The 57,671-nt window shown below is 49.9% G+C and carries 47 protein-coding genes, 1 other RNA gene, 1 pseudogene and 1 other annotated feature (1 of these 50 cut by a window edge); of the genes and pseudogenes, 41 read left to right on the top strand and 8 right to left on the bottom strand.

Going from position 1 to position 57,671, the window contains the following annotated elements:
- The 4 genes from HMPREF1548_RS11975 to thrC form a co-directional block, all read left to right on the top strand.
- Positions 1 to 403, top strand: the final stretch of a protein-coding gene (locus HMPREF1548_RS11975; protein WP_021636396.1) for a sensor histidine kinase. Its footprint begins 908 nt before the window's first position; the window shows 403 of its 1,311 coding nt (coding positions 909-1,311); the start codon falls outside the window, past its left edge; it ends in the stop codon at positions 401 to 403.
- Between the two features lie 13 nt (positions 404 to 416).
- Positions 417 to 557: a hypothetical protein gene (locus tag HMPREF1548_RS29465; protein ID WP_021636395.1), complete on the top strand. Its 141-nt coding sequence runs from the start codon at positions 417 to 419 to the stop codon at positions 555 to 557.
- A gap of 86 nt (positions 558 to 643) precedes the next feature.
- The gene (lanM, locus tag HMPREF1548_RS11970; protein WP_021636394.1) at positions 644 to 3,526 is read left to right on the top strand and encodes a type 2 lanthipeptide synthetase LanM; all 2,883 of its coding nucleotides are present in this window, start codon (positions 644 to 646) and stop codon (positions 3,524 to 3,526) included.
- 211 nt (positions 3,527 to 3,737) lie between these two features.
- On the top strand, positions 3,738 to 5,231 hold the full coding sequence (gene thrC / locus HMPREF1548_RS11965; RefSeq protein ID WP_021636392.1) for a threonine synthase: 1,494 nt from the start codon (positions 3,738 to 3,740) through the stop codon (positions 5,229 to 5,231).
- Positions 5,232 to 5,305: 74 nt separating this feature from the next.
- Here thrC and HMPREF1548_RS11960 read toward each other — a convergent pair whose 3' ends face one another.
- Positions 5,306 to 6,676, bottom strand: a complete 1,371-nt coding sequence (locus tag HMPREF1548_RS11960) for a citrate/2-methylcitrate synthase (RefSeq protein WP_021636391.1) — start codon at positions 6,674 to 6,676, stop codon at positions 5,306 to 5,308.
- A 352-nt stretch (positions 6,677 to 7,028) separates the two neighbouring features.
- Here HMPREF1548_RS11960 and deoC point away from each other — a divergent pair, with 352 nt between their 5' ends.
- The 25 genes from deoC (at position 7,029) to HMPREF1548_RS11830 (ending at position 37,126) form a co-directional block, all read left to right on the top strand.
- Entirely contained in the window at positions 7,029 to 7,691 is a 663-nt protein-coding gene (deoC, locus tag HMPREF1548_RS11955) for a deoxyribose-phosphate aldolase (protein WP_021636388.1), read from the top strand.
- 75 nt (positions 7,692 to 7,766) lie between these two features.
- Entirely contained in the window at positions 7,767 to 9,563 is a 1,797-nt protein-coding gene (locus HMPREF1548_RS11950) for an aminopeptidase P family protein (protein WP_021636387.1), read from the top strand.
- Between the two features lie 288 nt (positions 9,564 to 9,851).
- A complete protein-coding gene (locus HMPREF1548_RS11945) occupies positions 9,852 to 11,549 on the top strand; it encodes a phosphoenolpyruvate carboxykinase (ATP) (protein WP_021636385.1) in 1,698 nt (565 codons plus the stop codon).
- Between the two features lie 128 nt (positions 11,550 to 11,677).
- Positions 11,678 to 11,862: non-coding RNA, 6S RNA (gene ssrS / locus HMPREF1548_RS28930), on the top strand.
- Between the two features lie 78 nt (positions 11,863 to 11,940).
- Complete coding sequence (locus HMPREF1548_RS11940; protein WP_035321906.1) at positions 11,941 to 14,610, top strand: SpoIID/LytB domain-containing protein; 2,670 nt, start codon at positions 11,941 to 11,943, stop codon at positions 14,608 to 14,610.
- Positions 14,611 to 14,920: 310 nt separating this feature from the next.
- Positions 14,921 to 15,760, top strand: coding sequence for a YihY/virulence factor BrkB family protein (locus HMPREF1548_RS11935; RefSeq protein ID WP_021636382.1), 840 nt, complete (start codon positions 14,921 to 14,923; stop codon positions 15,758 to 15,760).
- Between the two features lie 272 nt (positions 15,761 to 16,032).
- Positions 16,033 to 16,315, top strand: a binding site (T-box leader).
- Positions 16,316 to 16,541: 226 nt separating this feature from the next.
- Complete coding sequence (gene tyrS, locus HMPREF1548_RS11930; protein WP_021636377.1) at positions 16,542 to 17,765, top strand: tyrosine--tRNA ligase; 1,224 nt, start codon at positions 16,542 to 16,544, stop codon at positions 17,763 to 17,765.
- A 102-nt stretch (positions 17,766 to 17,867) separates the two neighbouring features.
- Positions 17,868 to 19,349 (top strand): stage IV sporulation protein A, encoded by a 1,482-nt coding sequence (spoIVA, locus tag HMPREF1548_RS11925; protein WP_021636375.1) that lies wholly within the window; start codon positions 17,868 to 17,870, stop codon positions 19,347 to 19,349.
- Between the two features lie 155 nt (positions 19,350 to 19,504).
- Positions 19,505 to 20,341 carry a purine-nucleoside phosphorylase gene (locus HMPREF1548_RS11920; RefSeq protein ID WP_025491054.1) on the top strand — a complete coding sequence of 279 codons (837 nt, stop codon included), beginning with the start codon at positions 19,505 to 19,507 and terminating at the stop codon, positions 20,339 to 20,341.
- Between the two features lie 24 nt (positions 20,342 to 20,365).
- A complete protein-coding gene (locus HMPREF1548_RS11915) occupies positions 20,366 to 20,791 on the top strand; it encodes a cytidine deaminase (protein ID WP_102288381.1) in 426 nt (141 codons plus the stop codon).
- Between the two features lie 94 nt (positions 20,792 to 20,885).
- Positions 20,886 to 22,190, top strand: coding sequence for an amidohydrolase family protein (locus HMPREF1548_RS11910; protein ID WP_021636372.1), 1,305 nt, complete (start codon positions 20,886 to 20,888; stop codon positions 22,188 to 22,190).
- A 255-nt stretch (positions 22,191 to 22,445) separates the two neighbouring features.
- Positions 22,446 to 23,816: an NCS2 family permease gene (locus HMPREF1548_RS11905; protein ID WP_021636370.1), complete on the top strand. Its 1,371-nt coding sequence runs from the start codon at positions 22,446 to 22,448 to the stop codon at positions 23,814 to 23,816.
- Positions 23,817 to 24,281: 465 nt separating this feature from the next.
- The gene (locus tag HMPREF1548_RS11895; protein ID WP_025491058.1) at positions 24,282 to 24,785 is read left to right on the top strand and encodes a GreA/GreB family elongation factor; all 504 of its coding nucleotides are present in this window, start codon (positions 24,282 to 24,284) and stop codon (positions 24,783 to 24,785) included.
- 70 nt (positions 24,786 to 24,855) lie between these two features.
- Positions 24,856 to 25,584, top strand: a complete 729-nt coding sequence (locus tag HMPREF1548_RS11890; protein WP_035321922.1) for an MBL fold metallo-hydrolase — start codon at positions 24,856 to 24,858, stop codon at positions 25,582 to 25,584.
- Positions 25,585 to 25,605: 21 nt separating this feature from the next.
- Complete coding sequence (locus HMPREF1548_RS11885; protein ID WP_021636365.1) at positions 25,606 to 27,294, top strand: MutS-related protein; 1,689 nt, start codon at positions 25,606 to 25,608, stop codon at positions 27,292 to 27,294.
- 66 nt (positions 27,295 to 27,360) lie between these two features.
- A complete protein-coding gene (rnhA, locus tag HMPREF1548_RS11880) occupies positions 27,361 to 27,831 on the top strand; it encodes a ribonuclease HI (RefSeq protein WP_035321921.1) in 471 nt (156 codons plus the stop codon).
- A 132-nt stretch (positions 27,832 to 27,963) separates the two neighbouring features.
- The gene (locus tag HMPREF1548_RS11875) at positions 27,964 to 28,314 is read left to right on the top strand and encodes a hypothetical protein (RefSeq protein ID WP_021636363.1); all 351 of its coding nucleotides are present in this window, start codon (positions 27,964 to 27,966) and stop codon (positions 28,312 to 28,314) included.
- 79 nt (positions 28,315 to 28,393) lie between these two features.
- Positions 28,394 to 28,582, top strand: a complete 189-nt coding sequence (locus tag HMPREF1548_RS11870; protein ID WP_025491061.1) for a hypothetical protein — start codon at positions 28,394 to 28,396, stop codon at positions 28,580 to 28,582.
- Between the two features lie 83 nt (positions 28,583 to 28,665).
- Positions 28,666 to 29,676 carry a helix-turn-helix transcriptional regulator gene (locus HMPREF1548_RS11865; RefSeq protein WP_021636361.1) on the top strand — a complete coding sequence of 337 codons (1,011 nt, stop codon included), beginning with the start codon at positions 28,666 to 28,668 and terminating at the stop codon, positions 29,674 to 29,676.
- Positions 29,677 to 29,702: 26 nt separating this feature from the next.
- Complete coding sequence (locus tag HMPREF1548_RS11860; RefSeq protein WP_021636360.1) at positions 29,703 to 30,872, top strand: pyridoxal phosphate-dependent aminotransferase; 1,170 nt, start codon at positions 29,703 to 29,705, stop codon at positions 30,870 to 30,872.
- Positions 30,873 to 31,301: 429 nt separating this feature from the next.
- Complete coding sequence (gene nrdD, locus HMPREF1548_RS11850; protein ID WP_083492970.1) at positions 31,302 to 33,470, top strand: anaerobic ribonucleoside-triphosphate reductase; 2,169 nt, start codon at positions 31,302 to 31,304, stop codon at positions 33,468 to 33,470.
- A gap of 1 nt (position 33,471) precedes the next feature.
- Positions 33,472 to 34,026 (top strand): anaerobic ribonucleoside-triphosphate reductase activating protein, encoded by a 555-nt coding sequence (gene nrdG / locus HMPREF1548_RS11845; protein ID WP_021636356.1) that lies wholly within the window; start codon positions 33,472 to 33,474, stop codon positions 34,024 to 34,026.
- A complete protein-coding gene (locus HMPREF1548_RS11840; RefSeq protein WP_021636355.1) occupies positions 34,014 to 34,532 on the top strand; it encodes a dCTP deaminase/dUTPase family protein in 519 nt (172 codons plus the stop codon). Before nrdG ends, HMPREF1548_RS11840 begins: the two co-directional genes overlap by 13 nt.
- A gap of 56 nt (positions 34,533 to 34,588) precedes the next feature.
- Positions 34,589 to 36,028, top strand: coding sequence for a spore germination protein (locus tag HMPREF1548_RS11835; RefSeq protein WP_021636354.1), 1,440 nt, complete (start codon positions 34,589 to 34,591; stop codon positions 36,026 to 36,028).
- Between the two features lie 228 nt (positions 36,029 to 36,256).
- Positions 36,257 to 37,126 carry a DegV family protein gene (locus tag HMPREF1548_RS11830; RefSeq protein WP_035321905.1) on the top strand — a complete coding sequence of 290 codons (870 nt, stop codon included), beginning with the start codon at positions 36,257 to 36,259 and terminating at the stop codon, positions 37,124 to 37,126.
- A 219-nt stretch (positions 37,127 to 37,345) separates the two neighbouring features.
- On the opposite strand, the gene HMPREF1548_RS11825 is transcribed toward HMPREF1548_RS11830, so the two are convergent.
- From HMPREF1548_RS11825 to HMPREF1548_RS11815, 4 genes are all read right to left on the bottom strand, one after another.
- Positions 37,346 to 37,951 (bottom strand): manganese catalase family protein, encoded by a 606-nt coding sequence (locus HMPREF1548_RS11825; RefSeq protein WP_021636352.1) that lies wholly within the window; start codon positions 37,949 to 37,951, stop codon positions 37,346 to 37,348.
- A gap of 7 nt (positions 37,952 to 37,958) precedes the next feature.
- Complete coding sequence (locus tag HMPREF1548_RS11820) at positions 37,959 to 38,240, bottom strand: spore coat protein CotJB (RefSeq protein WP_021636351.1); 282 nt, start codon at positions 38,238 to 38,240, stop codon at positions 37,959 to 37,961.
- Entirely contained in the window at positions 38,240 to 38,413 is a 174-nt protein-coding gene (locus HMPREF1548_RS28925; RefSeq protein ID WP_021636350.1) for a spore coat associated protein CotJA, read from the bottom strand. Before HMPREF1548_RS28925 ends, HMPREF1548_RS11820 begins: the two co-directional genes overlap by 1 nt.
- Positions 38,414 to 38,479: 66 nt before the next feature.
- Positions 38,480 to 38,728 (bottom strand): hypothetical protein, encoded by a 249-nt coding sequence (locus tag HMPREF1548_RS11815; RefSeq protein ID WP_025491069.1) that lies wholly within the window; start codon positions 38,726 to 38,728, stop codon positions 38,480 to 38,482.
- A 273-nt stretch (positions 38,729 to 39,001) separates the two neighbouring features.
- Between HMPREF1548_RS11815 and HMPREF1548_RS11810 the strand changes: the two genes are divergently transcribed.
- Positions 39,002 to 39,241, top strand: coding sequence for a FeoA family protein (locus HMPREF1548_RS11810; RefSeq protein WP_021636348.1), 240 nt, complete (start codon positions 39,002 to 39,004; stop codon positions 39,239 to 39,241).
- Positions 39,228 to 41,228: a ferrous iron transport protein B gene (feoB, locus tag HMPREF1548_RS11805; protein ID WP_021636347.1), complete on the top strand. Its 2,001-nt coding sequence runs from the start codon at positions 39,228 to 39,230 to the stop codon at positions 41,226 to 41,228. Before HMPREF1548_RS11810 ends, feoB begins: the two co-directional genes overlap by 14 nt.
- A 118-nt stretch (positions 41,229 to 41,346) precedes the next feature.
- Here feoB and HMPREF1548_RS11800 read toward each other — a convergent pair whose 3' ends face one another.
- Complete coding sequence (locus HMPREF1548_RS11800; protein ID WP_021636346.1) at positions 41,347 to 42,342, bottom strand: hypothetical protein; 996 nt, start codon at positions 42,340 to 42,342, stop codon at positions 41,347 to 41,349.
- Between the two features lie 348 nt (positions 42,343 to 42,690).
- On the opposite strand from HMPREF1548_RS11800, the gene HMPREF1548_RS11795 reads away from it, so the two are divergent.
- The 3 genes from HMPREF1548_RS11795 to HMPREF1548_RS11785 are packed head-to-tail and all read left to right on the top strand — an operon-like array spanning position 42,691 to position 47,498.
- On the top strand, positions 42,691 to 44,193 hold the full coding sequence (locus HMPREF1548_RS11795; RefSeq protein WP_021636344.1) for a 4Fe-4S dicluster domain-containing protein: 1,503 nt from the start codon (positions 42,691 to 42,693) through the stop codon (positions 44,191 to 44,193).
- 4 nt (positions 44,194 to 44,197) lie between these two features.
- The gene (gene gltX, locus HMPREF1548_RS11790) at positions 44,198 to 45,652 is read left to right on the top strand and encodes a glutamate--tRNA ligase (protein ID WP_025491071.1); all 1,455 of its coding nucleotides are present in this window, start codon (positions 44,198 to 44,200) and stop codon (positions 45,650 to 45,652) included.
- Positions 45,645 to 47,498, top strand: a complete 1,854-nt coding sequence (locus HMPREF1548_RS11785; protein ID WP_021636342.1) for an ATP-dependent helicase — start codon at positions 45,645 to 45,647, stop codon at positions 47,496 to 47,498. Before gltX ends, HMPREF1548_RS11785 begins: the two co-directional genes overlap by 8 nt.
- 84 nt (positions 47,499 to 47,582) lie before the next feature.
- On the opposite strand, the gene HMPREF1548_RS11780 is transcribed toward HMPREF1548_RS11785, so the two are convergent.
- The gene (locus HMPREF1548_RS11780; protein WP_021636341.1) at positions 47,583 to 47,921 is read right to left on the bottom strand and encodes a DUF1292 domain-containing protein; all 339 of its coding nucleotides are present in this window, start codon (positions 47,919 to 47,921) and stop codon (positions 47,583 to 47,585) included.
- A 243-nt stretch (positions 47,922 to 48,164) separates the two neighbouring features.
- On the opposite strand from HMPREF1548_RS11780, the gene HMPREF1548_RS11775 reads away from it, so the two are divergent.
- The 3 genes from HMPREF1548_RS11775 to HMPREF1548_RS11765 are packed head-to-tail and all read left to right on the top strand — an operon-like array spanning position 48,165 to position 51,039.
- Positions 48,165 to 50,072, top strand: coding sequence for an alpha-amylase family glycosyl hydrolase (locus tag HMPREF1548_RS11775; protein ID WP_025491074.1), 1,908 nt, complete (start codon positions 48,165 to 48,167; stop codon positions 50,070 to 50,072).
- On the top strand, positions 50,069 to 50,644 hold the full coding sequence (locus HMPREF1548_RS11770; RefSeq protein WP_021636339.1) for a DUF5662 family protein: 576 nt from the start codon (positions 50,069 to 50,071) through the stop codon (positions 50,642 to 50,644). Before HMPREF1548_RS11775 ends, HMPREF1548_RS11770 begins: the two co-directional genes overlap by 4 nt.
- Positions 50,645 to 50,700: 56 nt before the next feature.
- The gene (locus tag HMPREF1548_RS11765) at positions 50,701 to 51,039 is read left to right on the top strand and encodes a hypothetical protein (protein ID WP_021636338.1); all 339 of its coding nucleotides are present in this window, start codon (positions 50,701 to 50,703) and stop codon (positions 51,037 to 51,039) included.
- Positions 51,040 to 51,189: 150 nt separating this feature from the next.
- On the opposite strand, the gene HMPREF1548_RS11760 is transcribed toward HMPREF1548_RS11765, so the two are convergent.
- A complete protein-coding gene (locus HMPREF1548_RS11760) occupies positions 51,190 to 52,077 on the bottom strand; it encodes an RluA family pseudouridine synthase (RefSeq protein ID WP_021636337.1) in 888 nt (295 codons plus the stop codon).
- A 245-nt stretch (positions 52,078 to 52,322) separates the two neighbouring features.
- On the opposite strand from HMPREF1548_RS11760, the gene HMPREF1548_RS11755 reads away from it, so the two are divergent.
- The 4 genes and pseudogenes from HMPREF1548_RS11755 to HMPREF1548_RS30505 form a co-directional block, all read left to right on the top strand.
- Positions 52,323 to 53,960: an efflux RND transporter periplasmic adaptor subunit gene (locus HMPREF1548_RS11755; protein WP_021636336.1), complete on the top strand. Its 1,638-nt coding sequence runs from the start codon at positions 52,323 to 52,325 to the stop codon at positions 53,958 to 53,960.
- Complete coding sequence (locus HMPREF1548_RS11750) at positions 53,938 to 55,692, top strand: permuted SH3 domain-containing protein (protein WP_021636335.1); 1,755 nt, start codon at positions 53,938 to 53,940, stop codon at positions 55,690 to 55,692. The genes HMPREF1548_RS11755 and HMPREF1548_RS11750 overlap by 23 nt, the downstream gene beginning before the upstream one ends.
- A 16-nt stretch (positions 55,693 to 55,708) precedes the next feature.
- Positions 55,709 to 57,376 carry an efflux RND transporter periplasmic adaptor subunit gene (locus HMPREF1548_RS11745; protein WP_021636334.1) on the top strand — a complete coding sequence of 556 codons (1,668 nt, stop codon included), beginning with the start codon at positions 55,709 to 55,711 and terminating at the stop codon, positions 57,374 to 57,376.
- Positions 57,373 to 57,671 (top strand): annotated as a pseudogene (locus HMPREF1548_RS30505) (ABC transporter permease); the annotation flags it as partial. The gene HMPREF1548_RS11745 and the pseudogene HMPREF1548_RS30505, both read left to right, overlap by 4 nt.

Below are 57,671 nucleotides of genomic sequence, written 5' to 3'. Positions count from 1 at the left end.
TATTTTGAATGATAAATTAGAAAAAGCAAGTAATTATGATATCTTACTTGAGATCAAAACAGATTGTTTGGCTGAAACTGAAATACAGGATATTGATTGGTGCTCTATTCTTGCCAATTTATTAGATAACGCCATTGAAGCATGTATTAAAGTAGAAGCAGGTCCTAAATGGATTAATGTAAATATTAGCCAAAATGATTGTGCTATATTTATAAAAATTTCGAATACATATAATGGTAAGTTAACAGTATTAGGCGGTAAACTTTATAGTAGGAAAACTGATGATGGCTTACATGGTTTAGGTATTGAAAGTGTTCAATATGCCGTAGAGAAATACAATGGGGTATTGGAATACGATTGGAAAGAGGATATATTTATAGTTAATATATCATTATTTAGTTAAGGAGGAGAAGAAAATGGAGAAAAACAGAGAAATGTTTATGGAGAATGCAGGTGATATTTTCTTTGAAATGAAAGAAAATGAGCTTGAAGCAAATGGTGTTGAAGCGCCTCTTGTTACTAATTCTACTGGCTTTCTTTCAATCTACTGCTGTTAGATGAGATAGAAGGGCAAGATGCTATGGCATCTTGCCTTTTTTCTCGTAAAAACTAGCGATTGATTTATGACACTTAAGGAAATTTTATGAAAGAATATTTTAAAAATAACATTTTATCCTCAAAAGATTATGAGCAGGCTTTATCATTTACTTTTGGGACTTTTTATATTCCCTTTCTAAACGAGACAAAGTATGAATATTTGCAGGCCGTTTATAACATGAATAAATGTGAAAATCCAGACACTCTTTTCTGTCCGGGAATGCCCGAGCTAATCTTATCCCGTCTCCACGCCGTCTGCGTCCGCACCCTCATAGTAGAAATGAGCATGTACAAAGCCGCCGGAAAGCTGGAAGGAGGCAGCAGCAGTGAAGAATATCAGTTTTTTAATGAACAGATTCTTGGCAGAAAGGAACTGCGGGAAGAGCTTTTTGAAGTATATCCCCTTCTGGCGGAAAATATCAGAAGGACCATCAGCCAATCCGCGGCTTTTCTAAGCGAAATGCGAAACCGTCTGGAAGCAGATCGGAAGGAAATTGAAAAAAACATACTTCACGGCAGACCCATGGGAAATATCACAGGGATTCAAGACATGGCGGCGGATTGCCACTGTAATGGGAAATGTGTGTTAAAAATAGAAACGGATCAGGGTGATACTTTCCTGTATAAACCCAGGAATGGCCAAACGGAAAAGGCATTTCTCAATCTGCTGAATTATTTTTATGAAGGAATGCAACTGGACGGTTTTACCTATGGTATGGTTCTGCGGGAGGAATATGCCTGGATCGAATGGGTTTCCCCACAGGAGTGTACGCAGCTGTCTCAGACAGAACGGTATTTCAGGCGTCTGGGCGTTTGTGTTTTTCTAAGCTTTTTACTGGGGACCGGAGATCTGCACTATGAGAACATGATAGCTCATGGAGAATATCCGGTTCCTGTGGATACGGAGGTGCTTTGCACAACAGCCGGAGGGAAAAAGGAGCCTGCAGAGAATTATTCCGCGGAAAGTTATTCCGTACTGTACAGCGGAATCCTTCCTGACCCGGCGAGGCAGACGCATGTAAATGTGCTGAATGCGGGGGAAGGTCAAAAAGCGGCAATAAAAGTGGCCAGGGTGATCAATGACAAAACCTCCGATATGAAAATCGCATATGAAAATCCACAGATGCCCGCAGGAAAAAATCAGGTGGTGCTGAGTGGAAACAAAATATCCCCGACTGCCTATAAATCTGCCATTATTTCAGGATTTCGGGAAGCCGGCCTGATGTTTTTGAAAGATAAAAACAAAATGGTTCAGAAAATTATGGAGGAAATCCGGGACTGCAGAGTTCGTGTGCTCCTGGACAATACGCAGAGATATGCCACTCTTTTATCCGGCAGCAGCCATCCCATGGTTTTGCAGAAGGAAGAGAACCAAAGGAAGCTTTTTGAGAACCTGTATGCAGGAAAGACGGCGCTGACCGGGGCGGAAAAGAAGGCAGTGGAATATGGGATCCGGGATTTGCAGGAGGGCGATATTCCTTATTATTTTACAAGGCCTGACAGCTGCGCCCTTTTTGCCTCAGGAGGAGAGGAAATACCGGACTATTTTCCCCTGTCCTTCATAGATTGTCTTAAAAACAGAGCGGACAGGTTGTGCACGAAAGAGCTTGTCAGGCAGGAACAAATCATCGGGCTGTCGATGGATTTGTCAGGCTATGACAAAACGGACTTCATCAATTCTTATGTCTCCCTCCCGGTGCAGATAGTGCCTGGTAGGGACAGGGAGCGAAGGTTTTATGAAAAAGCATTGGAAATAGCGGAGCAGATTGGGCAGGCTGCCCTATGGGACGAAAAAAGAGAGCATGTGAACTGGATAGAACCGGTTCTGGCAGGTGTGAAGGAAGAAGGAATCCGGCTTTCGCAGGGGGATTATTATCTCTATAACGGAACCGCAGGAATTGCCGTATTTCTTCATGCGGTTAATAAAGCAAGCGGAAAACAGGAAGAACTGTGCCGGGCGGTGCGAAATACTCTTTTTCATTATACAAACCGCTGCCTGGAGGACAGAAGGAACCTGGCGTCGGAGAGTACGGGCGCTTTCTGCGGAGAAGCTTCCATATGTTATGCATATCAGGCAATGTATCGGATAACAGGAGAAATGGTTTTTCTGGAATATGCTGAAAAACACAGCCAGTTGCTGCCGGAGCTGATAGAGAAGGATACCGTTTACGATCTGGTATATGGAAATGCCGGAGCGGTCCTGATTCTGTGCAGCATGTATGAGCTTACCTCTTCGGAAGCGTATCTGCGGCTTGCCCGCAGGGCCGCGGATATCCTCGCTGCCAATGTCAAAAAGCAGGAAAAAGGGGGCGGCTGGCCTAACCGGGCATCCCAGGCTGCACTGGCCGGAATGTCCCACGGCGGCAGCGGTTTTCTGCCGGGGCTGGCAAAACTTGACTATCTGCTGAAAAGTACGGAATATGAACCTGTCCTGTCGGAAGCTCTCGCCTATGAACGCAGCCTTTACAGTGAAAAATGGCATAACTGGGCGGATCTGCGCCAGGAAGAGGGCGAAGGGCGCTGGCAGGCGGGAGCCTGGTGCCATGGCTTCGGCGGTATTGCCGCGGCACGGCTTGCCTGTCTGCCCTACGTGGACGGGAAGCTGAAGAAAGTGATGGAAGAGGACTTACGACTGGCGGAGCATGGCTTTCTGGCGCTTCGAAGAAGAAAAGGGATGTGTTTATGCCATGGAAATATGGGAATGCTTCTCCTTCTTGAGCGTTATGGGAAAACGTTTCCGTCAGAACAGCTTGCGCTGGTGAAGAATGCTCTTTCCGGGGCAGCTTTGGAGGAACTGGAGAAGGGGCGTCTTATGCCTCAGGAAAAATACGCCAGGGGCTTAATGAGCGGCATGTCCGGCATTGGCTATGCCTGCCTGAAGCTGGCCGGATTTACAACGCTTCCGGATATTCTGGTGTGTGGAATCTGAATCGTGAAAAACAAAACCGGGGAAATGTCTTTCTGAGAAATACAAAAGTGTGTCAGAAACGGATTGCATCAGGAAAGAATGTATGTTATACTGATGAACTGACAGGGGAACGGCACGATGGAAACCTGTCCGGATGTATACAGGAAATGCACAGGCTGTAAATCATATGAGAAAGTGAGCCTGCCCCGGCAGGCGGTGAGGAGATTGTGAAATGGAAATCTTATACAGGAGTACCAGAAGTAACGCGTCAGTAAGCGCTTCCCAGGCAATTCTGAAGGGACTTTCAGAGGACGGGGGCCTTTTCGTACCGGAGAGAATCCCCCAATTGGATAAGTCGCTGGAAGAACTGGGCAGTATGACTTACGGAGAAGTGGCTTATGAGGTTATGAAGCTTTTTCTCACTGATTTTACGGAGGAAGAGCTGAAGAAGTGTATTGCCAATGCCTATGACAGCAAATTTGACACGGAAGTGATTGCGCCCATGGCGGAAGCGGACGGTGCTTATTATCTGGAGCTTTTCCATGGAAAAACCATTGCTTTTAAGGACATGGCGCTATCCATCCTTCCTCATCTGATGATTACGGCGGCAGCGAAGAATAAAGCGGATAAGGAAATTGTCATTCTTACGGCAACCTCCGGGGATACCGGGAAGGCGGCCCTGGCGGGCTTTGCGGATGTGCCGGGAACGAAAATCATTGTTTTTTACCCCAAGAACGGCGTCAGCCCGATCCAGGAGAAGCAGATGGTTACCCAGAAAGGGGCCAATACCCATGTGGTGGGTATTCATGGCAATTTTGACGATGCCCAGACCGGTGTAAAGAAGCTCTTTTCCGATAAAGAACTGGAAAAAGAGATGGCGGCTGGGGGATATCAGTTTTCCTCCGCGAACTCCATTAACATAGGACGCCTGGTTCCCCAGATTGTTTATTACGTATATGCGTATGTGCAGCTGCTGGCGGAAGGCAAGCTTGCAAAGGGTGAGAAAATCAACGTGACGGTTCCTACCGGTAATTTCGGCAATATTCTGGCGGCGTTTTACGCGAAGAATATGGGGCTTCCCATCAATAAGCTGATTTGCGCCTCCAATGAGAACAAGGTGCTTTACGACTTCTTTTCCACAGGGGAATATGATCGCAACCGTGAATTCGTGCTGACCAGTTCTCCTTCCATGGATATTCTGATCTCCAGCAATCTGGAGCGCCTGATATACCGCATTGCCGGAAATGATCCGGAAAAGACGGCAGATTTGATGAAAGCGCTGGGCGGTGACGGAAAATATGAAATCACGCCGGAAATGAAAGCGCAGCTGGGTGATTTTTATGGCAATTATGCAAAAGAGGAGGAAGGATTCGCAAAGATCAGGGCTCTTTATGAGGATACGGGCTATGTGATTGATACCCATACCGCAGTGGCGGCCGCTGTTTATGACAAGTATAAAGAAGCGACAGGGGATAAGGATACCGTAACGGTCATCGCTTCCACAGCCAGTCCCTTTAAATTCACAAGAAGCGTGCTGCAGGCCATTGATCCCAAATATGCGGATGCTTCCTGGGGAGATTTTGAGCTGGTTGACGAGTTGGCCCGCATTGCCAATGTGGAGATCCCTGCGGCAATCGAAGAGATCCGGACAGCTCCTGTACTGCATGATACCGTATGTGAAAAAGACGGCATGAAGGATGTTGTAAAGAGCTTCCTCGGGCTATAAAGAAATAATAACCTGAACTGAACGGTTTTTTATTGCACAAAAAAACAGGCCGGCGTTGTGTGCCGGCCTGTTTATTATTTTCTGTCCCTGAGACTGATATAATCTTTGTCCGTACAAATGGTTTTGTAAGCGGGACGGATGATTTTGCCGTTGTTGGCAAGCTCTTCCATGCGGTGTGCGCTCCAGCCCACCATACGTGCGATGGCGAATATCGGAGTATACAGCTCAGTGGGAAGGCCGAGCATGTTGTAAACGAAGCCGGAATAGAAGTCTACGTTTACGCTGACGCCCTTGTACATCTGTCTTTCCCCGGAAATAACGCTGGGGGCGAGCTTTTCCACCAGATTGTAAAGTTCAAATTCCTTATGAAGCCCTTTTTCTTCCGAAAGCTTTTCCACGAACGTCTTCAGAATAACAGCTCTCGGATCCGATTTGGAATAAACTGCATGACCAACGCCGTAAATCAGTCCTGCGTGGTCGAATGCGTCCTTGCTCAGCAGGCGTTCCAGATAACGGGAAACCTCTTCTTCGTCCGCCCAGTCCTTTACTTCCTTCTTCATATCCTCAAACATCTGCATTACCTTGATGTTCGCACCGCCGTGACGGGGACCCTTCAGGGAGCCGATGGCAGCAGCCATTACGGAATAGGTATCCGTCAGGGAGGAGGTTACAACATGGGTTGTAAAGGAGGAGTTATTGCCGCCGCCGTGCTCCATGTGCAGAATCATACAGATATCAAGGATTCTGGCTTCCAGTGGGGTATAAGAGCTGTCGGGACGCAGGATATGGAGGATATTTTCCGCCATGGACCCTTCGGTCATCGGCTGATGAATGAAGAGACTGTTGCCGTCATGATAATGGCTGTAAGCCTGGTATCCGTAGATGGATAGCATCGGGCAGAGACTGATAAGCTGTAAGCACTGTCTGAGTACATTGGGAAGGGAAACATCATCCGCCCTGTCATCATAGGAGTAGAGCGTCAGGATGCTTCTGGCAAGCGTGTTCATCATATCCTTGCTGGGGGCCTTCATAATGATGTCCCTCACAAAGCTTGTGGGGAGGCTTCTGTAATAAATAAGCAGCTTTTCAAATTCGGCAAGCTCTTCCCTGGTGGGCAGCTTGTTGAAAAGCAGCAGATATGTAACCTCTTCAAAACCGAACCTGTGATCCTTGTGAAAACCTTCAACCAGATCGTTAACCTCATAGCCTCTGTAAAAAAGGTGACCGTCGCAGGGGACCGATTTACCATCCACCATCTTTGTAGCGCGTACATCGGAAATATTCGTTAGTCCGGCAAGCACGCCTTTTCCGTTCAGGTCTCGAAGTCCTCTTTTGACATCGTATTTGGTGTAAAGCTCGGTATCGATGACACCTGCTTCTTTGCTTAATTCAGCCAATCGTACGATTTCGGGAGTAACATCAGAATAGCTGTTGTGTTCTTCCATTCAATCAACCACCTTTCCTCATAATATTATTGTCTGCTTTGCTTTTCATCCGGCCATTTTTAGTTTGACACGTTAAAAAAGAAAAGTAGATAATTAACATAATAACATGGATGAGAATTTGAAACAAGAAAAAATGTATTTATTTAGAAACATTTAACATTTCGTTCACGATTCGGGATAGCTTTTTTGTGCGTATTGTATTACAATATTAAGCGGTATTGTGGTATTGTCCGGCTTTCCCCAGGAAGGCTCTTTTGTTATGGACCTCCGGTGCCATAGTGAAAGGAACAGCCCGGGGAGAACCGGACGGTAACGCAGTAGCACTAATATAGGAAGGAAGGTGTTGAAGGAAATGGATAAAAAAGAAATATTAAGACATATTGACCACACCCTTTTGAAGCCCTATGCCGTATGGGAGGACATTGAAAAGCTGTGCCGGGAAGCTGTGGAATATGGAACGGCATCCGTATGCATTCCTCCCTGCTATGTGGGCAGGGTGCATGATAAGTTCGAAACGCTTAATATCTGCACGGTAGTCGGTTTCCCTCTGGGCTACAGCGTGACCGCAGCGAAGGCGGCGGAAGTGGAACAGGCGGTCAGAGACGGCGCCAACGAAATAGATATGGTAGTGAATATCAGCGATGTTAAGAATCATCAGTACGGCAAGGTGGAAGCGGAAATCCGCATGCTGAAGGAGGCCTGCCAGGGCCGTGTAATGAAGGTGATTATAGAAACCTGCTTCCTGACGGAGGAAGAGAAGATTGCCATGTGCCAGGCGGTTACCAAGGCCGGGGCGGATTATATCAAGACCTCCACAGGCTTTGGCACGGGAGGGGCTACCCTGGAGGATGTTAAGCTTTTCAAAGAGCATATCGGCCCCGGCGTAAAAATCAAGGCGGCCGGCGGCGTGAAAACCAGAGAGGATCTGGAGATGTTTCTGGAGGCGGGCTGCGACAGAATCGGAACCTCCTCCGCAGTGGGGCTTCTCAAGGGAGAGGCCGCAAAGGATTATTAATGCCGTCAGGCAGAAGCTTTAGCAGACAGTCAACAATACCGGGTCCGGTTCCCGGCGGGAAAAGGAGAAAAAGTTATGAATCAGGTAATACAGGAGCGTATTGCTGCGCTCAGGAAGGTGATGGAAAGGGAAGGCGTGGACTATTACATGGTGCCTACGGCCGACTTCCATAATTCCGAATATGTGGATCAGTATTTTAAAATGAGAGAATATCTTTCCGGCTTCACAGGATCCAACGGGACCCTGGTGGTCAGCGCCGGGGAAGCGGGACTGTGGACGGACGGACGCTATTTTATCCAAGCGGAAAACGAACTGAAGGGAACAGGCATCCGGCTGTTCAGGATGCTGGACGAGGGCGTGCCTACCATTCAGGAATATCTGCAGGCGAATATGAAGGAAGGCCAGACGCTGGGCTTTGACGGCAGAGTGGTGGATACCGCTTTCGGCTGCAGGCTGGAGAAGGCGCTTTCTGATAAGAAAATTATTTTTGCCTATGATAAGGATCTGGCGGATGAGGTATGGGCGGACAGGCCCGGGCTGCCAAGCCACCCGGTCATAGTTCTTGAGGAAGCCATCTGCGGAAGGACTGCAGGGGAAAAAATGGCAGAGGTCCGCAGCGCCATGGAAAAAGAAGGAACCGATGCGTTCCTGTTAAGCAAGCTGGACGATATCATGTGGCTGTTCAATATCCGCGGAGGGGACGTGGAGTGCAATCCGGTGGCTCTTTCCTATGCTTATCTGACGGCAAAGGAATGTTTCCTTTTCATCCAGGAGACGGAGGTGACGGACGCGCTCAGGGAGCATGCTGCCAAGTATGGCATCGTCCTGAAAAAATATGATGAAACAGCGGACTTCCTGAAGAACAGGACGGAAAAGGAATGTGTTCTCTATGACGGACGCAATACCAGCTATGCCCTTTACCGCACCCTTACGGAAAAAGGGGAGTGCAGGGATGCAAAGAATCCCACGGAGCTGATGAAGGCTGTGAAAAACGAAGTGGAGCTTGCCCATATGGAGGAAGTATACCTCAAGGACAGCGCGGCAGTGTGCAGGTTTATTTACTGGCTGAAGAAAAATGTGGGCAAAATGAAGATTACCGAGGTAACAGCGGCGGATTATCTGGATCATCTCAGAAGCGAAATCGACGGTTATCTGGATCTGTCCTTCCCCACCATCGCAGGCTACAAAGAAAATGCGGCCATGATGCATTATGAAGCCACTTCCGACAACTGCAAGGAGCTGGAAGCGGAAGGAATGCTGCTGGTGGATTCAGGCGGACAGTATCTGGGAGGCACCACGGATGTGACCAGAACCATTGTGCTTGGCCCCGTATCAGAGGAGATCAGGGAACATTTTACGGCTGTGGCTGTGGGGATGCTGCAGCTGACCAACGCCAGGTTCCTGTATGGCTGTACGGGAAGAAACCTGGATATTCTGGCCAGGCAGCCCATGTGGGACAGAAATATCGATTATAAATGCGGCACCGGCCACGGCGTAGGCTACATTCTGAACGTGCACGAAGGACCGCAGGGAATCCGCTGGCGTTTTACGGAAGGACAGAGCGAGTCAGTGATCGAGGCGGGCATGGACGTAACCAATGAACCCGGCGTATATATAGAAGGAAGCCACGGAATCCGTACGGAGAATGTGATGGTTGCCCGCAATGGCGTGAAGAACGGGGATGGACAGTTCATGTATTTTGATACCCTTACCTATGTGCCCATTGACCTGGAAGGCATCAATCCTTCCCTGATGGAGCCGGGACAGATCCGGATGCTTAACGAATACCACAAAGCTGTTTATGAGAAGATTTCTCCTTTGCTTACGGAAGAAGAGAGGATCTGGCTGAAGGAAGAGACAAGGGAAATATAAAAATATTCTTAAATCGCTAAATTAGAATTAGAAAATCTTGACTTTTAAACCCTGCTTTGAGATAATAATACAGGTGTGCAGGCACGATTACGGCGGTTACGCTGTGAAAAGGCCGCGCCGGTGCGGTTTTCACTGCCGCATTGGTGAAAAGATGCGCATTGCAAGGCGTGAAGCCGTGGATTTGCAACAGAAACGGCTCTTCGGACAAGCCTAAACAGCTGCTGCCTCGAGGGGGAAAGGCTGCAATCACGCGGTACATAATACACACAAATAAAGGAGGACGTACTAATGTCAACAAAAGCGTATTATCCAATTTCCGAAATCGGCGCTGGTAAGACAGGTTTTTCCAAAACCAGATCTATCATTGAAGCTGCATTTTACGGAAATAATGTAGTTAAGATCAACACTCTGAAAGAGGCTTATGATCTTGCTAAGAATTCTCCTGGTACTGTTGTAACAGATATGCCTATTTACAGAGGCGATGAAATCGGACTTGAGAGAGATTCCAAGGTTCTTCTGTTCAACGACGGCGCAGTTACGGGCCGTTATGCAGGAGCACGCCGTATCAAAGGCGAACCTGGTGTAGATGCCGCAAAGCTTGACAAGGTAGTTATGGATGCTGTTTATGAGACACGTTGGAAAACAATGTATCATGCAGAAGTATACATCGGCCTTGATCCTGAATTTATGGTTAAAGCTCATCTGCTCATTCCGGAAGGCGAAGAGAACATCATGTACTCCTGGATGCTGAACTTCCAGTATATGTCTGATGAGTATGTAAGAATGTACAAGAATTCCAAACCTGTTGGAGACGGCAAAGAAGCTGATGTTTATATCTTCTCCGATCCTCAGTGGGCACCCACCAACCATCCGGATGTTGATTACAGCTGCTTAAGCGATCCTCTGACACTGTGCTACTTCGATACCAACGAAAACTGCGCAGCTATCCTTGGTATGAAATACTTCGGAGAGCACAAGAAGGGTACTCTGACAATGGCATGGGCTATTGCCAACAGAAACGGATATGCTTCCTGCCACGGTGGACAGAAGGAATATACTCTTGCTGACGGCAGAAAATATGTTGCTTCCGTATATGGTCTGTCAGGATCCGGAAAGTCTACTCTGACACATGCAAAGCATGGCGGAAAGTATGACATCAAGGTTCTTCATGATGACGCTTTCATCATCAATACAGATACCTGTGCTTCCATCGCTCTGGAGCCTTCTTATTTCGATAAGACCGCAGATTATCCTACAGGATGTGAAGATAACAAATACTTATTAACAGCTCAGAACTGCTCCGCAACTCTGGATGAGGACGGAAAAGTACAGCTGGTAACCGAAGATATCAGAAATGGTAACGGACGTGCTATCAAATCCAAATTATGGTCTCCTAACCGTGTAGATAAGCTTGACGCTCCCGTTAACGCTATCTTCTGGATTATGAAAGACCCTACCATTCCTCCGGTAGTTAAACTGAAAGGATCCGCTCTTGCATCTGTAATGGGCGCAACCCTTGCTACCAAGACATCTTCCGCAGAACGTGTTGCAGCAGGAACCGACCTGAACGCTCTTCGTATCGTTCCTTACGCTAACCCTTTCAGAACCTATCCTCTGGCTAACGACTATGAGAAGTTCAAAAAGCTGGTTGAAGAGAAGAACGTAGACTGCTACATCATCAACACAGGCGATTTCATGGGCAAGAAGGTTAAACCTGCCGATACTCTTGGAATCCTTGAGACCATCGTTGAAGAAAAAGCAGAATTCAAGCCTTGGGGACCTTTCTCCGATATCGAAATTATGGATTGGGAAGGCTTTGTGCCTGACCTGAAGGATCCTGAATATGTTGGCCAGTTAAAGGCTCGTATGCAGGACCGTGTAAATGCGGTAGAAGGTTTCGCAACCAAGAAAGACGGCTACGACAAGCTTCCTGACGAAGCACTCGCAGCGCTGAAGAAGGTTGTTGACGAAGCTAACACTCTGTAATTTTTAAAGAAGTGGAAGGGAAGGGCTAGTAACTGTTCAGACCTGTCTGAACAGTTACAAGGGTGGTTTACAGCCTTTCCTTTCCTTTTTTTTCTGTTGTATTTTCAGTACGATCAGGATATAATATAACTAACCTGAAATGTTCGATAACTCTTGTTGTTTTGAACCTACATTTACTTTAAACGGGACTCCTACATTGCCGCGTGGATGTCAGGCCCTCATTGCGCAGGGGAAGGCAGAAGCGCCGGTTGCGGTAACCCACCTAGCAGATAGCTAGGAGTCAAAAGACAAGAGCCGGCATTTTGGGGGACACAAAAGATAAGAGCAGCCTTCAATGGCTGCTTTTTTCAATCATTGAAACTTTCTGTACTGTTGAATATAAGGGGAGTTTATGGAAAGAGGCGGACGGGAAAGAGACAGCAGACAAAATCATCCTGCACGGTCTGCAAGGCGAAAGAGCACCATGCAGACACCGGGGCATAACCGGTATCTGGATGAAAAAAGAGACGCGCAGAGAAGGGAAGCGGAACGCAGGGCGGAAAAACGTCTGGCTGCCATAAACCGCGCCGGAAAACAGCAGAATCACAGACAGTCCCGGGGCAGGAGCTATGGTTTTGCCGGAAGAATTGGCCTGAAGGAAAACGCTGGCCTAAACAAAAGGGCGGGCCTGAATGGAAGAAATGGTACATACGGGGGAAATCCTCCGGGCGGAAGATGGATGAAGCTGACTGTGATTGTGCTGGGGGCTGCGCTGCTGTTTTTGCTGCTGATTCGGGCAATTGTGGAGATTACGGTGCCGCGTGCCGAAGGAGAATATCTGTCGCTCCAGGAGGCTGGTAATATGACCTGGCTGTTGGCGGATACTGCAGGGATCACGGACAGTAACGCATATGCATCGATTTTTGCCCGGGAGGCGTCTTCGGACAGTGACGGGATGCTGACCTTTTCCCAGTGGAAGCAGATTACAGAGCTGTTTCCGGATTGCGCTTTTGAGCTTCCCGGAGGCTACCGGAAAAAGGAGAAGGTACTGCAGGAGGACTGGTACCGTTTCTTTGATGAAGCCAGGAGGGTGTATGACCAGGAGGGGCGAATCCACGATATGGATTTGACACCCATTGGTTTTGGCGCTTCCGTTACGGACGCGGACGGCAGGGCGCTGGAAGAAAATGCTCTGATATCTGCAGAAAGCGCATATACTTATATGAGTGAACGGATCAGGGATTGTCTGTTTTTGCCGATAGTAGCGGTGGAAAGGGACGGTATTCTGTATGCTCTGCGTGAAAAGACGGGAACACAGTCTGAACTGTCCAACATCTGGCTTATGGAAGTGGAAAAGGATGCCCTGCGCTGCTTCTGGAACGATTATGAGCTTACGATTTCCATGCCGGAGGGAAAAGCGGAGCAGCTGGGAGCTTCCAGGGAACAGGTGGCGGATCTTTCTTTTGCGGACGGGGCGCTGGCGGCGGTTCATATGTGCACTGATAAGGTTTCCGGCAAGCTGTTAAAAATCAGGGACAATGGGGCGGAGATTGAAGGCCAGGGCTTTTATCCCTTTGCCGAAAAGTTGAAAATTTACAGGCTTTACGGAACTTTGAAAAAGTATTATACCACCGACTTATGTATCGGCTATGATTTTACGGATTTTGTAATAGAAGACGGGGAAATCAAGGCCTGTCTGGTAGTCAAGGAAGAAGCGATGGAGAATATCCGGGTGCTGGTTAAGACCTCGGATTTCGGAAGCGCTTTCCATGAAGCTCTGGAAATGAAGGCAGACTGCGACCTTTCTGTGATATCAGGCCCTTATGAAGCAAGGCAGACAACGGTGGTGCCTGCCGGAGAAACACTCGCGATAGGAAAAGACAGCGAGCTTTTTGCGGGAGGACGCGTCCGCATTGAGCCTGCGGTGCTCACCGGGCATATCAGCCTTCTGAATGTAAACCGCAGCCAGGGAGTGCCCTCATACCGGGGAAGCCTGGAGCTGGAAAAGCAGCAGGATGGGATCGTTGTGATAAACGAGGTGCTTTTAGAGGAGTATCTTTACGCGGTGGTTCCCAGTGAAATGCCTTCCTCATATCCGCTGGAAGCGCTGAAAGCACAGGCGGTATGCGCAAGGACCTATGCCTACGCGAAGATGCTGCATGCGGGGCTGCCCGCTTACGGCGCCCATGTGGATGACAGCGCAGGATTCCAGGTGTATAACAATATTACGGAAAATGTGGAAACGACCAAAGCGGTAAAGGAGACGAAGGGCGAGCTGGTTTATTACGGTGAGCAGCTGGCGGATACCTATTATTATTCTACCTCCTGCGGTTATGGGACGAATACGGGAATCTGGCTGAATTCCGTTCCGGAAAATTTCCCTTATCTTCAGGCGAAGGCCGTAAATGTGGCGGGAGTGACCGATGCGCAGGGAGATACGATTGACGAAAGCGTGAATGAAGCGGATATCAGTCCCGCCGGCTCCATGATGACTGAGGAGGAATTTGCCGCTTTTATCACCACCACCAGGGATTCTGATTTTGAAAAAGACGAAGCCTGGTACCGGTGGACCTATCAGGTGGATCAGCTTGACAGTACGATTCTCTATTCCAATATTGTAAAGCGGTATGAAGCCAATCCGGGTGCGATTTATGTCCGCCAGGCGGACGGCGGCTTTGCCAACCAGGCTCCGGTGGATCCGGGCCGGATTACGGATATTTACATCGCCGCCAGAAATGCTGGCGGTGTGGCGGAGGAGCTGGTTATCGAAGGAGAGAACGGAGCGGTAATGGTGAAAACGGAACACAATATCCGTTATGTCCTGAGCAACGGCACCAGCAAGGTAATCCGCCAGGATGGAAGCGAGTATAATGCGGCCTCCATGCTTCCCAGCGCCTTTTTTACCATGGAAACTGGAAAAGAAAATGGATATGTGGTAGGATATAGTTTAATTGGCGGCGGCTTCGGCCATGGAGTGGGCCTGAGCCAGAACGGCGCCAGAAGTATGGCGGCGGATGGCTGCGACAGCGACACCATATTGGGATTTTTCTATGAAGGAAGCAGCGTAAAAGCGGTTTACTGACCGCTTTCTGCGTCTCTGACGCGGGAACGGCGGCGCCGCGCTGGCAGTTGTGGCGCCGATGCGGGATGGATCATCCCAATCAAAGACCCCGCTGCAAGCAACGGGGTATCAAACTTGCAGCGCTGCAGAGCAGCGGGGTATTTGGTCTACGCTCCGCTTCGGTCGGTGCAAAACATGTGCCACTGGCACATAGCACCCCTCGCGGCAGTCGCCAAATATCCATGCAAGCATGGCTGCTTGGTTCGTTGCTCGCGGGAATAAATGCCATAAGCAGATTACAAAATAAAACGCAGGAAAGGAAAAGCGGTCAATGAGAATTTACAGGATTCTGAGAGGGTTTGGAAGACAGATGTCCCGTGCAAATGTGAATGCATATGCGGCCAGCACCGCCTTTTTCCTTTTTCTGTCCCTGATCCCCATGGTCATGCTGATTTGCTCCATCATACCTTATACGCCGCTGAAGGAATCCGATCTGACAAAGGCTGTCCTGCTTTTGCCAACAACGATTTCTCCCCTGCTGTCCTCTTTGATTGCGAGCATTTATGACAATTCCTTTGGTATTATGAGCGCCGCGGCGATTGTGACGATCTGGTCCGCGGGTAAGGGCGTGCTGGCGCTGATGCGCGGGCTGAATGCCATGAACAGCGTGGTGGAGGACCGGAACTATGTGCTGCAGAGAATTATAGCCTCCTTTTACCTGATTATTTTTCTGATTACCATCATATTTTTATTGATTGTAATGGTATTCGGAAATCTGCTGGCGGACACCATTGTGCGGCATGTGCCCCAGATGGAGGATCTCTTCGCGCTGCTGCTGCATTTCAGGGGGCTTTTTTCCTGGTGCGTCATGATCCTGATATTTGCGGTGATGTATACCTATATACCCAACTGCAAGCTGAAATTTTCCCACCAGATTCCCGGAGCCGTATTTTCCGCAACCACCTGGAATATTTTTTCCTGGGGCTTTTCTGTTTACGTCCAACATTTTAATGGATTTGACATGTACGGCAGCCTTACCACAATCGTCATCGTAATGCTCTGGCTTTATTTCTGCTTCTACCTTTTCCTGATTGGGGCGCATATCAACAGGTTCCTTGCCCCTTTCCGAAGAATCAGGGAACAGACGGCATATGGAAACGTAAGAAAATAAAAAAATCACCGGGGCACGGTGATTTTTTTATTTTACAGTAATTACAGGGCAGCCAGCCGCCGCGTGTTCTCGGGATTCATAAGTGTGAGACCGGACACCGGCGATACTAAGCGGCTTCCCAAAGGAAACCGCCGCCGCACTCCTCCCGGAACTGACTGCACCTATATTATAGTCAGTTCCGGCGGCTTTTGCAAGTTTTTAGAGTAACATGGGTTGACAGCCCGGAAGGTTTGTGATACATTAACGATAGTTTATAGCAAATGAATCATTTTCTAAAAACTGTGATGGGAAGAAGTAAGGAAAAGAAGAACCTACAGAAAGCAGCCGGCAGATGAGAGGCGCAGGAGATACTTTCCCGAATACATCCCGGAGTTTCGCACCCAAATCGTTAAGAGAGTAGGCTGCGACGGAAAGCAACCGTTATCCTGCGAAGAGTATCGCTGATGTTGGCCGGACTGCAGGCCGGAGACAGGACAGTCGTACTCGAAGAGGCAGACAGTGTGAGCTGGCTGCGAATGAAGGTGGTAACACGGGTAACAGACACTCGTCCTTTTTTCCGGATATGACGGAAAAAGGGATTTTTTTATTTGCGCGGGCAACGAGCCAGGCAGCCATGCCTGCATGGATATTTGGTGACTGCGCGAGGATCAAATACCACGTTGTTTGCAGCGGGGTATTTGATTTAAGGAAGAAATACGAGCGGAAAACCTGGCGGCGGCCTGAGAAAAATGTGAAATAGGTAACTGTGGGTTACCGGACAGTTACAAAAGGAGAATGAAAAATGAAAGTATTTGAAGAATTAAGAGCGCGCGGACTTCTGGCGCAGCTGACGGACGAAGAAGAAATCAGGGAACTGGTGAATGAAGGAAAGGCTACTTTTTATATTGGATTTGACCCTACGGCGGACAGTCTCCATGTAGGGCATTTCATGGCGCTTTGCCTGATGAAGCGTCTTCAGATGGCTGGAAACAAGCCCATTGCCCTGCTGGGAGGCGGCACCGGCATGATCGGGGACCCTTCCGGAAGAAGCGATATGCGTACCATGATGACAAAGGAAACCATTGACCATAACTGCGAATGCTTCCGGAAGCAGATGAGCAAGTTTATTGATTTTTCAGAAGGAAAGGCAATTCTGGCAAATAATGCGGACTGGCTGCTGGATCTGAACTACGTGGAGCTGCTGCGCGAGGTAGGCGCCTGCTTCTCCGTAAATAATATGCTGAGGGCGGAATGCTACAAGCAGCGTATGGAGAAGGGGCTGAGCTTCCTGGAATTTAACTACATGATCATGCAGAGCTACGATTTCCTTATGCTGTACAAGAAATACGGCTGCAATATGCAGTTCGGCGGCGATGATCAGTGGAGCAACATGCTGGGCGGTACGGAGCTTATCCGCAGAAAGCTGGGCAAGGATGCATACGCCATGACCATTACCCTGCTTTTGAATTCCGAAGGAAAGAAGATGGGCAAGACCCAGAAGGGAGCCGTATGGCTTGATCCCAACAAGACTTCACCCTTTGATTTCTACCAGTACTGGAGAAATATCGACGATGCGGACGTCCTGAAATGCCTGCGTATGCTTACCTTCCTTCCCATCGAGCAGATCGATGAAATGGACAAATGGGAAGGCAGCCAGCTCAACCAGGCCAAGGAAATCCTGGCATTTGAGCTGACCAAGCTGGTGCATGACGAGGCGGAGGCTGCGAAGGCCCAGGAAAGCGCAAGAGCGCTCTTTACCGGCGGGAATGCGGCGGAAATGCCCACCGCAGAGCTGACGGCCGCAGACCTTAGCGAAGGCAACATTGATATTTTGGACCTGCTGGTTAAATCCGGCCTGGTAGCCTCCCGTTCCGAGGGCCGCCGCGCGGTGGAACAGGGCGGTGTGTCCATGGATGGAGAAAAGGTAACTGACATTAAGGCTGTTTTTGCAGGAGAAGATTTCCACGGGGAAGGAAAGGTCCTGAAACGCGGCAAGAAAAACTTCAAACGTATTGTTGTAAAATAAGCCTTATCTCAGCCGGCTTCCATTCCTGTTTTTTTAGTCATATTCATTCCCTTCCGCTGCATATATTTGTAACAGCTAGGCACAGCGGAAGGGGATTTTTTTATGGACACTTTGCATACACAAAATTTATACAAAGACATTCAGTTAAGAACCGGCGGAGAAATCTACATCGGTGTGGTGGGACCGGTGCGAACCGGAAAGTCCACCTTTATCAAACGCTTCATGGATTTGCTGGTGCTGCCCTACATTACGGACGAAGCAGAAAAGGTACGCGCGCAGGATGAACTGCCTCAAAGCTCAGGCGGGAAAACAATTACCACAACAGAACCCAAATTCATTCCCAAGGAAGCTGCCCAGATCACGCTGAGCGGGGATGTGAACGTAAAGGTGCGCCTGGTGGACTGTGTGGGCTTCATGGTGGACGGTGCGGCCGGGCACATGGAGGACGATGAAGAACGGCTGGTAAAAACCCCCTGGTTTGAATATGAGATTCCGTTCACTCAGGCGGCGGAGATCGGCACCAAGAAGGTTATCAACGATCATTCCACCATAGGAATCGTGGTGACCACAGACGGCAGCTTCGGGGAACTGAAAAGAGAAAACTACATACCGCCGGAGGAGAGGACCATCCAGGAACTGAAAAAGCTCCATAAGCCTTTCCTTGTTCTGGTGAATTCCCAAAGGCCCTATGGGGAAGAGGCCCAGCACACAGCGGCGCAGATCCAGGAAAAATACCATGTAACGGCGCTTCCCGTCAACTGTGAACAGCTGAAGCGTGATGACATCAACCAGATAATGGAAAAGGTGCTTTACGAATTCCCGGTGACCATGATCGAATTCTATATGCCGAAATGGGTGGAAATGCTTCCCAATACCCATAAGCTGAAAGCGGATCTCATCGAAAAGGTGCGCACGATGATGGAAGGCATTGATACGGTCAAGGATGTGGTGGAAACCCAGGTGGCGCTGGACAGCGAATATATCAAGCGCTGCATTGTGGAAAAAATCAATATGGCGGACGGCAGCATCCGAGTGGTTCTGGATGTGGACGATAAATATTACTACGAGATGTTAAGCGAGCTTATCGGAGAAAATGTGGCCAGCGAATATCAGCTTATTTCCGTATTAAAGGAAATGTCCAGAATGCGCAGGGAATATACGAAGGTGCTTCACGCCATGGAATCCGTGCGGCTGAAGGGCTACGGGGTCGTAACGCCGGAGCGGGCGGAGATCAGGCTGGAGAAGCCGGAGGTCATCAAGCACGGCAACAAGTTCGGTGTGAAGATCAGGGCGGAAAGCCCGTCCATCCATATGATAAAGGCCAACGTCATCACGGAAATCGCGCCGATTGTGGGAACCCAGGAACAGGCAGAGGATCTGATCAGCTATATCGCGGATGCGGAGAAGGACTCAGACGGTATCTGGGAAACCAATATTTTCGGCAAAACGGTGGAACAGCTGGTCAATGACGGCATCACAAGTAAGATCGCCATGATCGGGGATGAAAGCCAGGTGAAGCTGCAGGAGACCATGCAGAAGATCGTCAACGACAGCAATGGCGGGATGGTATGCATCATCATTTAATAAGGAAAAGTAAAAACCGGAAGGCGGCTGTGGAAATGCGTGTCCACAGCGGTGCCTTCCGGTTTTTTCACTAGGAATTGGAAGGGGTTTCTGCTATAATGATACATTATATGGCTTATGCGGGCCAGAATAACTATAATAAAGGAGGCTTATCTATGAATCCCGTATATGATAAATTGTTGAAATGCTACGACAGCTTTAAACGTAAGATTGATTTCCAGCCGGAGGTTGCCATTGTGCTCGGTTCCGGGCTGGGCGATTATGCGGATGATATCAGAGTGGAGGCGGAGCTTGACTATCATGAGATAGAAGGCTTCCCTGTTTCCACCGTTCCGGGACATGCCGGGAAATTTATTTTCGGATATGTGAAAGATGTGCCGGTGGTCTGCATGAAGGGCAGGGTCCACTATTATGAAGGGTATCCGATTTCCGATGTGGTGCTTCCCACCAGGCTGATGAAGCTGATGGGTGCGAAGGTATTGTTTCTGACCAATGCATCCGGCGGAATTAATCCTTCCTTTACGGCAGGGGATTTTATGATGCTTAAGGATCATATTTCCCTTTGGGCGCCCAACCCGCTGATTGGCGCCAACATTGACGAGCTGGGAGTGCGTTTCCCGGATATGACGCACGTGTATGACGAGGATCTGCAGGAGCTTATCAGGGAAGCTGCGAAGGAGCAGGGAATTTCCCTGAAAGAAGGGATTTATGCCCAGCTTACGGGACCGTCCTTTGAATCGCCGGCAGAAATTCAGCTGCTTCACAAGCTGGGTGTGGATGCCGTGGGAATGTCCACTGTTGTGGAGGCCATTGCAGCCAATCACATGGGAATGAAAATCTGCTGCATTTCCTGCGTATGCAACCTGGCGGCAGGCATGACGGATAACCCGCTTACCCACGAGGAAGTGCAGGAAGCGGCCAATGCGGCGGCTCCCAAGTTCAAGGCCCTGGTGACGGAATCCGTGAAAAAATTCGGCGCAGCCTTAAAATAACGGCTGCAAAACGGGGAGATGGAGATGACAGACTATCGTAATTTGATTAAAGAAGCGATTCGGGCGCGGGAAAATGCCTATGCGCCGTATTCGGGCTTTTATGTGGGGGCCGCGCTGCTTGCGGCCTATGAGCAGGATGGAAAGCCGCTTATTTTTACCGGCTGCAATATTGAAAATGCGGCGTTTACCCCAACCAACTGTGCGGAAAGGACGGCTTTTTTCAAAGGTATCAGCGAGGGTGTGAGAGCATTCCGGGCGATTGCCATTGCTGGCGGGAGGCAGGGGGCGCTCTCGGATTATACCATGCCCTGCGGCGTGTGCCGTCAGGTGATGATGGAGTTCTGCAATCCGGAAACCTTTGAGGTAATCGCAGCGGTTTCCGAAGATGATTACAGGGTTTTCAAGTTGAAGGAGCTTTTGCCGGAAGGGTTCGGCCCGGACAATCTGTAGCGGGAATGCTGCGGGCGGGAGCTTTCTGCAGGGAAGAAAGGCTGCGCGGCGAAGAGAGCGCTTCAGCCATAATAAATAAGGAGAAGATTTTAACATGAAAATACGTTTGTACAATGCCAGAATCATGACAATGGCAGAAGGCTGCAGTCTGCTGCAAGGGGAAATCTGGGTGGAAAACGACAGGATTCTCTATGTGGGAGACGGTACGGATCTGGATGCGTTCTGCAAAAGGACAGGCATCCCCGGCCTGGCTGCGGATAAGGAAATTGACTGTGAGGGAAATGTGCTCATGCCCGGCTTTAAGGATGCGCATACCCATTCGGCCATGGTGGCCATGCGTTCCTTTGCGGATGACATGCCGCTGCAGGAATGGCTGAACACAAAGATTTTCCCTCTGGAAGCGAAAATGACGGAGCAGGATAATTACGATCTGACGCAGCTGGCCATCCTGGAATATCTGACCACAGGCGTAACCTCTGTATTTGACATGTACCTGTCACCGAAGGATATCGCCCGGGCATGTGTGGATATGGGAATGCGCTGTGTGCTGGTAAGCGGCCTGAACAAATTCGGCCCGGCGCTTGAGGTGATGGAGGAACGCTACCTGACTCTGAACCGGATGCATCCGCTGATTTCCTATATGCTGGGCGTCCATGCGGAGTACACCTGTTCCAAGGAGCTGCTGGAGCAGGTGTCGGAAATGGTGCACAAATATAAGGCGCCTCTTTTTACCCATATATCTGAAACAAGGACGGAGACGGACGAGTGTCTGGAGCGCTACGGCATGACTCCGCCGCAGTTCCTGGATTCCCTGGGACTGTTTGATTATGGCGGAGGCGGCTATCACTGCGTTTATTTCACGGAAGAGGATATGGATCTGTTCGCGAAAAAGGGGCTGCATATTATAACCAACCCTGGCTCCAACACGAAGCTGGCCAGCGGCGTGGCGCCGATTACCCGTTTCCTGGAAAAGGGAATCAATGTGGGGATAGGCACGGACGGCGCCTCCAGCAACAACTGCTTGGATATGTTCCGTGAAATGTTCCTGACCACGGGCCTTGCCAAGCTGAAGGAAAAGGATGCTTCTGCAGTGGACGCGGAGGAAGTTCTGAAAATGGCCACGGTCAACGGGGCGAAGGCCATGGGGCTTACGGACTGTGATATCCTGGCAGAGGGCAAGAAGGCGGATATCATCATGATCGATCTGCATCAGCCGAACATGCAGCCGCTTAATAACATTGCCAAGAATATCGTTTACAGCGGAAGCAAGCAGAACGTAAAAATGACCATGATTGACGGACGGATTCTTTACTATGACGGCAGGTTCCTCTGCTGTGACGATGTGGAAGCGCTTTATGCAAAGGCAAATGAGATCATTGCCAGGCTCAGCGCCGAATAACAAAATACGGGTTCCGGCGCGGCTGCTCTGTTTAGGGACAGCTGTGCCGGAATTTTTTTGCGACAGGACTGCTTTTACACTTTCCGTGAGAAAGGCGGCATCTGGACCATCTGCTGAAAAGGACCTCTGACGCCAGAATTCGCCGACGGAATTCGACAAAAGGGCATAGACAAAAATTGGATTTCAGTATACAATTAGTAACGTGTTCTTTAATTTATTACACTACTATTTAACACAATCTTAGGAGGTAGGGAGATGTTAGAAAAGTTCTTCAAACTGAAGGAAAACAAAACCGATGTGAAGACAGAAATCATGGCCGGCATTACCACGTTCATGACAATGGCTTACATCCTTGCGGTTAACCCCAACATTCTTTCCGCGGCGGGAATGGATGCTCATGCGGTTCTGATCGCAACTGCGCTTGCTGCATTTGTCGGCACAGCCATGATGGCACTGTTCGCAAACTATCCGTTTGCACTGGCTCCCGGTATGGGCCTGAATGCTTATTTTGCTTATACCGTAGTACTGAATATGGGATATTCCTGGCAGATCGCTTTGATGGCGGTATTTGTAGAAGGTATTATATTTATCATACTTTCTCTTACCAATGTGCGTGAGGCGATTTTCAATGCCATTCCCATGACCCTGAAATCCGCAGTCAGCGTTGGTATCGGACTTTTCATCGCCTTTATCGGACTTCAGAATGCTAAAATCGTTGTAAACAGCGATGCAACACTGCTTACCTATCAGTCCTTCAAGGGAGATACCTTCCATTCCATCGGTATCGGCGCTATCCTGGCCCTGATTGGCGTTCTGATTACTGCCATTCTTCTTGTAAAAAGAGTAAAGGGCGGCATCCTTTTAGGTATAATTATCACATGGATACTGGGAATTATCTGCGAACTGGTTGGCATTTACGTTCCCAATCCGGATGCAGGCATGTATTCCGTAATCCCTTCCGCAATCGTAAGCTTTGACTTTTCTTCCTTCGGCCAGACCTTCGGCCAGGTATTCAAGGCAGATTTCTCAGGAATCCGGATTCTTGATTTTATTGTAGTAATGTTTGCGTTCCTGTTTGTTGACCTGTTTGATACGCTGGGAACACTGATCGGTGTAGCATCCAAGGCCGATATGCTGGACAAGGATGGCAAGCTGCCCAGGATTAAAGGCGCCCTGATGGCAGATGCAGTGGCAACAAGCGTCGGCGCTATTTTCGGTACTTCCACCACCACCACCTTTGTAGAAAGTGCATCCGGTGTAACAGAAGGCGGACGTACGGGCCTGACAGCGATTACCACAGGACTTCTGTTCCTGCTTGCGCTGATTTTCTCACCCCTGTTCCTTACCATCCCTTCCTTTGCAACAGCTCCTGCATTGATCATTGTAGGCTTCTATATGATGGGTGCGGTTGTGAAGATCAACTTTGAAGATATGTCGGAAGCGATTCCCTCATTCCTGTGCATTATCGCTATGCCTCTGGCATACAGCATTTCTGAAGGTATCGCCATCGGCGTTATTTCCTGGACACTGCTGAACCTGCTGACAGGAAAAGCAAAGGACAAGAAGATCAGCATCCTGATGTATGTGCTTACAGTCCTGTTTATTCTGAAATATATTTTCCTGTAATCAGCAAAACGGCAATTTCACATTTATGGCGGAAATCCATGCGGAACCGTCATGTGATAATTGTAACTGTGGGGGGGAAAACAGTTATCTGCCCGGATTCTTCACAGCTGCTGATAATTACATAATAAAGAAGCTTATGAAAAGAGCCTCTGCCGTCCATGTGACCGCGGAGGCTCTTTTTTGACAGAACAGCATTTTAACCGACAGGGGAATGGCAGGGAAAACATAAATTTTTATAAATTTTTCCGGGAAGGATAAACAGATGGAAAAATGTATGGTACAATATCCCGGAAGCTTATTGGGCGGCAAATGTATAGGACAGAGCTGCCGAAGTGATAAAAAGATTACAGTTCTACGAATGTATAACGGCGGCAGGCAGCCGGCCCACCGCACAGCGATTTTTAATGGCGGGAGGCAGCCGCAGTTGGGCCTGGGCAAAACTGTGGCATGAAAAGGAGTGATAATATGCATAACCAGTTGACAGAAAATGATATCAAAAGAATGAAGGAAGAGATTGAGTACAGGAAGCTGGTAGTACGCAAGGAGGCGCTGGAGGCGGTGAAGGAAGCCAGGGCCCAGGGCGACTTAAGTGAAAATTTTGAATACTATGCGGCAAAAAGAGAGAAGAACCGGAATGAAAGCAGAATCCGTTTCCTGGAGAGGATGATCAAGACGGCGGAGGTGATATCCGACGATTCCAAAGAGGACGAGATCGGTGTAAACAATACGGTGGAGCTGTTCTTTGAAGAGGATGGTACCACGGAAACGATGAAAATCGTCACCACCATGCGCGGAAATTCCCTGGAAGGCCTGGTGAGCACGGAATCCCCCATTGGCAGGGCGCTTCTGGGACACCGGGAAGGGGACAGGGTATACGTTGAGGTGAACAGCAGCTACGGCTACTATGTGGTGGTCCGTTCCATCCGGAAAACCATTGACGACGGCTCTGATAAAATCAGGAGCTTTTAAGGAGCCTCGGGCGCTGCCGGCAAGCCGGCCTGCGGATGGTTTATAGGAAAAGGACGGGAAAGGAATGGCTATGAAAATTACTTATATCGCGCACAGCGGCTTTTGCGTGGAGCTGGAGAAACATGTGCTGCTGTTTGACTATTTTACAGGAGAGCTTCCTTCGTGGGATAAGGAGAAAACAATACTGGTATTTGCTTCCCATAAGCATCAGGACCATTTCAGCCTGAGAATTCTGGAGCTGCGGAAGGAATATCCTCATATACATTATTTTTTCGGAAATGATATCAAGCTCAAGCCCGACTATCTGCTCCGCAAAAAGGCGGATCCGGAGGCGCTGTCCGATGTAACGGTGATGAAGGCGCATGAACAGACCGGTTATGGCGGGGAAGGCCAGGCTGTGACAGTCCGTACGCTGAAATCCACGGATGAAGGCGTTGCGTTTCTTGTGGAAGCGGAGGGGAAGACCTTTTACCATGCAGGGGATTTAAACTGGTGGCACTGGGAAGGGGAGCCCGCGAGCTGGAACCGGAATATGGAGACTGGCTTCAGGCGGGAAATCGACAGCATTGCAGGAGAACGCTTTGACGCGGCTTTCGTACCGCTTGATCCCAGGCTGGAAGCGGCGTATGGCCTGGGGATGGATTATTTTCTCCAGAAGACATCGGCAACCCACGTATTCCCCATGCATATGTGGGAGGAATACGGCTATATTTCCAAATATAAGGAAACACAGACCGGACGGCAGCATGCGGCGCAAATCGTTGACATCAGCAGACGCGGAGAAGAATTTATGCTTTAAAAAAGCAGGAGGAACTTGCATATGGAATTGCTTATGATACTGGTGCTCGTCATAGCGGCCGTATTGGCCGTATTTATAAAGGGAGCGGCGGATGAACGCGTAAAGCAGCGCAGGCAGAAGCGGAAAATACATGAAGGCTTCGGCGCAGTGCCGGACAGAGACTATTCGGACGAGGAGCTTTCCAGCATACCCGGCTATTTTTCCATGCATCAGGAGCCGGAACAGGTGGATGATATCACCTGGAACGATCTTGGCATGGATCAGCTTTTTTTCCGGATGAACCAGACCTATTCCTCCGCCGGACAGGAATATCTCTATTATCTGTTGAGGACCCCGCAGCTGAAAGATGCAAAGGCGCTGGACGCCATGGAAGAAAAAATTACCTGCTTCGGGCAGCAGGAGCAGATGCGTGAACAGCTGCAGTATGCCTATATGCAGCTGGGCAGAAGCGGAAAATATTCCGTCTATGATTATCTGAATTACCTTGACAATCTGGGAGAGCGCAGCAGCCTTTCCCATATAATCTGTGATCTTCTGCTCATTCCGGCCATTGGCATGGTTATCGTTTCCCCGCCCATTGGCATGATGTTCCTTTTCCTTCTTTTTACGGTAAATATTTTCGGCTATATGAAACAGAAGCATGAAATCGAGCCTTATCTTACCAGCTTTGCCTATGTCCGCCGGATACTGGATTTTTCGGCTCGGATCAGGAAAATGGACATCCCTGTGCTGAAAGAGGAATGGGAGGAACTGAAAATACTGGAGGGCAAATTCGGCAAATTCCGTTACAGCGCCATGCTCGGCATGCGCGGAAGCGATACGGCAGGAGATCCCCTGTCCCTGATACTGGACTATGTAAATATGCTCCTTCACCTGGATCTCATCTGCTTCAACACCATGCTTAAGGAGGTCAGGAAGCACCTTACGGACATCGACAGAATGATCACCATTGCCGGAAAAACGGAAGCCTGCATAGCCATCGCCTCCTACCGTGCGTCCCTGGCTTCCGGCTGGTGCAGCCCGCGCCTGACGGAGGACAGCAGGGAAAGCGTACGCCTTGAAATCAGGGGACTCTATCATCCTCTGCTGGAAGAGCCTGTGAAAAATGATATCCTGGCAAAGCAGGGTATCCTGGTCACCGGCTCCAACGCCTCCGGAAAATCCACCTTTCTGAAGGCCGTGGCTCTGAATGCACTGCTGGCCCAGACAATCCATACCTGCACCGCCGATTTTTATTCGGGGGGCCTGTACCGCATCATGACCTCCATGGCCCTGCGTGACGATCTGGAAGGCGGGGAAAGCTACTATATTGTGGAAATCAAATCCCTGAAACGGATTCTGGATGCGGCAAGGGAAGGCAGCGCCCCTGTCCTCTGTTTTGTGGACGAGGTCCTGCGGGGCACCAACACCGTGGAACGGATCGCCGCCTCCACCCAGATCCTGCGAAGCCTCAGCCGCCCCGGCGTCCTCTGTTTTGCAGCCACGCATGACATTGAGCTGACGGAGCTGCTGGCGGACTGCTATGACAATTACCATTTTGAAGAAGAAATCATGGAAGGAGACATTCTTTTCAATTATATACTCCGTTCCGGAAAAGCAATGACCCGCAATGCGATACGCCTGCTCGGCATCATCGGCTATGAAAATGCAATCATTGAAGAAGCCAATGCACTGGCCGCGCATTTCCTGGAAACCGGAAACTGGACGTAACGGCGGAAAATACCATACAGTGACGGCCGGACAAAAATGACTATTGCAAGAAATGAGGGAAAATCAATGAAAGTAACCATATACACAGACGGAGCCGCAAGAGGAAACCCGGAAGGCCCCGGCGGCTACGGAACCATTCTCCAATACGTGGATCAGAAAGGGAACCTGCACGAAAAAGAACTCTCCGGCGGCTATATCAAAACCACCAACAACCGCATGGAGCTCATGGCGGTCATAGCCGGGCTGGAAGCCCTCAACCGCCCCTGTGAGGCTGAGGTTATCTCAGACTCCAAATACGTAACGGATGCCTTCAACAAACACTGGATAGACGGCTGGCTCAAAAAAAACTGGAAAGGAGCCTCCGGCCCCGTTAAAAACGTAGACCTCTGGAAACGCCTCCTGAAAGCCGCCGCCCCCCACACCGTCACCTTTACATGGGTCAAAGGCCACGACGGCCACCCCGAAAACGAACGCTGCGACACCCTGGCCACCACCGCCGCCGACGGCACCAACCTGCTCCCGGACCCCGGCGTCTGACTGAAAGCCGGCCTGACCTGCGCTGCCTGTTGCCTGGTTCATTCCTGCCGGTGAATACAATACCTGCACCAATCAGCCACATGAATACGGAAACCAAACCTGCAACACATTTGCATTTTGAGAGGTAAAGCGATGCTGCTATATCACGGAAGCAATACCCCCGACATCAAAATCCTCAAGCCCCGCCAGGCGGATCATGACAGACCCTATCTGTATATGACCACGATAAAAATAGTAGCAGGCTTTTACCTGATAAATACGGTAGAACGCCCCTATTACTGGTTCCCCTATGGCTTTGAGAAGGACGGCACCGTACATTACCAGGAATGGTATCCCAATGCCCTCAGGGAAGCGGCAGAAGGCAAAAAAGGATACATCTATACAATAGAAGCCAAAGAGGAAGACACCCTCCCGCTCCCAAACATCCCCTGCGGATGGCTGCGCCGGAATCTCATCCCCCCTCTTGACGGCCTGTACCAATAAATGTTATGATAAATAAGACCGCGGGGCAACACCGCGCCGAAATCGAAAGCCTGTGATTCAGGCAAGGGGTTTGAAGCAAATGGCTGATTTTACATTATTTTTGAATTCATTTTTATCCTATTTACTGCTTTTTGTACTGATTGCAGTGCTGGCTGTTATTGCCGTTGCAATCGGCATCACCATGCGGAAGAAGAAAAATGCCAGGGAGGCTGCGGAAGCCCTGACCCGGGGGACAGAAGAAGCACAGGCGCCGGGAACGCAGTCCTGACAGAAAACCGGGAGAAATGTTTACGTTTAACCAAAAGAGTGGGAATGTCCCGCTCTTTTTTGTGAGTAGTGCGGGGATTTGTCATGCCAAAATCATCGAATCAGAAGCTGAAGCTGCTTTACCTGCTGAAAATCCTGCGGGAGGAAACCGACGAGGAGCATTTCCTCAATTCCCAGCAGCTCATTGAGCGCCTTGCCCGGTGGGATATCAGCGCGGAACGGAAAAGTATCTATGATGATATTGCCCGGCTCATGGATTTCGGCTATGATATCGTCCATGTGAAAAATAAGGCCGGCAGCGGCTACTATATGGGTTCCCGGGAATTTGAGCTTCCTGAGCTGAAGCTTCTGGTGGATGTGGTTCAGGCCTCCCGTTTTATCACCCAGCGAAAATCCAGGGAACTGATACAGAAGCTGGAGCAGTTCGTCAGCGCCAAGGAAGCGACGCAGCTGCAGCGCCAGGTATATGTGGCGGGCAGGGTGAAGACGGAAAACGAAAGCATTTACTATAATGTGGATTTCATACACAGAGCCATCCAGGAAAACAGACAGATTTCCTTTCAGTATATGGAATGGACGCTGGATCGGAGGCTGGTTCCCCGTAAAGGCGGGGAGCGGTATGTGATCAGCCCCTGGGCGCTGTCCTGGAATGATGAAAATTATTATCTCATCGGCTATGATGCGGCAGCGGATCAGCTGAAGCATTACCGGGTGGATAAAATGGGATCCATCCAGCTGACGGCATTGGAAAGAGAGGGCGGCAGCGCTTTTAAAAGCTTTGATATCGCCGCTTATACCAATAAAACCTTCGGCATGTACGGAGGAAAAGAAGAGACGGTGTCCCTGGAGTTTGCGGACAGGCTGATCGGCGTGGTGATTGACCGGTTCGGAAAAGAAACGGACATCCGCAGGCTGGCGGAGGGAACCTTCCGTATCCGGGTGAAGGTGGCTGTCAGCGGACAGTTTTTCGGGTGGCTGACAGGCCTTGGAATCCAGGCCAGGCTTACCGGGCCGCCGGATGTGGTTGAGGAATACAAAGAATATCTTAAAAAAATAAACAAACTGTATGAGGAAGGCCGTTTTGAGGAAGCATAACAGGGAACGGCAGACAGGAGGAAGACATGGAGCTTCATTTTGCATCCAGAATGAAGGATTATGAGGAAGGTATTTTTCAGGTATTAAATGAAAAGAAAAATGAACTGGAGCGGCAGGGGAGAAAGGTGTATAACCTTTCCGTGGGAACGCCGGATTTCAAGCCGCAGCAGAGGATCATCGACGCAGTGGTGAGCGCGGCGGGAAAGCCTGAAAATTATAAATATGCGCTTCGGGATCTGCCGGATCTGACGGATGCGGTGATCAGCCGCTATCAGAAACGCTACGGCGTGCAGCTGGAGCCGGAGGAAATCATGTCCGTCTATGGTTCCCAGGAAGGGATCGCCCACGTGGGCCTTTCCCTCTGCGATGAAGGTGATATTGTCCTCGTGCCGGATCCGGGCTATCCGATTTTTGCCATCGGGCCGTCTCTGGCGGGAGCGAAGCTGGTAACCTATCCTTTAATGGAGGAAAACCACTGGCTGCCCGATCTGGAGGCGTTGGGGAAAACGGCGGATAAAGCAAAGTTTATGATAGTTTCCTATCCGATGAACCCCATATGTAAATGCGCCCCCCATTCTTTTTACGAGGAACTGATTCCCTGGGCGAAGGCACATGAACTGGTCATCATCCATGATAATGCCTATTCGGATATTATTTATGACGGAAGGCAGGGGATTTCCATTCTTTCCATTCCGGGGGCAAAGGAAGTTTGCGTGGAATTCTATTCCCTTTCCAAATCCTATAACTATACGGGGGCCAGGATGGGCTTCCTTACCGGAAACAGGGAGCTGGTGCAGAACTTCAAAAAGCTGCGTTCCCAGATTGACTACGGAACCTTCCTGCCTGTGCAGTATGGAGCCATTGCAGCGCTGACCGGGCCGGACGAGCCTGTGCTTCTCCAGTGTGAGGAATACAGTAAAAGAAGGGATGCCCTGTGCGGCGGCTTCCGTTCCATCGGCTGGAATGTGCCGGACAGCGAAGGCACCATGTTTGCCTGGGCGCCTGTACCGGAAGGTTTTGACGACGATACCGCATTCGTCATGGAGCTTATGGAGAAAACAGGCGTGCTGTGTACGCCGGGAAGCAGCTTTGGCGAGCTGGGAAAAGGACATGTACGTTTCGCCCTCACCCTGCCTGTGGAGACGATCAGGGAGGCTGTGGAAGCAGTCAGAAGGAGCGGAATCCTTTCCAGATAACAGGAGAAAGGCAGATATCGGGACAGGGAAAGGAGAAGCAGCAGTTGGCTATCCGGGCTGTTGCGGGAAGAAAAATGAAAAGCGGAAAATCCTCCGACAGGCATTGACAGAGAGGCCGGATTCCTTTATACTGATATCTGCCACTAGATATAGTGGTAAGAAATGTATATTTGGCAGGATATAGTATTTTTGCAGTGCTTGAAGGTATTTGAAGGAATAAAGCAGCTGCATAACTATCCTTTTATACTACATAACTGACAACGCATACCGCAAACCGGATGAGGGAAAAGGCAGAACGTGTACGGTGCCCGTCACGTACCGCATTCCAGCAACCGGATTTTTTTCCCGCTTTTGCGCTGACAGTAACGGAAAAGACGCGCCCCAACGGAGCAGATAGGAGAAGAAATGGAGAATACGGTACAAGGGCTTATGGAGAATGAAGAGCAGGATTACGGAAAAGAATACCAGACAAAGCTGGATGTAAAGGTGGTAAAGAAGGACGGGACAAGGGAGTCCTTCAATGTGCAGAAGGTGATAAATGCGGTGGGAAAAAGCGCTTACCGCGCCCTTACCAAATTTACGGATGAAGAAAAGAGAAGAATCTGCAGCTATGTCATTGAAAAGGTGGATGAGCTGGAATGCAGTGAGATTCCCATTCCTGTGATGCACAATATTGTGGAGAGCGCCCTGGAGGAGGTTAAGCCCATCGTGGCCAAAAGCTACAGGGACTACCGGAATTATAAGCAGGATTTTGTCCGTATGCTGGACGATGTGTACAAGAAGAGCCAGTCCATCATGTATATCGGCGACAAGGAAAACGCCAATACGGATTCCGCCCTGGTTTCCACGAAGAGAAGCCTTATTTTCAACCAGCTCAACAAGGAGCTGTACCAGAAGTTTTTTATGACAACGGAAGAAATCCAGGCCTGCAGGGACGGTTATATTTATGTGCATGATATGAGCGCAAGAAGGGATACCATGAACTGCTGCCTGTTCGATGTACAAAACGTCCTGTCCGGCGGCTTTGAAATGGGAAATATCTGGTACAACGAACCGAAAACCCTGGATGTGGCCTTTGACGTTATCGGCGATATTGTCCTGAGCGCCGCCAGCCAGCAGTACGGCGGTTTTACGGTGCCCAGCGTGGATCTGATACTGGAGCCTTATGCGCAGAAATCCTTTGACCGGGATATGAAAAAATATCTGGCGCTGGGTGTCCCGGAAGAAAAAGCGGAAGAAGTGGCTTATGCAGATGTGGTCAAGGAAATGGAGCAGGGTTTCCAGGGCTGGGAATATAAATTCAACACCGTGGCCAGCAGCCGCGGGGACTATCCGTTCATCACAGTGACTGCGGGCACGGGAACCGGACGTTTTGCGAAGCTTGCCACCGTTTCCATGCTGAAGGTGCGCCGGGAGGGACAGGGAAAGGATGGCTTCAGGAAGCCGGTGCTCTTCCCCAAGATTGTTTTCCTCTATGATGAAAACCTGCATGGCCCCGGAAAACCGCTGGAGGATGTGTTTGAGGAAGGGGTAAGGTGCTCCGCCAAAACCATGTATCCCGACTGGCTCAGCCTGACCGGAGAAGGCTATGTGGCCAGCATGTATAAAAAATACGGCAAAATCGTATCCCCCATGGGCTGCCGCGCCTTCCTTTCCCCCTGGTATGTCAGGGGCGGCATGCATCCTGCGGATGAAAAGGACGAACCTGTGTTTGTGGGCCGTTTCAATATCGGCGCGGTTTCCCTCCATCTGCCCATGATCCTTGCCAAGGCAAGACAGGAAAGCAAGGATTTTTATGAGGTGCTGGATTACTATCTGAACCTGATCAGGCAGCTGCATATCCGTACCTATGCCTATCTGGGAGAAATGCGTGCCTCCACCAATCCCCTTGCCTACTGCGAGGGCGGTTTCCTGGGCGGAAATCTGAAGCTTTCGGATAAGATCAAGCCGCTGTTAAAGTCGGCTACGGCATCCTTCGGCATTACGGCGCTGAATGAGCTGCAGATGCTCTATAACGGCAAATCCCTTGTGGAGGACGGCCAGTTCGCGCTGGAGGTTATGGAGCACATCAACAGCAAAATTAATGAGTATAAAGAAGAGGACGGCAACCTCTATGCAATCTACGGTACGCCGGCAGAAAACCTGTGCGGCCTGCAGGTGAAGCAGTTCCGCAATAAATACGGCATTATCGAAGGGGTATCCGACAGGGAATACGTGAGCAACAGCTTCCACTGCCATGTAACAGAGGATATCACTCCCATTGAAAAGCAGGATAAGGAAGGCCGTTTCTGGAACCTGTGCAATGGCGGAAAGATCCAATATGTAAAATACCCCATCGATTACAATATCGAGGCGGTAAAAACCCTCATCCGCAGGGCAATGGACAAGGGCTTCTATGAAGGCGTGAACCTTTCCCTTGCCTACTGTGACGACTGCGGGCATCAGGAGCTGGAGATGGATATCTGTCCCAAGTGCGGCAGCCGGAACCTGACCAAAATCGACCGGATGAACGGCTATCTTTCTTATTCCAGGGTCCACGGCGATACCAGGCTGAATGACGCCAAGATGGCTGAAATTGCGGAAAGGAAATCAATGTAGCATGCGTTACCATAACATTACTCATGAGGATATGCTCAACGGGGACGGCCTGCGGGTCGTCCTCTGGGTGGCAGGCTGCGAGCACTGCTGCCCGGAATGCCAGAATCCTGTCACCTGGGATCCGGAGGGCGGGCTTGCATTTGATAAAGCGGCAAAGGAAGAAATTTTTGGCCAGCTGGATAAATCCTACATATCAGGAATTACTTTTTCAGGCGGCGATCCCATGCATCCCGCTAATAAGGGAGATGTGCGGCAGCTGATGAAGGAAATCAGGGAAAAATATCCCGATAAAACCATATGGCTCTATACCGGGGATGTATGGGAGAATCTGTACAGGGATTCCATTATGAAATATGTGGATGTCTGCGTGGACGGGGAATTTGAAATTGCAAAAAAGGATGTGCGGCTGATGTGGAAGGGAAGCTCCAATCAGAGAGTGATTGATGTACAGGCCTCCCTGAAACAGGAAAATCCGGCGGTTCCCGTTCTTCACTGCCAGGATTATGCACCGGAAGACGGGGTATTTCAGAAAGGAGTGACAGGATGCGGAGAATAGCCAGATTTATGAAGGTGAGCAGGGAGCAGTTCACCGCTGATTTTAAGGATGCCTTTCCGGCATGCGGGCAGGAGCAGATTGCACAGATTTATGATGCGCTGAAGCTTCCGGCAAGAGCGACCGGAGGCAGCGCGGGATATGATTTTTTTATGCCTATACAGATAGAACTGAAGCCTGGGGAAACCGTAAAGATTCCTACGGGAATCCGGGTAACCATGCAGCCGGAATGGGTGCTGCACCTTTATCCCAGAAGCGGGCTGGGCTTCAAATACAGGCTGCAGCTGAATAATACGGTAGGCATTATTGACAGCGATTATTTCAACAGCGACAACGAAGGCCATATTTTTGCTAAGATCACCAATGATTCCAATGAGGGAAAGACGCTGAAGCTTCAGGCAGGCGAGGGCTTTATGCAGGGTATCTTCCTGGAATACGGAATTACTGAGGATGACGAGGCGGACGGCGTGAGAAACGGCGGCTTTGGCAGCACGACTAAGAATGCATAAGGGAGCTCCTTTCCGGACAGACTATATCTATATGTCCGGAAAGGAGTTTTTTGCTTATGTCTGAGGAAAAAATGGCGACAGGCCTTGAGTCAAATATGACCTGGCTGAATAAAAAGCTGAAGGCTGACCAGAATTTCGACGTGGTTTACAGGGTAATCCATGTGGGCGGGAAAAATGCCTGCATTTACTTCATCGACGGCTTCTGCAAGGATGAACTGATGCAGAAGCTGCTGCAGCAGTTTATGGGGATTACTGCGGAAGATATGCCGAAGGACGCCCATGAAATGGCCAAAAGCTTTGTACCGTATGTGGAGGTGGATCTGAAGGACTCCTGGGAGGAAATCCTCTACAGCCTGATGTCCGGCGTGTTCGCCCTGTTTGTGGACGGCTTTGACAAATGCATCCTCATTGACTCCAGGACCTATCCCTCCAGGGGAGTGGAGGAGCCGGAGAAGGATAAGGTGCTCAGAGGCTCCAAGGACGGCTTTGTGGAAACCATTGTTTTCAATACCGCGCTTATCCGGCGCCGCATCCGTTCCACCGAGCTGGTGATGGAAATGATGCACGCAGGCAAAAGCTCCAAGACAGATATTGTCCTGTGCTACATGGACAACCGGGTGGATCATGCCTTCCTGGAAAAAATACGTGACCGGATTAAACACATTCAGGTGGACGCCCTGACCATGAACCAGGAAAGCCTTGCGGAGTGCCTGTATGACAGGAAATGGTACAATCCTTTTCCGAAATTCAAATTCACCGAGCGCCCCGACACCGCATCGGCTCAGGTGCTGGAGGGAAATATTATCATCCTGGTGGACAATTCCCCATCCGTACTGATCATGCCCACATCTATTTTTGACGTGGTGGAGGAAGCGGACGACTACTATTTTCCCCCTATCACAGGAACCTATCTGAGATTATCCAGGTTTATTATCGCGGTGCTTACCTACCTGATGACGCCCACATTTCTGCTGCTGATGAAGAATCCGGATTTGATACCAAGGGGCTTTGAATTCATTATGGTAAGGGATACGGTGAATATTCCCCTCATCTGGCAGTTTTTGATACTGGAGCTGGCGATTGACGGCCTGCGGCTGGCCGCGGTGAATACGCCCAACATGCTCAGCACCCCGCTGAGTGTCATGGCGGCCCTGGTGCTGGGGGAATTTTCCGTCAACAGCGGCTGGTTCAACTCTGAGGTCATGCTTTATATGGCCTTTGTGGCGATAGCGAATTATACGCAGTCCAGCTATGAACTGGGCTATGCACTGAAATTCATGCGTATCCTGAACCTGATTCTCACCGCTGTTTTCGGAATCTGGGGATATGTGGGAGGAATTATACTCTGCATCCTTTTTATGTTTACCAACCGCACGGTGTCCAATCAGAGCTATGTCTACCCGCTTTTTCCCTTTAATGCAAAGCAGCTGGCAAAACGCCTTTTCCGCCTGCGCCTTCCGGGCGCCCTGGATCCGGTGAGGGAAGAAAAAAAATAAAAATACGGATATGGGAGCAGGCCGAAAAGAGAACATCTGGAGGCCTGCTTTTTTCCTGTTCGTAAAAACAGCTTCGTAAGAAGGTATTTTTTTGTTCTTACGTAGAAAAAAGTTCAGAATTTGCTAAAAATATAAATACATTCATATATATTTTCTTGTTTCCGGCGACTAACCGTGCTAAAATAAAACGAGCGTATTAATCCGCAATCGGATATGAGGAGGAAGAAGATGGCCGGTTTTAAAATTGTTACAGACAGTACGGCAGATTTGCCGAAGGACTACATAGAACAGAATCAGCTGGGCGTAATGGTGCTGCCTTATATTGTGGAAGGCGTATCTTACGGTATTGACAAGGAAATGGATGTCAAAGATTTTTATAATAAGATGCGGGGAGGCATGATGCCAACTACTTCCCAGGTGAATCCGGAATCCGCCAGAGAATATCTGGAAGGCTACCTGGAGGAAAGCAGGGAAATCCTGGTGATGTCCTTTTCCTCCGGCCTGAGCGGCACCTATAACAGCGCCTGTGTGGCGGCGCAGGAAATCATGGCGGAAAGGGACGACTGCAAAATTATCGTAGTGGATACCCTGTGCGCTTCCCTGGGAGAGGGGCTTCTGGTCTACAAGGCCGTGGAGCTTAGGAAACAGGGGAAGAGCCTGGAAGAAACCGCAGAATGGGTGGAAAGCCACAAGCTTAATCTGGTACATGTATTTACAGTGGATGATTTATTCAACCTTCACCGGGGCGGAAGAGTAAGCAAGGCCACAGCCATTGTAGGCACGCTGGCAAGCATCAAACCCCTTCTCCATGTGGACAACGAAGGCCACCTCATAGCTGTGGGCAAGGTCCGCGGCAGGAAGAAATCCCTGCACAGCCTGGTGGATATGATGGAACAGAGAATTGGCAGCTACAGGGACAAAAACGACTGCTTTTTCATCAGCCACGGCGATTCCCAGGAGGATGCGGAATACGTACGTGACCTGGTAAGGGAACGGTTTGGAATTGAAAGCTGCATTATTAATTATGTAGGCCCTACCATCGGCGCCCATTCCGGCCCCGGAACCATAGCGCTGTTTTTCCTGGGAGACTACAGATAGAAAACGGCTGCTTTGCCCTGGCGGACATATCTGCAGGCAAAATAAGAGCAGTACTGTGAAAAAGACAGCAATAACGATTAAGACCCGGCGGGAAGCCGGGTCTTTTTGGAAGGAGGAAAATATTAGGTTCAGAGTCACTGGCTGCATCTGTATATGCAGGGTTATTTTTTACATCTATCGAATTCAGGATTGGAAAGCAACGCATTCAATCCATCCAGGCTATTTTTTACATCTATCGAATTCGGGATTGAATGCGTAGAAGTTTTTGCTGTCGAGTTTTTCCTGGACGATACGGAGTGCTTCACCGAATCTCTGGAAATGAACAACCTCACGCTGTCTCAGGAAGCGGATAGGGGCGGCCACTTCAGGATCCCTGACAGTCCTCAGTATGTTGTCATAAGTGGTACGCGCCTTCTGTTCGGCAGCCAGATCCTCAGTCAGGTCGGAAATAATATCGCCCTTGGACTGGAACTCGCAGGCATTGAAAGGGATTCCTCCGGCAGCCTGCGGCCACAGAGCGGTGGTATGATCGATATAATAAGGACCAAAACCAGAGTTCTCAATTTCTTCCATGGAGAGATTCTTGGTCAGCTGATAAACGATAGCGCCTATCATTTCAAAATGTGCAAGCTCCTCGGTGCCGATATCCGTAAGCAGCCCGGCCACTTCGCGATAAGGCATGGTATAACGTTGAGAAAGATAACGCATGGATGCGCTCAGCTCGCCGTCGGGCCCGCCATACTGAGAAATAATGAACTGTGCCAGCTTGGCGTTAGGCTCCGTAATTTTTATAGGAAACTGAAGTCTTTTTTCATAATTCCACATCTATGCTTCACACCCCTTCCCATGGAAGAGGCGCCATGCCCCATTTCCATTCCTTGTTAAAAGAATCAGCGGTTGCCAGGTTCAACGGATAAAACTTAGCCGCGAATTCGGCGGACATTTTGTTCAGCATCCGGTTATAATAATTAAAATAATTCAAAGCTTCCCTGTCGTGAGGATGGGTATCCAGATACTCGGTCAGCTCAACCACTACGAAGCTTGCGATACCGATATTCATCAGGCTGCGTTCCTGTTCCACATTCTGACAGGGAGTACAATTCTGATTGCTCATTATATACATCTCCTTCCTGTAAAGGGTTTGATCAATTCAGGAAAGATAGTACCGCACCGGAAGCCTTCTTCCAGATCCTCGCAGATAACAGGCTCACGCTGCCACGGGACATAGGCCATAGCTATGGGAAAATCATCGATATTCTCGACATAGTTATCATTAAATTCCTGCATAAAACTCCTCTCATATACTACATACTTTTTTAATACTATAGTATGAGGGGAAAAGATATTTGCTACTTAATATCGCCCGCTTTCATGCTGTTCATTCAGCCACCTCACAAGCTCGTCCACAGAATCCGGCACATTCGGAAACTCTTTCACCACCTTCTGCTCCTCAGGCGTCTTCACAAAACAGAACTTATCCGGATACACAACCGCCCTGATACAATCCCCGCTTTTCACCAGATAATACCGCATCCCCTGATAACTGCCCGTCAAAGGCTCCTTCTGGATAAAATTAAAAGAAATTTCTTCCTTACAAATCATAAACCACACCATCCTTTCATCATCCGCATCCAATTACCAAGTATACCACGCCCACCCCCAAACTCCAACACTGCGGCCTCCAAAATCCCAGCTTACAAAATCCCAGCTTACAAAATCCCCGGACAGGCCGAAGGCCAATCACTTCCCCACAGAACCCGCAGCCGGGGCGGTATTAAAACCCTCCATTTTTTTTACAGTTGACAACCCGTGAGTATAAGAATATAATCCTAATTGAGAATGGTTATCAACTGAAAGAGGAAGGACGAAGCAGTCATGACACTCTATGAAGGGCAGACAGGCGGCCGGTATCTTGTGGCAGATATGAAGATAGAAGAAGATATCTCCAGAAGACTGCAGGCATTGGGTTTAATCGAGGGAACGAGATTAAAGCTTCTGAACCGTAAAAGAAACGGTTCCTTAATAATTTATGTGAGGGGAACCAGGCTGGCCCTGGGAAAACATATTACCTCCGGAATCGAAGTAGAGGAGGTGGAAGAGGATGCAGAGAGATAACCATGTACATGTGGCGTTTGTGGGAAATCCCAACTGCGGAAAGACAACGCTGTTTAATGCGATAACGGGTTCCAAGCTTAAGGTGGCCAACTGGCCCGGCGTCACCGTGGAAAAATACGAAGGCACGCTGGAGTATGAAGGCTATGGATTGAAGCTGGTGGATACCCCCGGCATTTACTCCCTGACCTCTTATACCATAGAGGAAAAAGTAACAAGGAAATGTGTCCTGGATGATGATATCGAAGTCATTGTAAATGTAGTGGATGCATCCTGTCTGGAACGTAACCTTTACCTGACGCTTCAGCTGCTGGAATTGGGCAAGCCGGTCATCCTTGCCCTTAACATGATGGATATCGTAAAGGAACGGGGAATGGAAATTGACATGCACCGCCTTCCGGAAATGCTGGGTGACATCCCGGTGGTTCCCGTTTCCGCGGCCAAACGGACCGGCCTGGATATCCTGATGCATGCGGTGGTCCATCACTATGAAGAAGGCCCTAAAAACGATATTCTGGATTACGGCCCGGCGGTGGAAGAGAAGCTTGCTCTTCTGGAAGAGAGGATGCAGTCGAAATACCCCAATCATTCCTCCGTCCGCTGGCATGCCATAAAGCTGCTGGAAAACGATGAGGAGGTAAAAAAGGATCATCCTCTGGAAGTGGAAAGCATTGTAGATCGCAACTATGAAAAGGATATCACGGAAAAGAAATACGAATATATAGAAAAAGTCATCCAGGAAGTGCTTTTTTACAAAGACAGGAAAGCGGCGAGCACGGACCGGATAGATAAGGTGCTGACCCATCCTGTTTGGGGCGTGCCGGTATTCCTGTGCATTATGGCGCTGGTATTTTTTCTTACCTTTTTTGTTGGCGATTTCCTGAAGGGTGGATTGGAATATGCGCTGGGAATCATATCGGAGCTGGTGAGAGCGGGAATGACCGGACTGCATGTGGCTGACTGGATGATTTCCCTGATTGTTGACGGAATCATAGCGGGTGTGGGAGGTATCCTTACCTTTGTCCCTAATATTTTTATCCTGTTCCTGGCGCTTGCCATTCTGGAGGACAGCGGCTATATGGCAAGGGTAGCCTATGTTATGGATGGCATTATGGGAAAGGTGGGGCTTTCCGGAAGGGCCTTCCTTCCTATGGTACTGGGCTTTGGCTGTACGGTTCCTGCAATTATGGCCACCAGGGCGCTGGAAACAGAACACGACAGAAGAAGGACAATGATCATAACGCCTTTTATGTCCTGCTCGGCAAGACTGCCCATATATGTTCTGTTTTCGGAAATGTTTTTCCCGCAGTGTGCCATGGTGGTGGCCTTTTCCATGTATGTTATCGGAATGGTAATGGGCATCCTGGTGGCCATGGTGCAGCACAAGCTGGAAAAAGGCAAGATCAACCAGTCTCTGATGATAGAGCTTCCAGAATATAAGCGCCCCAATGCAAGGACGATAAGAACCTATGTGTGGAATAAGCTGAAGGATTACCTGACCAAGGCAGGAACTACGATTTTTGTGGCCTCGATCATTATCTGGTTTATCCTGAATTTCGGCATTCACGGCATGGTATCCGATCCTGCGGAAAGCTTCGGCGCGGCGCTGGGAAGGATTTTGGTGCCTGTCCTGCGGCCTGCCGGCCTAGGGCTGTGGCAGATAGCGGTTGCACTGATATCAGGTATTTCCGCAAAAGAAGTGGTGGTTTCCTCCTTCTCCGTCCTGTTTGGCGTCTCCAATGTGAATTCGGCAGCAGGTATGGCCTCCATCGTGCAGAATATCCAGCATTTTGACCCGGCCTTCGGAGGGCTGAACGCCTTCTGCCTCATGCTTTTCTGCCTGCTTTACGTCCCCTGCGTAGCGACAATGGCAACCATTAAAAAAGAAAGTGGTTCCTGGAAGTTCACAGGCGGTATCATGCTTTTCCAGATTGGCCTTGCCTGGCTGGTAAGCGTTCTTGTATTCCAGATCGGCAGTTTTTTCATATAGGAAGGATGGCGGGGTCTTAATGTATCCGCCAATGGATACAGGGCAAAGCATTTTTCCTCGCTTTGCCCTGTATTTATTGAAATTGCGGACTATCCAGCCTGCAAAGGAAGCCCTACAGTTAATCCGACAGGATTTCACGAACGCTGTTTACCGTAATATGGCAGGCGGCGGAGATTTCTTCCTCATTCTTTCCCTCGCCGGCCAGGCGGATTACAGCCTTTGCCAGCTGGATTCCCTGAGCCCTTCCCTGGGCTTTTCCCTGCTTCAGCCCTCTTTTTAAGCCCTTTTTAATTCCTCTTTCTTCTATTGCTTCGCTCAAATTACACATCTGCCTCAGCTCCTTTCCCAATTCCTGTTCCATAACCAGGCCATAATTTTCTGCCAGTAATCTTTCTTTTTCCGCTGCATCCATAGCAGGAGACAGCAGTGTATTCAGAAATCCATGCAGCTTTGCGCAATTACCTTCCGGCGCCTCTTCATTCAGGCAGATAATGACAACCGACAGCTTGTCATAGTTTGTCTGCTGTTCCGGGATTGCGCCGATAAGATCCTGTTTGGCAATCCGGTATTCCGACATGGCATTTCCTATATGCTTCGGGGCGTTCATGCATATCCAGATACTGTATACCTTCTTCAGTTCGTCATAATCGGAAGCCGTAAATTCTCTGTCCAGCTGCTCCGACAGCATCCTTGCACCATAGAAGATTCCTCTGGTAACAATGTGGTATTTCTGATAAAATTTCTTCTGTGCTTCCACATTAAGCAGCAGCTTTACCGCGGCAGGCTTACTTTGCCCGGGAAGCAGGGCGCGGAACCGGATGTCATAGGTGAGGCTTCCCTCTTCGGGGATCTTGCTTTCCGTGTTGTCACCTGTGATTAAAAGCTCATTTTCTCTCTTTCCTCCAGGCTTTACCGGCACCCTGGAGACTTCAATTCCCGGCTCAATCCATTCCGTGATTTCTTCCGCACAGCAGCCTGCATATTCGCTAACGGCGCCCTGCAGGATACGGGCCAGAACCTGCCTGCTGCTCAGGATTCTTTTTACATGTTCATCGTACTGTACTTTGATGCCGGCTGCGTCAAGTTCTTCGGCGATCAGCGTCCTTTTTCTCATTGTACCTCCTTTTGAGGGCAGGAACGCGGAGCTTGAAAGAAAAAGATGACGCCTGGTGTTCCTGCCATTTTATAAAAATGTGATTTTGCGGCAGAAACTGCCAGAATGTGCGAATGCACAAAAAAATAAGACTATTATGATGATACTTTATGTCTGTTAAAAAGTCAATTAACAATTCACACAAAATTATCCGGACAGTGAATCACGAGGGAAAAATCTCTTGATTTAGCAGGCTTTTTGTGTAAGAATAGGAAAAGATGGAAATGATGTAAAACAACGGTGCCTGTGAGTAACACCTGTGAAATTCAGGTGACGGGAAAAACAGGCTGACAGGAATGGAGGTTGCAGGTGAGAGGAATTGACACTCAGGTAAGACAAATCCGCAGGCGTGTGTTTAAGGAAGTTGCCAATCTGGCATATACATCGGAGAACCTGAAGGATGATGTGGAGGCGTTGCCGTACAGTATTGTGGGCGCCGACGCGCCGGCCTACAGGGACAGTATTTACCGGGAGAGAGCGGTAGTGACGGAACGGATCCGTATGGCCATGGGGCTTTCCCTGCGGCCGGAAAACGTGCCGGTGCATCTGACGCAGGGGCTGGATGAAAGCAATATTGATCAGAAGTACTATGAACCGCCGCTTGTACAGGTCATTCCCTCCGCATGCAATGCCTGTCCGGAAAACCGCTATGTGGTCACTGATAAATGTATGGGCTGTATGGCGCATCCCTGCAGGGAGGTCTGTCCCAAGGAGGCTGTCTCCATGGTGGACGGCAAGTCCCATATCGATCCGGAAAAATGTATCCGGTGCGGTAAATGCAAGGCTATCTGCCCCTATGATGCAATCAGTCATCAGGTGCGACCCTGTGCGGCAGCCTGCGGCGTGAATGCGATTGAAAGCGATTCCCAGAAAAGAGCGGTAATCAACGAGCAGAAATGCGTTTCCTGCGGTCAGTGCATGGTGAACTGCCCCTTCGGCGCGATTGCTGATAAATCCCAGATTTTCCAGCTGATTAAGGCCATCCGTTCCGGAAGGAAGATCATTGCCCAGGTAGCGCCCGCTTTTGTAGGCCAGTTCGGCCCCGGCGTAACGCCTGACATGATTAAGACGGCGCTGAAGCAACTGGGTTTTGCGGACGTATATGAGACGGCCATCGGCGCTGATATGGGTGCGGCCGCGGAAGCCGAGCACTACGTGCATGCGGTTGCCACCGGAGAGCTGCCGTTTCTGCTCACCTCCTGCTGCCCTTCCTGGTCTGTGCTGGCAAAGAAATTTTTCCCGGAGACCATTGACAATATTTCCAATGCGCTCACGCCCATGGTGGCAACAGCGCGCAAAATCAAAGAAGACCATCCGGATGCTTCCGTAGTATTTATAGGCCCCTGCGCTTCCAAAAAGCTGGAGGCTTCAAGAAAGAGTGTGCGTTCCGACGTGGATTTCGTCATCACCTTTGAAGAGCTGGCAGGTATGTTCGATGCAAAGGGCATTGAATTAAAAGGCGTGGAACCGGAGGATACTATGGCGGATGCCACCGGCGCGGGCCGCGGCTACGGCGTGGCGGGCGGTGTTGCCAGCGCGATTGAGGCCTGCATCCGGGAATATTATCCCGACGTGGAGGTGAATATCGAGCATGCGGAGAGCCTGGCGGAATGCCGGAAGATGCTGATGCTCGCCAAGGCGGGCAAGAAGAACGGCTGCCTGATCGAGGGGATGGCCTGTCCCGGAGGCTGTATTGCCGGGGCCGGAACCAACATTGCGATACCACAGGCCATGAAGGAGGTCAATGCCTTTAAAATGGCGGCGGAAAAGAAGATTCCGGAAGTTACAAATAAGAAAGAAAGCGAAGGATAAAAAAGTGACAAAAATAAGAACCCGTTTTGCACCAAGCCCCACAGGACGTATGCATGTGGGAAACCTGCGTACCGCGCTGTACGCCTATCTGATTGCCAAACATGAAGGAGGGGATTTCATCCTCCGCATCGAGGATACGGATCAGGAACGTTATGTGGAGGGCGCTGTGGATATTATCTACAGGACCCTGGAGAAAACCGGCCTGAAGCATGATGAAGGACCGGACAAGGACGGCGGGGTCGGCCCCTATGTACAGAGTGAGCGCCAGGCGCAGGGCATTTATCTGGAGTATGCGAAACAGCTGGTTGAGAAGGGCGAGGCCTATTACTGCTTCTGCGATAAGGACAGGCTGGCCACGCTGACCCGTACTGTGGCGGGCAAGGAAATCAATGTATATGACAAGCACTGCCTGCAGCTTTCCAGGGAAGAGGTGGAAGCAAAGCTTGCGGCGGGCGTTCCCTATGTTATCCGCCAGAACAATCCCACGGAAGGCACCACAACCTTCCATGATGAGATTTACGGGGACATTACGGTTGATAATGCAGAGCTTGACGATATGATTCTGATTAAATCCGACGGCTATCCTACTTATAATTTTGCCAACGTGGTAGACGACCATCTCATGGGAATCACCCACGTGGTGAGAGGTAATGAATACCTTTCCTCTTCCCCGAAATATAACCGCCTTTATGAAGCCTTTGGCTGGGAGGTGCCTGTTTATGTACACTGTCCGCTGATTACGGATGAAGAGCACCATAAGCTGTCCAAACGCTGCGGCCATTCCTCCTATGAGGATCTGGTGGAGCAGGGCTTTTTAACGGAAGCTATCGTGAACTTTGTGGCCCTTCTTGGCTGGAGCCCTGAAAATAATGAGGAAATTTTCTCCCTGGAGGAGCTGACGAAGGAATTTGACTACCGCCATATGTCCAAGTCCCCTGCCGTATTCGACTATACCAAGCTTAAATGGATGAACGGGGAGTACATTAAGGCCATGGATTTCGACCGTTTTTACGGCCTGGCCGAGCCTTATCTGAAAAAAGCGCTGACCAGGGATGTAAATCTGAAGAAAATTGCCGAAATGGTAAAAACGAGAATTGAAACCTTCCCGGAAATCGAAGAGATGGTGGATTTCTTTGAAACGCTGCCGGAATACGACGCAGCCATGTATACGCACAAAAAGATGAAGACAAATACGGAAAGCTCCCTGGAGGTCCTGACGGAGCTGCTTCCCATCCTGGAAGCACAGGAGGACTACAGCAATGATGCGCTGTACCAGACGCTGGTAGCCTATGTGGAGAAAAAAGGCTGTAAAAACGGCTATGTTATGTGGCCGGTGCGCACCGCGGTTTCCGGAAAGCAGATGACGCCTGCGGGCGCAACGGAAATCATGGAAGTCCTTGGAAAGGAAGAGTCTCTTGCCCGTATCCGTGTGGGCATTGAGAAGCTTAAAGATGCCTGATTCCGGTAAAAATTCAGTCAACTTAGGCCAGATGACGGCCATAAAGCACGAGAACGGAGCCCTGCTTGTACTGGCGGGGCCCGGTTCCGGAAAAACTTATACAATTATCCAGCGTATTCTTCATCTGATAGAAAAAAGTAATGTGGATCCGGCGTCCATTCTTGTGATTACCTTTACCAAAGCTGCCGCAAGGGAAATGAAGCAGCGGTTCCGGCAGAAGACGGCAGGCAGGGCCTGGCCGGTGAATTTCGGAACCTTCCACGCAGTCTATTACCATATTCTGAAAACATCCTGTCATTACCGATCCGGTAATATTATATCCGATTACGAAAAAAGAGAATTATTGAAAACTATCCTGCAAAGACCGGGCTTTACCTGTACGGACGAGGAGGAGACAATTGACAGCCTGCTGGGTGAAATCAGCCGGTTTAAAAACGACGGCTGCCCGCCGGAAAACAGGGATCCGGAATGCGGCCTGATCAGCCGGGAGGAATTTGCCCGGCTTTACCGATCCTATGATGAGGCTCTGCGCCGGGAGGAAAAGCTGGACTTTGATGACATGGTTTTAAGATGCCGTGATCTGCTTGTATCCCGGCCGGACGTACGGAAGGCCTGGCAGCAGAAATTCCGCTACATTCTGGTGGATGAATTCCAGGATATCAATCCCATGCAGTATGAGGTGCTGCGCCTGCTTGCGCAGCCTGAAAACAACCTGTTTATCGTAGGAGACGACGACCAGTCAATTTATGCCTTCCGCGGCGCGAGGCCGGAAATCATGCTGGGCTTCAGGCAGGATTATCCGCAGGCAGGTATCGTGGAGCTCACACAAAATTACCGCAGCACGCCGGAAATTGTAGCGGCTGCAGGACGGCTTATTGCCGCAAATAAAAGCCGTTTTATAAAAAAGGCGCAGGCGGTAAGCCCTTCCGGGGAGCCGGTGCTTTACCGGGGCTATTCCACAAGAGATGAGGAAAATGAGAGCATTGCAACCGAAATCGCCCGTTTTCCGGAAGGCTTTAACGAAACAGCGGTAATTTACCGTACCAACCAGGATGCAGCGGCTATGGCGGAGAAACTGACGGAAAAAGGAATTCCCTTCCGTATGAAGGAAAAGCTGAAAAGCCCTTACAGACAAATGGCGGCGCAGGATATCCTTTCCTATCTTTCCTTTGCCCTGGAAGGCAGGAAGCGGAAGGATTTTTACCGCATCATGAACCGCCCGTCGCGGTATATCAGCCGCAGCGCAGTGAACGGCGAAACGGTGGATTTTGAAGAATTGTTAGATTTTTATTCAGAAAAACCGTATATGAGGGAAATCCTCCGGAAATTCCAGATGGATCTGGAGCGTCTTAAAAGGATGGATTTATACGCGGCAGTCAACTACATACGCAGGGGAATGGGGTATGACGAATATCTGGTAAGAACTGCGGCGGAGAAGGGAACGGATAAAAATGAACTGTTGAAGGAAGCGGAATGGTTCCAGAAGCAGGTCAGACAGTTTCGCAGTCTGGAACAGTTAAAGGAGCATATCGCCCTTTATGAAAAAGAACTGGAAAAGGCCGGCAGTGATCCCGACAGCAGGGAGGGCGTATCCCTGCTTACCATGCACGCCTCCAAGGGACTGGAATTTGATACCGTTTATATCCCTGACTGTAATGAAGGCATAATTCCCCACAGGAAGAGCATGAAGGACGAGACGGTGGAAGAGGAGCGCCGCATGCTCTATGTGGCCATGACCCGTGCCAGGAAAAGGCTGACATTAACCTATGTCGCCGGAACGAAAGAGGAACCGGGATTCCTCTCCCGGTTCCTCACAGATCTTGTCAGACAGCCTGTCCTTCAGTAACGGTTCATACAAGCAGACCGTTACGCACATAAGGACCGTTACGCACATCCGGCCATAAAAATACGATGCGCGATGAGCCGATGTTTATTTTTCCGGATCGATAAGCTCATCAAATTCACAGTTATCCAGATACTCATCAAAAGCATCCGCTACCATTTCATACTCATCATCGTCCTCAATATAACGCAGCTCCGGTTCTTCGTCAGGATTCTCTTCGTTTTCCGAATATCCGTAGAACCAAACCTCTCCGTCCTCATTCTGTCCGCTTTCATCCAGCGGAAGCAGCACAATGTAGCTCTTTTCCGCCACATCCAGAATTGTAATTACCGCACAATTCACAAGAGTGCCGTCCTCCAGCTCCAGTTCCACGCTCATTTCCTCTTCAGGCTCACCCGCAGGCATCTTTGCATTATCTTCGCTCATGAATCATCCTCCATTATTCCTTTTCACAGGATCCTGTGTTGCTATTCCTATTCTAACCGATGTTATGTGCGGATGCAAGATAAACTGGTAAGAGAGGGGAAGGTGTGGTATAATAAACGACAAAGGCAGAGCCGGGAATATTTTGCAGGACTCTGCCCTTCCCATTATCAAAGCCAGTCTTTTTTAGGCTTGGCCGACGCACTGTTGCCGGCCTTCACAAGATTAAGACAGGAGATAAACCATATGACATCAAGACATGAACTCAAAATTCTCCCCGGAACGCCTTATCCCATGGGGGTGTCCCTGACGAATGACGGAAAGGTTAATTTTGCGGCCGCACTTCATACCAGGGAGGAATGCGGTGTCCTTCTTTATCTGCATGCGGCGGGAAAGCCTGTGCGTATTCCCTTCACAGAAAAAAACAGAATAGGCAACATTTACTGTATGCAGGCGGAGGGCCTGGCGGATACGAAATTCCAGTATAATTTTTATGCGGGAGAGGAGATTATAACCGATCCCTATGCGGACGTCATATACGGGAACGAGCGCTGGGGCCGTCAGACGGATCCAAAGCTCCGCGGAGGCTTCAGCAGGCATACCTATGACTGGGAGAACGATGCACCGCTTATGACCCCGCTGTCGGAAACCATTCTTTATCTTGTGCATCCCCGGGGCTTTACCAGGCATGCCTCCTCAGGAGTGGAGCATAAGGGAACCTTTGCCGGTATCGTGGAGAAAATCCCTTATCTGAAGGAGCTTGGAATCACTGCTGTAGAACTGATGCCCTCCTATGAGTTTTTGGAGCTGGAAAAGCCGGAATGCAGGGAAATGAGCATGGAGGATGCGGTGAACCACTACAGGGATTTACCCGCAGGGGAAGAGGAAGCGCCCCGGATCAATTACTGGGGGTATAAAAAGGGATACTATTTTGCACCCAAAATGTCCTATTCCAGCTCCGACTGCCCGGCGGAGGAATTTAAGGACATGGTGAAGAAGCTGCATCAGAACGGGATTGAGGTAATCATGCAGTTCTATTTTCCTGTGGATGTAAAGAGGGCATATATTCTTGAGGTTATCAAATACTGGGTGTTCAGCTGCCATGTGGATGGCTTCCATCTGCTGGGAGTCCATATCCCCACGGCGCTTCTGGCCACGGAGCCTATGCTGGGCAATACCAAGCTTTTTTATACCGATTTTTCCTGTGATGAAATTTATGATAACAGCGATATTCCCGCCTATAAGAATTTGGCGGTTTATAATGACGATTTTATGTATGCGGTCCGCCATTTCCTGAAAAGCGACGAGGGTTCCCTGCTGCCAGCCCTGGGTAGTCTGCGTAAGAATCCCAGGCAGACAGGCGTGATTAATTATGTGACCAACTATTCCGGCTTCACCCTGGCGGATCTGGTTTCCTATGACAGAAAGCATAACGAAGACAACGGCGAGGAAAACAGGGACGGGGAAAATTATAACGTGAGCTGGAACTGCGGTTTTGAGGGCAGGACCAGAAAGAAATCCGTACAGGAGCTGAGAGGGAGGCAGATGAAAAATGCCATGCTGCTTTTGCTCACCTCCCAGGGAACTCCCATGATAGTCAGCGGAGATGAGTTCGGTTTCAGCCATGGAGGCAATAATAACCCCTACTGCCAGGACAATGGGGTCAGCTGGCTGAACTGGCGCCTGCAGGAGACAAATCAGGAATTTTTCAGTTTTGTTAAGCAGGCAATTGCCTACCGGAAAAAGCATCCTGTGCTGCACCGGCCGGACGAGCTTGCCATGATGGATTATATTGCCTGCGGTTATCCGGATCTGTCCTATCACGGCGAAGAAGCATGGAAGCTGAAGGCGGACAATTTGAGCCGGCAGGCCGGACTGATGTACTGCGGCTGCTACGCCAAAACGGACAGGAAAAACGATGACAATTTCATTTATATTGCATATAATATGCATTGGGAAGAACACGATTTTGCTCTGCCCTCTCTTCCGGCAGGCCTGAAATGGACCAGGGTCCTGGACACGGCTGCGAAAGAGAACGGCGTACAGGATGAAAACGGTAAAACAGCGGCTGTCAAAGGGCGCTCCGTACAGATTCTGGAAAGCAGAGAGAAAACGGAGAAAGAAAAACAGAAGGCAGGACGAAAAAAGAAGTGACAGAAGGTAAGAAGGCAGCAGGCAATATTATAGTCAGGGCATGGAAGCATTTTAAGACGATTACGCGCCATAAATATCTGGTGATGAAGGGTTGTTTTGCCGTGGGGCTGTACAGGCAGGGGCTGACGCATGACCTTTCCAAGTATGAGCCTTCGGAATTCCTTATCGGGGCCAGGTATTTCCAGGGGGACAGAAGCCCCAACAACGCGGAGCGTGAGGAGAAGGGCTATTCCAGCGCCTGGCTTCATCATAAAGGTAGGAACAGGCACCATTACGAATACTGGATTGACTACAGCACAAGGGATGTGCCCGGCGGCATTGCGCCGGTGGAGATGCCTGTAAAATATGTGGCGGAAATGCTCATGGACAGGATTGCCGCCTCCAAGGTATACCGGGGTGATAAATACCGGGATGAGGATCCCCTGCTGTATTTTCAGTCCGCGAAAGAGATTCCCATCATGCATGAAAATACGCGTAAGCTGCTGCTGAAGCTTCTGACCATGCTGGCGCAGCAGGGAGAAAAGAAGACCTTTTCCTATGTAAGAAAAGAGCTTCTGGGCAGAAGGAAGTAAAAGCGGTGGAACCAAATCTCTCCTTTTACATATAGTAGTGTAAAGGAGATGAGAATATGAACTGTTTATGCTTATTACTACTCTTATGCTGCTGCTGCAATAACGGAAACGGCGGCGGTCAGAACAACGACGGATGTCATGGCGGCTGCGGCTGCCGGAATAACAACAGCTGCAGGAGCGGCTGCCAGCGCGGCGGATCTCAGGATGGCTGTGGCTGCGAAAGAGGCAATATGGGAAATGTAGCTCCCTGCCCGGAGGTCAGGCCTGTCTGTCCTTGTGCGGATGTGAGACCGGAGCCCCCGCTTCCCAGGCCGGAGCCCAGACCGAGAACGGAGCCGCTTCCCAGACCTTTCCCTACTTTTTCCGAGGGGAATAGCTGCGGTTGTGACGACTGATTGAGACAGGAAAACAGAATAGGTTTAACAAGAAGCCCCGGCAGTCCGCTGCCGGGCTTTTGCTGTGCAGAAATCGGTTCGGGCTGCACATTTAGCAGCAGCCTTAACTGTCACAGGACGGAAATCTGGAAGCTTTTTTCGGTATCCGGCTTAACGGAGCACCTGCTGCATATCCTCCGGAAGCGGCGAGGTGAAAACCATAGGCTGCCCTGTGATGGGATGGCTGAATTCCAGGCGGCAGGAATGGAGCGCCTGCCGGCTGATGAGGGTTTTGTCAGGATAATAGAGAAAGTCCCCGATTAAGGGATATCCCAGATATTTCATATGCACGCGGATCTGATGGGTGCGCCCTGTCTCCAGGTGAAGGGAGATAAGGGAGCACCCGTTTTTTTCCTGCAATACCCGGTAGTGTGTGACAGCGCGTTCCCCATGCTCAAAATCAACCATACGCTCAATGGCGGAGCCCGGCTTCCTGCCTAAAGGCGCATCCACAGTGCCCTCAGGAGGCATTCCGGTACCGCTTACAATAGCCAGGTATTCTCTGCTGATTTCCCTGCGGGCGGCCATGACGGAAAGAATGCCGCCGCTTACCATATGCTTTGCGATGATGGTAAGACCGGTAGTATCCCGATCCAGCCGGTTGATGCAGCGGAATACAAAAGGAATATTCTGCGAGGCAAAGTACCAGGCCAGCCCGTTGGCAAGGGAATTTTCATAATTTTTCATAGAAGGGTGGATGGGCATATCGGCAGGCTTGTCCAGTACCATCAGATCTTCATCCTCATAAACGATATGCACAGGGAGGGGGACCGGAGGGATTTTTTCTGAGATTTCTTCCTCCAGGATGTTGATTGTAAGCGTATCTCCTTCCGCTAATTTGTGGATAACATAGGCCGGTTTACTGTTCAGCAGGATACCCTGCTCCCGTTTTTTCAGCTGCGTGAGGTTCTGACCCGAATATTTTTTCCGCTTTAAGAATTGACCGATGGTGAGCCCGTCTTCCTCCGCATTAATATGGTAAATTATTGTTCTTTTCATATTCTAAGCACCTGTCTGAATGATAATAATTTTCGATGAGGAAAAATCCCCATTCACAGTATATATGATTCCGCTGCATTTGGCATCAGTCATTTTTGGCTAATTTTTCAGGAAAACACAGACTTTTCACAATTTAAACAAAGATTGGAAACATTTTACCGATAGAATTTAAAAATAATTAACATGTTAATTATTTGGAACAGATTGTTTATTTTCGGATTGGAAAACGTTTGAGGAGGAGTCAGATGAAGACTGGCGGAAAGCTGCGGAGCCTGGAGAGAAAAAAGAAAATAGCGCTGGGAGTTGTTCCCATATTGGCACTGGCGATATTTGGCGGTGTTATTTTTTTACTTGTAAAAAGTACGGGGAAGGAAGAAGCAGGGCAGCCGGAAGGTCCGGGCAGGCTGCCCGGTCTTGGTGAAAATGTGATTTCTGCCAGCGGAAGCACATCGGTGGGAATGCAGGAGGAAAGCTTTGATTTGGATTACATAGAAACAAAGCTGGAGATAGAAGAGGTTTTTCTGTCCAGCCAGGATGAGGCGGCGGAAGGAACCGCTATACTTAAGCTGACGGAGGAGAGCATACAAGCGGCCCGCAGGGAGCTGGAACGGAAGGCCAAACAGGCGGCGCTGGATTACAGGCAGCAGCTTCTTGACAGTGAGGAGGAAAAAATAACGGCAAAGCAGACGCTTGATGCCAGCCTGGCCCGGGGAGCCTATGCATCCTGCACTTATGAGGAATCGCTTCAGGAATATGCGGATAAAATAAGCGAGTGCAAGGAACAGATAAAAGAAGCCCAGGAGCTGGTGGAGGAATATACGGCATCCATAGAGAGCGATTATTATTATACTTATTATGAAGTGGCAGAGAAGAAGGAGGAATTTGAAAAAAGCTTTTCCTCCCTGATGCAGCTGTATGAGGAGTGGGATATTCCGGGACTGGAGGATCACTACCGTACGACAACCGAAAACGCAGGAAGCGCCTCCTCTTTCGGCGCAGCCCAGACCTCCGTTTCCGATTCCGCTTCCGGGCAGTCCGCCGGCGAGGGCCAGGCAGACGGTATGGGTCAGGCAGGCGGTATGGGGCAGCCCTCGGGCGGCGGCCAGGGCGGGAACGCCAGCCTTACTTCGGAAAACGATTACAGCAAGCTGACCGTCTACAATATGCTGGATGAAGAGGTTCAGGAGAACGAGAGGCTGTATGAACAGGCGGTAGAGGATTATGAAGCGGCCAGGAAAAAGGCGGAAAGCTCTCTGGCACAGGCCCAGAGTAATCTGAAGCTGCTGAATACCCGGCTGGAGGAGGCGCAGATCGCATACGACAAGCAGCAGGTGAGCAGTCAGGGCGACATGGAAAACACTGCGGCGGAAAGCAGCGGGGCGCAGGAAACCTATGAATCCGAACTTGGCAAAATCGAAGAAGAGTTAAACGTTGCGCTGAAGGAAAAGGAAGAAGCGGAAGAAAATCTGCAGAAATTTGAGGAGACTGTCGGCGATGGCTGTCTGTATACGCAGAGCGGCGGCACGGTCATGATGGTGGCGGCCAGAGCCGGCATGGAGCTTTCAGGAGGCAGCATGGTGCTTGCCTACAGCAATCCCGCATCCGTAACGGTTACGGCTTCCGTGGACCAGTCGGATATTGCAGCCATAGAGCTCGGGGAAAGCGCAGTGGTGGAGATTGCGGATCAGGGAACCTTCCGGGGAACCGTGAGTAAAATCAACCCGGTCTCCCAGTCCGGTAGTAAATCAAGCATCTATTATTCCGTTACCATAGAACTGACCGGAGATATCAGCAAACTTACCCAGAACCTGTCGGCAACCGTATATTTCGGGATGCAGGAAGCAGAAGAGGAGGCTGTCAATGAAGCAGAAACACACGAGTAAAAAATTTGTTATCAGGCTGCTGCTTGCAATCCTGGCATTCCTCATGCTGGCCGGCGTGTGCGTATATACTGTTTTCATCCGCCCGAATCTGCATGGGGACACTGTAATTTATAAGGAAAGCCAGGTGCAGAAGGGCAATCTGGTCCAGGGGATCATGGAAAGCGGAAGCATTGCCCTGCAGGAGAGCCATATAAACTATGAGCTGGAAATTAATTATTCGGAGGAGGACGACGATGATGGGGAGGATGAGGAAGCAAGCCGTTATCTTCAGATAGAGGAGGTCTATGCCGTGCAGGGACAGCGGATGAAGGAGGGCGATCCACTCTTTAAAATTTCCCGGGACAGCATCGACGCCGTCAGACGGAAGCTTCAGAAGGCAAAATCTGAAGCGCAGCTGGAACTTGCGGATGCCAGAAGCGATTATAATACACAGGCCCGGAGCGCGAAGAGTACCTACAGCGCCTCCAAAGCGGAAGCGGACACGGCATCCCGGTCCCTTGCTGCGACGACAAACCGGCTGCAGCAGGAAATCGAACTTCTTTACGGTGATATTCAGGTGCTGGAAGCGGAAATAAATGATTATAATGAAAAGCTGACGGATGAAGATACGCTGGAGGACTACAGTGACCTGAAATACGCCTTCGAAAAGGCGCAGGAGAAGCTGGAGGAAACGGATGCCTCCAGCGTGGCTGCCTATACTGCCAATTACAGCAGTTTCCAGAATGCAAAAACAGCCTTTGAGGAGCTGGACGACAGACTGCAGGGCTATAGGGACGGCATTGAAGAAAATCAGGAGCAGATACTCGAAAAGCTGGAGCAAATCAACCAATCCCAGGCGGATCTTTCCCGGGAGCAGCTGTCCGCACAGCAGTCCTATGACAGCGCCGTGCTGAATGGCAGCCTGGCCGGCGATATTTACGGATATACGGTGGATGACCTGGCAGGTACGGTAGAGGAAGCCCAGGCGGCGGTGGAGGAAGCGCAGTCGCTGCTTGATGATTTTGAAGCCTTTGTGGGAACGGATGGTATTGTTTATGCGGATGGCAGCGGGCTGATTACGGAGGTGGCCTATGAATCGGGCGACAGGCTGATGAATACGGGAGCCATGCTTTCCTATGTTAAGGAAGAGGATTACACCATAACCATCGATGTTTCGGAGGAGGATATTTCTTATATTAATGTGGGAGATACGGTAGACATCGAATTCAACGCCTACCCCGACGAGCTCTGCAGCGGGATCGTCAGCGCTGTTACGACAACGGCGGACAGCAGCTATTCCTCCACGGTAAATTATCCGGTAACCATAAGGATAGAAGGGGATACCGGGAAGCTTTACGGCGGAATGACGGCGGATATCACCTTTGTGACGGACAGGGCGGAAGATGTGCTCTATGTATCGGCAAAGGCGATTGTAACCGGAGAAGACGGAAGCACCTGTGTATACATAAAAAATGCAGAAGGCGAAATGGAACTGAAGACGGTAACGACCGGATTTTCCAATGGCTCGGAAACGGAGATTACAGACGGGCTTTCGGAAGGAGATACCGTTTACATAGCGAGTACGGTAAGCGCCGGACAAAGCGAAGAAAGCCTGAAACAGACAGGAGGTTCCCGGCCGGAGCAGGGAACCGGGGAAAATGCAGGGGATGGAGAGGAAGTCATCCCTGAAGGAATGGGGGATTTTCAGGGAGGCCCGGGTGAAATGAATTTGGATTTCCCGGGAATGCCGTAAGGGAGGAAAAGCAGATATGGCAAAGCTTAAAATGACGTGGATAAAAGAAAAGAAGGCGCCCCTGTTTGTTGCTTCCGGTCTTTGTCTGGTACTGGCGGCAGGCCTGGGGACAGGACTGTGGTTAGCTTCGGAAAAGGAAGAGGAGGTCACATACAGGGAAGTGCAGGCAGAATACGGAGAGCTTACGGTTGGGCTGGAGGAAAGCGGCAATGTGACGGTAGGAACGACGGAACAGACCTTTGATCTGGATTTGAGCGCTTATACAGGAAGCAGTTCGGATGGGTTTTCCTGGGGACAGGGCGGCGGTATTTTTCAGGGAATGGGAGGGCAGAGCGGCGCAGGCAGCTCGGGTAGCTCGGGCAGTTCAAGTACCCGGAATCTGATAATTGAAGAAGTCCTCATAACGGAGGGCCAGGAAATAGCGCAGGGGGATGCCTTATACAGAATAACGCAGGAAAGTATGGATTCCATCCGGGAGGAGCTGTGCAGTGACGTCTCGGAGGCTGAGGTGACCCTGGCGAAAACACAGACGCAGAAGCAGTTAACGGAGCTGGAGGCAAAACAGGCCTATGAGACAAATGTGGCCTACGGTACGCTTGCGGATGCGGAATATGAGAATTCCGTACAGGATCTGCAGGACGCAGTGACAGAGATGGAAGAACAGATCATGGAGCTGCAGGCTGAGCTTACCGAACTGAATACACAGCTGTCTGAGTACCAGGCGGATTTGGGGATGGAAAAAAAGGTTCTGGAAAACGGAGAATATGTGGTAAGCACCACGGATATGGTGTCGGATGCCTATGGCTGGATTACGGCTGAGAACGCCAGAGAGGAAGCTGCCCAGGTTGTGGAAGGCCTGGAGGAAAGCGTGGAAGATACCACCGACACCATTGCGGAAAAGCAGAAGGAGCTGGAAGCACTGAAAAAGAGCCTGACAGGAGCGCAGAGAGATCTGGAGCTTGGCATCATAGAGGCACGGGCCCAGCTGGAAAAAAGAAACCTGAAATATAAAAACGCAGAGGAGATCTATAACGTAAGCGTGGAATTGAGCAGCTTTGAGGCAAAGAACGCGCAGGAGGATTATGAGGACGCGGCTTCCAAGCTGAACGAGTTTGATTCCTATCTGGCAGATCGAACCATCCGGGCGGAAAACAACGGAGTGATAACGGAATGTCCGCTGGAAGCGGGAGATGTGGTCAACACGGGAAGCTCACTCGCTGTACTCAATGATTATGACGAAGTAACCGTATCGGTATCCGTTGAGGAAGCAGAGCTGGCCAATATTAAGGAAGGGGATGCTGTCAATGTTTACATCGCTTCCTATCCGGATGAGGATTTTACCGGCACGGTGGATTCCATCGGGGAATCCGCCTACAACAGCTCCACAGGAACCGCTTATGTGGAAATTACGGTAAAATTAGGAGGGGAAACCTCCAAACTGTATGAAGGAATGACAGCGCAGGTGACCTTTATCACAAAAGAAACAGAAACCGTGGTTTACGTATCCAACCGGGCCGTCAGCCGTGAGAACGGGAAATCCTATGTGAAAAAGAAGGAGGCGGACGGCAGCATTACCAGACAGGAGATAATAACAGGCTTTTCGGATGGCGTAAACGTGGAAATCAAGGAAGGGCTTTCAGAAGGAGATACGGTACTGATTGAAAGTAAGGTGAGCGATTCATGAAACTGACGGAAATACTGCGCCTTGTATGGCTGAACCTATCTGCCAATAAATCAAAGGTCATTCTCACATCAACAGGCATCATCGTGGGCGCGGCAACCATTATGCTTGTAATAGCCATTGGAACGGGCGGCAGGGAAGAGGTGGCCGAGCAGTTCCGGAATCTGAACGCCGGAGCAATTGATATTACTTATGAATATCAGGGCAGCAGCGCCAGAGGCTCGGATGGCTTTGGAGGAGGAATGCCGGGAGGCAGTGGGTTTGGCGGCGGATTAAGCGGAAGCGGAGGCTTCGGCGG

This window comes from Clostridium sp. KLE 1755, assembly GCF_000466465.2.
GTDB classification, from domain to species: Bacteria; Bacillota; Clostridia; order Lachnospirales; family Lachnospiraceae; genus Eisenbergiella; species Eisenbergiella porci.
The sequence above is the reverse complement of the archived record's forward strand: the minus strand, read 5'-3'. Positions and strand labels throughout refer to the sequence as shown.

What these genes read in the sequence shown, in the direction of transcription:
- HMPREF1548_RS11910 (WP_021636372.1), top strand. Translation starts at nt 20,886, where the DNA reads ATGAAAATACGTTTGTACAATGCCAGAATCATGACAATGGCAGAAGGC.
- HMPREF1548_RS11825 (WP_021636352.1), bottom strand. Translation starts at nt 37,951, where the DNA reads ATGTGGAATTATGAAAAAAGACTTCAGTTTCCTATAAAAATTACGGAG.
- HMPREF1548_RS11775 (WP_025491074.1), top strand. Translation starts at nt 48,165, where the DNA reads ATGACATCAAGACATGAACTCAAAATTCTCCCCGGAACGCCTTATCCC.
- HMPREF1548_RS11890 (WP_035321922.1), top strand. Translation starts at nt 24,856, where the DNA reads ATGAAAATTACTTATATCGCGCACAGCGGCTTTTGCGTGGAGCTGGAG.
- rnhA (WP_035321921.1), top strand. Translation starts at nt 27,361, where the DNA reads ATGAAAGTAACCATATACACAGACGGAGCCGCAAGAGGAAACCCGGAA.
- HMPREF1548_RS11895 (WP_025491058.1), top strand. Translation starts at nt 24,282, where the DNA reads ATGCATAACCAGTTGACAGAAAATGATATCAAAAGAATGAAGGAAGAG.
- HMPREF1548_RS11745 (WP_021636334.1), top strand. Translation starts at nt 55,709, where the DNA reads ATGGCAAAGCTTAAAATGACGTGGATAAAAGAAAAGAAGGCGCCCCTG.
- HMPREF1548_RS11935 (WP_021636382.1), top strand. Translation starts at nt 14,921, where the DNA reads ATGAGAATTTACAGGATTCTGAGAGGGTTTGGAAGACAGATGTCCCGT.
- HMPREF1548_RS11765 (WP_021636338.1), top strand. Translation starts at nt 50,701, where the DNA reads ATGAACTGTTTATGCTTATTACTACTCTTATGCTGCTGCTGCAATAAC.
- lanM (WP_021636394.1), top strand. Translation starts at nt 644, where the DNA reads ATGAAAGAATATTTTAAAAATAACATTTTATCCTCAAAAGATTATGAG.
- thrC (WP_021636392.1), top strand. Translation starts at nt 3,738, where the DNA reads ATGGAAATCTTATACAGGAGTACCAGAAGTAACGCGTCAGTAAGCGCT.
- HMPREF1548_RS11815 (WP_025491069.1), bottom strand. Translation starts at nt 38,728, where the DNA reads ATGATTTGTAAGGAAGAAATTTCTTTTAATTTTATCCAGAAGGAGCCT.
- HMPREF1548_RS11760 (WP_021636337.1), bottom strand. Translation starts at nt 52,077, where the DNA reads ATGAAAAGAACAATAATTTACCATATTAATGCGGAGGAAGACGGGCTC.
- HMPREF1548_RS11940 (WP_035321906.1), top strand. Translation starts at nt 11,941, where the DNA reads ATGGAAAGAGGCGGACGGGAAAGAGACAGCAGACAAAATCATCCTGCA.
- HMPREF1548_RS11875 (WP_021636363.1), top strand. Translation starts at nt 27,964, where the DNA reads ATGCTGCTATATCACGGAAGCAATACCCCCGACATCAAAATCCTCAAG.
- HMPREF1548_RS11860 (WP_021636360.1), top strand. Translation starts at nt 29,703, where the DNA reads ATGGAGCTTCATTTTGCATCCAGAATGAAGGATTATGAGGAAGGTATT.
- HMPREF1548_RS11780 (WP_021636341.1), bottom strand. Translation starts at nt 47,921, where the DNA reads ATGAGCGAAGATAATGCAAAGATGCCTGCGGGTGAGCCTGAAGAGGAA.
- HMPREF1548_RS11870 (WP_025491061.1), top strand. Translation starts at nt 28,394, where the DNA reads ATGGCTGATTTTACATTATTTTTGAATTCATTTTTATCCTATTTACTG.
- HMPREF1548_RS11810 (WP_021636348.1), top strand. Translation starts at nt 39,002, where the DNA reads ATGACACTCTATGAAGGGCAGACAGGCGGCCGGTATCTTGTGGCAGAT.
- HMPREF1548_RS11800 (WP_021636346.1), bottom strand. Translation starts at nt 42,342, where the DNA reads ATGAGAAAAAGGACGCTGATCGCCGAAGAACTTGACGCAGCCGGCATC.
- feoB (WP_021636347.1), top strand. Translation starts at nt 39,228, where the DNA reads ATGCAGAGAGATAACCATGTACATGTGGCGTTTGTGGGAAATCCCAAC.
- HMPREF1548_RS29465 (WP_021636395.1), top strand. Translation starts at nt 417, where the DNA reads ATGGAGAAAAACAGAGAAATGTTTATGGAGAATGCAGGTGATATTTTC.
- HMPREF1548_RS11835 (WP_021636354.1), top strand. Translation starts at nt 34,589, where the DNA reads ATGTCTGAGGAAAAAATGGCGACAGGCCTTGAGTCAAATATGACCTGG.
- HMPREF1548_RS11945 (WP_021636385.1), top strand. Translation starts at nt 9,852, where the DNA reads ATGTCAACAAAAGCGTATTATCCAATTTCCGAAATCGGCGCTGGTAAG.
- deoC (WP_021636388.1), top strand. Translation starts at nt 7,029, where the DNA reads ATGGATAAAAAAGAAATATTAAGACATATTGACCACACCCTTTTGAAG.
- spoIVA (WP_021636375.1), top strand. Translation starts at nt 17,868, where the DNA reads ATGGACACTTTGCATACACAAAATTTATACAAAGACATTCAGTTAAGA.
- nrdD (WP_083492970.1), top strand. Translation starts at nt 31,302, where the DNA reads ATGGAGAATGAAGAGCAGGATTACGGAAAAGAATACCAGACAAAGCTG.
- HMPREF1548_RS11960 (WP_021636391.1), bottom strand. Translation starts at nt 6,676, where the DNA reads ATGGAAGAACACAACAGCTATTCTGATGTTACTCCCGAAATCGTACGA.
- HMPREF1548_RS28925 (WP_021636350.1), bottom strand. Translation starts at nt 38,413, where the DNA reads ATGCAGGAATTTAATGATAACTATGTCGAGAATATCGATGATTTTCCC.
- HMPREF1548_RS11840 (WP_021636355.1), top strand. Translation starts at nt 34,014, where the DNA reads ATGCGGAGAATAGCCAGATTTATGAAGGTGAGCAGGGAGCAGTTCACC.
- HMPREF1548_RS11885 (WP_021636365.1), top strand. Translation starts at nt 25,606, where the DNA reads ATGGAATTGCTTATGATACTGGTGCTCGTCATAGCGGCCGTATTGGCC.
- HMPREF1548_RS11865 (WP_021636361.1), top strand. Translation starts at nt 28,666, where the DNA reads ATGCCAAAATCATCGAATCAGAAGCTGAAGCTGCTTTACCTGCTGAAA.
- tyrS (WP_021636377.1), top strand. Translation starts at nt 16,542, where the DNA reads ATGAAAGTATTTGAAGAATTAAGAGCGCGCGGACTTCTGGCGCAGCTG.
- HMPREF1548_RS11830 (WP_035321905.1), top strand. Translation starts at nt 36,257, where the DNA reads ATGGCCGGTTTTAAAATTGTTACAGACAGTACGGCAGATTTGCCGAAG.
- HMPREF1548_RS11915 (WP_102288381.1), top strand. Translation starts at nt 20,366, where the DNA reads ATGACAGACTATCGTAATTTGATTAAAGAAGCGATTCGGGCGCGGGAA.
- HMPREF1548_RS11905 (WP_021636370.1), top strand. Translation starts at nt 22,446, where the DNA reads ATGTTAGAAAAGTTCTTCAAACTGAAGGAAAACAAAACCGATGTGAAG.
- HMPREF1548_RS11755 (WP_021636336.1), top strand. Translation starts at nt 52,323, where the DNA reads ATGAAGACTGGCGGAAAGCTGCGGAGCCTGGAGAGAAAAAAGAAAATA.
- HMPREF1548_RS11785 (WP_021636342.1), top strand. Translation starts at nt 45,645, where the DNA reads ATGCCTGATTCCGGTAAAAATTCAGTCAACTTAGGCCAGATGACGGCC.
- nrdG (WP_021636356.1), top strand. Translation starts at nt 33,472, where the DNA reads ATGCGTTACCATAACATTACTCATGAGGATATGCTCAACGGGGACGGC.
- HMPREF1548_RS11950 (WP_021636387.1), top strand. Translation starts at nt 7,767, where the DNA reads ATGAATCAGGTAATACAGGAGCGTATTGCTGCGCTCAGGAAGGTGATG.
- HMPREF1548_RS11750 (WP_021636335.1), top strand. Translation starts at nt 53,938, where the DNA reads ATGAAGCAGAAACACACGAGTAAAAAATTTGTTATCAGGCTGCTGCTT.
- HMPREF1548_RS11820 (WP_021636351.1), bottom strand. Translation starts at nt 38,240, where the DNA reads ATGAGCAATCAGAATTGTACTCCCTGTCAGAATGTGGAACAGGAACGC.
- HMPREF1548_RS11920 (WP_025491054.1), top strand. Translation starts at nt 19,505, where the DNA reads ATGAATCCCGTATATGATAAATTGTTGAAATGCTACGACAGCTTTAAA.